Raw genomic sequence first — 57,671 nt, forward strand, 5'->3', positions numbered from 1 at the left:
ATTGCTTTCGTAACGTTGGGAAGAAATTCCGGAGAAGGCGGCGACAGAGTAGTGGATAACGATTTTGATCTGGCAACAGAAGAGATCGAAATGCTGGATAAAATCTCCAAGGCATTCCACGCAAAAGGAAAAAAAGTAGTTGTGATTCTAAACATCGGTGGCGTTATCGAAACGGCTTCCTGGAAAGATAAAGCAGATGCCATCTTATTAGCCTGGCAACCTGGACAGGAAGGTGGACATTCTGTTGCTGACGTGGTTTCCGGTAAAATAAATCCTTCGGGAAAACTGACAATGACGTTCCCAGTAAAATATTCTGATACGCCATCCGCAAAGAATTTCCCTGGCGTTCCGGCAGACAATCCGAAAGATGTGACATATGAAGAAGGCGTTTATGTCGGTTATCGCTATTTCAATACATTCAATGTGAAACCGTCTTATGAATTTGGTTATGGTAAATCTTACACAGATTTCGATTATTCAAATATCAAAACAAGTTCTAAAACTTTTAATGACAAATTAGAAGTCAGTGTTGAGGTGAAAAATACCGGGAAAGTTTCAGGAAAAGAAGTGGTAGAATTGTACCTTTCGGCACCTGATAGATCCATTGACAAACCAAAGTCTGAGTTGAAAGCCTACGCTAAAACAAAAGACCTGAAGCCGGGAGAATCTCAAACCATTACTTTGACTTTATCTCCAAAAGATCTGGCATCATTCGTAACAGCAAAATCTGCCTGGATCGCTGAAGCCGGGAATTACAAAGTTTCTGTAGGTGCATCTTCTCTGGATATTAAGCAGACTGTAGATTTTTCTCTTCCGAAAGAACTGACTGTTGAAAAAGTACAGCACGTTTTCCCTGCTGATAAGAAATTTGAAGATTTGAAACCTTAATTGCTTAAATAACAACAGCTTTTAATTTAAAGTGAATATTCGTCACTTCAAGTAGATTTTTGGAAAAAATCGTATCGGGAAGTTTGTGATTCTCGAGGTGTCTGTAGTTCACGGGTTCTCGATACATTTTTCTCCGCTTTGCTGCGAAAAACACTCGAACTGACGGAGCTAATTTGATGTCGGGTGAACAAGGCGTCACTTCGAGTGATTTTTCCACATAGTGGAAAAATCGTATCGAGAATTTACTATATGGCTAAAGAGAGATACAAGCACAATGATTTAAAAAACAATCAGTTTTTCTATGACCGGATAATATTTTGAGCTTGAAAAAACTTTTATGTTAAAATTTAAAATTATTAGTCTACTTATTTTGTGGACTAATAATTTTTTATATTTTTGTCAAAGATTTAACGCAAGAAAGCAACCATGATCTAGAAAATGTTTAACCCAAAAATTGTTTAGTGATGATGACACCAAATCCTACGCTGCAGGTACTGTCTAATACAATCAGCCTGCCTAAAAAAGAGCTGATACTGGAAATAGAATTAAACGGCAAAATGAAATTTGAGCATTTAATGAATGCCATCTATAATCAGTTCGGGATCTGTCACAGGGTGTTATCTGCCAATGTGGAATATATTAACGGAAACAGTTTTGGTTCAGTACAGCTGTATATTAACGTAAGTACGGAAGATTACCAGCAGCTGGAGTTTTATCTCAATAAAAATAAACTCTTAAATACTATGGTGGAATACAACTGCCGTACGTATTTTTAGGGGAGCGTCATATAGTTTTAATTACAGAAAATATCCGGTTTTTATCGGGTATTTTTTTATTTCAGAATTGAAATATTAATTTTCCTCCATCAGTTTAATTCTATTGTATTCTTAAATTTCCATTTCTGATTCAAAAAAACAGTATTTTTAAAGCATATAAAAAAATATGAAAATTATAACCATAGTTATTATTGCTTTAATTGCAGTATTCCTTATTTATGCAGTATCTATCTACAACCGTCTGGTAAAATTGAAAAATCTGGTTCAGGAAGCTTGGAGCGGTATTGATGTCATGCTTAAAAAACGTCACGATCTTATTCCAAACCTTGTGGAAACAGTGAAAGGCTATGCCACGCATGAACGCGAAACTCTTGAAAGTGTTATAAGAGCAAGAACTCAGGCTGTAGGTGCAGATTCTGTTCAGGCCAAAGAAGCAGCAGAGAAAAACCTGAATCAAGCCATGATGAATCTGTTTGCCGTAGCAGAACAGTATCCTGATCTGAAAGCCAATACCAACTTTCAGCAGCTGCAGAGCGAGCTTACTTCTATAGAAAACGATGTTGAAAAATCCAGAAGATACTATAACGGAACTGTCCGTGAAAACAACACCTTAGTTGAGTCTTTTCCAAGTAATATAATCGCCAATATGTATAAGTTTGAGAAATCACCTTTCTTTGAGCTGGAAAATATTGCAGAAAGAGAAGTTCCAACCGTAAAATTCTAAGAAATGAAAAAGTTACTGCTTCTTTTCTTTTTTCAGTTTTTTTGCATAGCCTTTGCCCAGGATGAACTGGTAAGGACAGATCAGTTATCCGTTGCCGGACCGGAAAAAATCATTTCCTTCCACTCGGATATTGATGTAGATAAAAACTCAGGAATTACCGTTACCGAAAATATTAAAGTATACAGTCTCGGAAATAATATCAAAAGAGGCATTTTTCGGGCACTTCCTTTATCCAGAAATCTAAACAATAAAACCCAGAAAGTAAGGTATCATATCATCTCAGTGAAAAAAAACGGGGAAGAGGAAGATTATCATGAAGAGACGGGAGATGGCTATCTGAAAATATATGCCGGAAATAAAGACATAATCCTGGATCCCGGAACCTACGACTATGAAATAAAATATAAAACCGAGAACCAGATCGGTTTCTTTCCCAAATATGATGAGTTTTACTGGAATGTAAACGGGACCTATTGGGATTTTGATGTAGATACCATTTCTGCAAAAGTAAACCTTCCCGCCGGAGCCGGAATCATCCAGAACTCCTGCTATACCGGGGCTTATGGCAGCAACAGCCAGAACTGTATGGCCAGGGTATTGTCAGATCAGTCCATAGAATGGGGCGCTTCGGGACTTCGTGCCAATGAAGGCCTTACCATAGCGGTAGGTTTCAAAAAAGGAATTATGGTACCGCCCCCACCGCCAACTTTACTGGAAAAGTATGGGATTCTGATCGGCGGATGTATCGTGTTTTTAGCACTGATGCTGTATCTCTATTCAACGTGGATGAAATATGGAGTAGATCCTGAAACCCCGACTGTTTATCCACAATTCAATGTTCCGGAAAATCTTTCACCGGCTTCTCTGGGATATATCAATTCCGAAAGTTTTAAAAATAAATACCTCACAGCAGCTATTGTCAGCCTTGCTGTAAAAGGATATGTAAAGATTGTAGAAGGAGAAGATTCCGGCCTGTTGGGATTTTTCAATACCAAAACTTTTACGCTGGAAAAGCTGAAACCGGCAGATGAAACCCTTCCGAAAGAAGAAATCAATCTGATGAACAGTCTTTTTTCAGGAAATGGGAATTCCGTAAAATTCGATGGAAAATATAACTCGAAAATCGAAGGGGCTGTTCAGAATTTCAAAGGAACACTGAGTTTTCAGCATGATGATTTTTTAAATGAAGGAAATAATAAGAAGAAGCTGGTGCTTCCATGGCTTATCATTACCCTGGTGTATGGCCTCGGCTTATTTGTAAGTTATACTATATTGCCCGAGCCTGAAAGGGTATTTGCCGGGGTGCTTTTATATATCATTATTTCTATTGCATTTGTTTTAATCGCATTTTTAGTGAAGAAAATATCGTGGAAACTGTTGTTTCTTATTCCTATTCCCCTCAGTATTATTTTAGGAATAGGCGGGGTTATTTCTCAGGAAGGAACAGATGCCGGAAGTATTAATTTTAATGTCTGCTATATTTTTCTTGTTCTGGCATTTTCGGTAATGGTGCTTTATCAATATTTAATCAAACAGCCATCTAAAGAAAAGCTGAGGAAAAAATCCCTGATAGAAGGCTTCAAAATGTATATGGGAGCAGCAGAGAACGAACAGCTGAAGTTTCACAATCCTCCACAGATGACCCCGCAGGTTTTTGAAACCCTCCTTCCTTTTGCTATGGTAATGGGAGTGGACCAGATCTGGGGCCAGAAATTTGATGAATTGCTGAAAAGAACGGCAACAGAATATAATAATACCTGGTACTACGGTGGTGTAATGAATCATTATGCTTTCGCCAATACCCTGAACTCAAGTCTCACGCAGTCCATACAGTCTGCATCTACCAAACCGTCCAGCTCCAGCAGCGGTTCCGGTGGAGGTGGATTCTCCGGTGGAGGCGGCGGAGGTGGTGGCGGAGGCGGCTGGTAACCCAATCCGTAAAAAATAAAAGCGTTCAAAAATTAATTTGAACGCTTTTTTATTGTGATAGAATGTATTCTAAATTCTTTCAATGTCAGCACCAATGGCTTTCAGCCTTCCGTCAATATTTTCGTAACCTCTGTCGATTTGTTCGATATTGTGGATGATGGATTTTCCTTCTGCAGAAAGTGCTGCGATAAGAAGGGCATTCCCGGCTCTGATATCCGGGGAAACCATGGTTGTTCCTCTCAAAGGAGCTTCCTGGTTTAGTCCGATTACCGTAGCTCTGTGCGGATCACATAAAATGATCTGCGCTCCCATATCGATCAGTTTGTCCACAAAAAATAATCTGGATTCAAACATTTTCTGGTGAACCAGAAGACTTCCTTTGGCCTGAGTGGCTACTACTAAAATAATAGACAGCAGATCCGGTGTAAATCCAGGCCACGGGGCATCCGAAATAGTAAGGATAGATCCGTCGATGAACTTCTGGATCTTATAATTTTCCTGAGCAGGAATAAAAATATCATCATTGCTCTGTTCAAGCTCGATTCCTAATTTTCTGAATGTGTTGGGAATAACGCCAAGCTGGCTCCAGTTTACATTTTTAATGGTGATTTCAGATTTAGTCATGGCCGCAAGACCTATCCATGATCCGATCTCTACCATATCTGGAAGCATCGTGTGCTCCGTACCGCGAAGATTTTCCACCCCTTCAATCGTAAGAAGGTTGGAGCCGATCCCTGAAATGTTCGCCCCCATTCTGTTCAGCATTTTGCAGAGTTGCTGAAGATAAGGTTCGCAGGCGGCATTATAAATTCTTGTTTTTCCTTTGGCAAGCGCCGCAGCCATTACAATATTGGCAGTTCCGGTTACAGAAGCCTCTTCCAGAAGAATAAACTTTCCTCTGAGTTCTTTCGCTTTTAAAGAATAAAAATATTCATTCTCGTCATAATTAAATTCAGCACCAAGTTCTACAAGTCCCTGGAAATGGGTATCTAATCTTCTTCTTCCGATTTTGTCACCTCCCGGAGTCGGCATATATGCTTCACCGTAACGGGCAAGCATAGGACCCATTAGCATGATGGAACCTCTCAGTTTGGCGCCGTCTTTTTTAAATTCGTCAGACTTGATATAATCAAAATTAACCCTGTCTGCTTTAAATGTGAAATCACCCTGGCCGTTCTTGGTTACTTTTACCCCGAAATCACCCAGAATTTCAATCAGTCTGTTTACATCGTGGATGTCCGGAATATTTTTAATTCTTATTTCCTCATCTGTTAACAGCACAGCACATAAGATTTGTAAAGCTTCATTTTTTGCCCCTTGTGGAGTGATTTCACCATGCAGTCTTTTCCCTCCTCTTATCTGAAATGTTCCACTCATTACTTTCTGTTTTTATGGTTGTTGTTATGTCTTCTCTTATTGGTCTGGTCTTTATTGTTGTTAGTATTGCTGTTGCTTCTTCCGTTGTTGCTGTTATTTCGCCCGTTGTTGCTGTTGTTTCGGCTATTGCTGTTGCTGGTATAGTAGATTTTGCTCTTCTCAAGAGATTCTATTCCCGTAAGATCCAGCCGGTTTTCAGAAAGCTCCTTCAGGTGGCGGAAAATAACGTCATCCGTTACATGTTCCTTATTATATACATTGTAAGATTTCTTCATATTGTTCGCAATCACCTCGATCAGGGCTTCCTTTTCGTCGCCCGGTTCCAGTTCGATAGCTTTTTCAATCAGCTGAAGAATGCTTTTTCCGTAAAATTTAAAATCTCCCTGGAGTTTAGGGTATCCCATTCTTTTAGGCTTTTCGGCAAGCTGTTCTCTGGTTGGGAAAGGATATGGGGAGTCTACATCAAGATCATATTCCGCTAAAATGAAAAGATGATCCCAAAGTTTATGTTTATAATTGTCTTCGTCACGGAGCTGAGGGTTTCTCTGACCCATAAAATCGATAATGGCCATAGCCATTTCACTCCTTTCCTCTTTGGTAGGGAGCTCTTTGCAGCGTTCAACCAGCTGCTGTATGATTCTGCCGTATTCCGGCATATGAAGCTGAGTTCTTTGGGTGTTGTATTCCATAATATGCAAATATATGGATTAAAAGAAAAATTGTTTTGAATTTATTAAAAGTTTATGATTTTTTAATGAAAATTTTATATGAGTATTGATAGTGATTTTTCAGTAAAAATGAAAATACCACATATTTTATAGACTTTATATCAATAAAATTGTAATTTAGTTAATAGATTAATAATTAAAATACAAGTATGAAAAAAACACATTTCTTAGTTTCGATGCTGGCTTTAGCATTTTTCAGTTCCTGTCAGAACGGTGATGAAAACGATAATGAAAACCTCCGGAAGGAGGAAGTTCATGCCAAAACCGTAAATGTGACGAATCATGACGGGCGGCCCTTCAGTACCGGAAGCGGATCTGCGGCCGGAAAATTTGTCTCCGGTCCCGGAGGCGGAGTCCTGATGCAGGGGTTTTATTGGGATGTTCCCGAAGGTGGAAATTGGTGGAACACCGTAAAAGATAAGCTTACAGCCTGGTCAGACTCCGGAATTGGTGCAGTATGGCTTCCGCCTGCATCAAAGGCTCAGAACGGAGCTTACTCTATGGGATATGATCCTACGGATTACTATGACTTTGGAAATTTTAACCAGAACGGAAGCGTAGAAACCCGTTTCGGATCCCGGACTGAGCTGGAAGCATTGATTACAAAAGCCCACGCTGAAAACATGCAGGTCTACGCAGATATTGTCATCAATCATAACAGTGGCGGCCAGTCTCAGGCCAATCCTTTTACCGGAACAAACACCTGGACAGATTTTTCAGGAGTCGCTTCCGGAAAATTTCAGCGAAGTTATAATGACTTTTACAAAAACTCTTACGGAAATAATGATGAGGGTGCCTTCGGGGGATTTCCGGATCTGTGCCATGCCAATCCTTATGTACAGGACTGGCTGTGGGGAAGAGATGATTCTGTCGGGAAATATTATAAAAATGTCATGAAATTTGACGGTTGGAGATTTGATTATGTCAAAGGTTTCGGACCCTGGGTGGTCAATAACTGGAATTCCAACGTAGGTGGATTTTCTGTTGGCGAACTGTGGGATTCCAATGTAAACACTTTAGAATGGTGGGCCAATAATGCGAACAGCTCCGTTTTCGATTTTGCGGCTTATTATAAAATGGATGAAGCTTTTGATAACGGTAATTTAAATGTACTGAATGACGATATGATGTGGAAAAGAAATCCGTATAAAGCGGTAACTTTCGTAGCCAATCATGATACCGATGTCATTAACAACAAAATGCCGGCCTACGCTTATATCCTTACCCATGAAGGTTATCCAACCATTTTTTACAGAGATTATGAAGAATGGTTAAACAAAGAAAGGCTGAATAATCTGATCTGGATCCACAACAATAAAGCTACGGGAACCACTTCCATACTGTACACGGATACTGATGAATATATTGCAAGACGTAATGGCTACAACGGAAATCCGGGACTGGTTGTTTATATCAATAATTCATCGAGCTGGCAGGAAAGATGGGTGGAAACCAACTGGAGCAGCCAGCAGATAAAAGATTTCACGGGTAACTCCGGCTGGTATCCGACCACGCAGGGAGATAAATGGGTAAAGGTTCAGGCTCCGCCAAACAGCTACTCAATATGGTCATTGAACCAATAAAAATTAAACAATAAAAAGAAAGCAGGGATCATTTATCCTTGCTTTTTTAATGATTTAGTATCCCGGAAAAATCCATCAGTATAAATCGTAATTATCTGTAAAACCGTTGATTGACAAAAATTATACTTCAATAAATTTTTTCTTTTGTTCCCGATCCGGAAGGAAGCATTTCTGGTTTGCCAGTTTCATTCTGTTTCTTGAGATAACATCATATATTTTGTCACTTAAAAATGCAGGGATTATTTTTCCGGCAGTTGACAGTTTATATACTCCGCCCAATATATCGGCAATCTGAAGCACAGCACGTGATTTGGTGAAATAATATTGTCCAGGTTTCCAAAGGTATAGCGTATTGAGCACTTTGGTTTCCAGGCCTCTTTCAGATAAAAATCTCTGTCCGAAATCAGACTGAAGAGATGCAAACATAAATCTGTCATTCTTATCCCTTTCGAGAATCCATTGCACCCAAAAATTACAGACGCCGCATTCACCGTCAAAAAATACAATATGTTTATCTTCCCAGATCTCCTTCATGATATAGATGTTTAAAATACCATTTTCCTTTCGGTATCCTCTTTTACTTTTTTGAAATATTTTACCAGTTCCTTACGCTGTTCCGCAGTCAGCTTTGCATCCTGATGCCCTACATAATAAGATTCCAGAGGCATTTCCTCTTTTTCTGTCATTTCTATGCATTCTTCCAGCTTATGAGCCTGCTGCTTCGGTTCATACACTGCAAAAGTAGAGAAATTAAGATGCTTTCTGCCTTCGTTTATATTATTTTTCACAAACCATGAAGCCGGAGAAATGCTGGCATACCAGGGATATTGAGTCTCATTGGAATGACAGTCGTAGCAGGAAGTGCTGATGATCTTCGCAATAGGTTCCGGTGTGTTTTTAATTTTCAGAAAATCCATTCCCGGAGTGGGAGGAGGATTGGTTTTGTCGATCGGAAAAAACTGTATAATGATAAATGCAACGAGCAGAACAACCAGAATTTTTTTCATATCAATTTTATCTTAAATATAAAAATAATCAAATTTTATTAAATCGAATGAACTGATTATCAAATTGTAGAATATTCATTTGAATCATTCCAAATAGGGTGGCTTAGTCTTGCTTTTTATACATCCATTCCCGAATTTTTATTAACTTAATTGCATTATTATATCTTTTGTTGCCATGCTTTCAAACGATTGGTAAATTTCAATATATTATAGTTTTTAACTATAATTTAAATAAATATTAATAGATTGTATTTATAACTAAGGCTTTGTAAGTTTGTCATGTCTTAAAAGGAAATTGTATTCATCAACATAAAAAATTAAATGACAATGGAAAATGATTTAAATGACATCAGTAAATGTCCGTTCCATAACGGAACAATGAAAAAAGAAGCTGTAGCCGGCGGAGGGACCAAAAATCTGGATTGGTGGCCTGAACAGCTGAGAGTAGATATTCTGCGTCAGCATTCATCACTTTCAGATCCTATGGATAAAGATTTTGATTATGCTGAAGCATTTAAAAGCCTCGATCTTGAAGCTGTAAAAAGAGACCTCCATGCATTAATGACAGATTCCCAGGACTGGTGGCCGGCCGATTTTGGTCATTACGGACCTCTGTTTATCCGTATGGCATGGCACAGTGCGGGTACTTACCGTGTTGGTGACGGAAGAGGAGGCGCAGGTGCAGGACAGCAGCGTTTTGCCCCTCTGAACAGCTGGCCGGATAATGTGAGCCTGGATAAAGCCAGAAGATTATTGTGGCCCATCAAGCAGAAATACGGAAATAAAATCTCATGGGCAGACCTATTGATCCTTACCGGAAATGTTGCTTTGGAATCTATGGGCTTTAAAACATTCGGGTTTTCGGGAGGACGTGAAGACGTTTGGGAACCAGATATGGATATCTACTGGGGTTCGGAAAAAACATGGCTCGGAGGTGATTTACGTTATGCCCACGGCTCAGAAGGCGTAACCGAAAACCATGGAGTACTTCCGACTGACGATAATGCAGACGGTGATATTCATTCCAGAAATCTTGAAAAGCCTCTTGCTGCTGTACAGATGGGACTTATTTATGTAAATCCCGAAGGTCCGGACGGAAATCCTGATCCTATTGCCGCTGCTAGAGATATCCGGGATACTTTCGGACGAATGGCCATGAATGATGAAGAAACGGTGGCGTTAATTGCCGGCGGACATACCTTCGGGAAAACACATGGTGCAGGCCCTGCCGACAATGTGGGAAAAGAGCCGGAAGCTGCGGGAATTGAACTTCAGGGATTGGGATGGAGCAGTACTTACCAATCAGGAAAGGGGACAGATGCTATTTCCAGTGGCCTGGAGGTAACCTGGACCGAAACCCCAACCGAATGGAGCAATTATTTCCTTAAGAATTTATTTGAAAATGAATGGGAATTGACGAAAAGCCCGGCCGGAGCTCATCAATGGGTGGCTAAAAACGGAGCGGAGATCATTCCGGATGCCTTTGATCCTGAGAAAAAACACAGATCTACGATGCTTACAACGGACCTTTCCTTAAGACTGGATCCTGTATACGAAAAAATATCAAGACATTTCTACGAAAACCCGGATGTATTTGCAGATGCTTTTTCCAGGGCGTGGTTTAAACTTACCCACAGAGATATGGGACCTAAAGCAAGATATTTGGGACCGGATGTACCCCAGGAAGAGCTGATCTGGCAGGATCCTATTCCTCAGGTTGATCACGAACTCGTAAACGACACAGATGTTGAGACCTTAAAAGAGAAAATATTCAATTCAGGATTAAGCGTTTCGGAACTTGTATCTACGGCATGGGCTTCTGCTTCTACATTCAGAGGAAGTGATAAACGCGGTGGGGCCAACGGTGCAAGAATCAGGCTGGCTCCTCAAAAGGATTGGGCAGTAAATAATCCTGTCCAGCTTCAGAAAGTTTTGGGAATTTTAGAAAATATTCAAAAGGAATTCAACGAAGTTCAGACTGGCGGTAAAAAAGTATCATTAGCGGATTTAATTGTTCTTGCAGGAAGTGCAGGCGTTGAAAAAGCGGCAAAAGATGCAGGACACGATATTAAAGTTCCGTTTGCACCCGGAAGAATGGATGCTTCTCAGCAACAGACCGATGTAGAATCGATGGGCTATCTGGAGCCTGCAGCAGACGGATTCCGCAATTACCTGAAAAAGAAGTTCAGTGTATCTACAGAATCTTTATTGATTGACAGGGCGCAGCTTTTAACCCTTACAGCTCCGGAACTTACAGTGCTGATAGGTGGAATGCGTGCACTGGATACTAATTTTGACGGATCAAAACACGGGATATTCACCAACCGTCCGGGAGTACTTACCAATGACTTCTTTGTGAATCTTCTGGATATGGGAACGCAATGGAAATCGATTTCTGAAGATAATGAAATGTATATGGGTACAGACCGGTCGACAGGTCAGCCAAAATGGACGGCAACCCGTGCAGATCTTGTATTCGGATCCAATTCTGAGCTGAGAGCTGTTGCAGAAGTATATGCAAGCTCTGATGCTCATGGGAAATTTGTAAATGATTTTGTTTCTGCCTGGGTAAAAGTGATGAATTCTGACAGATTTGATTTAAAATAAGCATCAGCTTAATATAATATTGTGAAGGCAGCTGTAAAGGCTGTCTTTTTTGTTGATGGCAGGTGTGTAAATTCAATGAAAAATGACTGTTTTACTGGAAAACAGCCATTTTGATTTATTTCTTTAAAATTTAAAAACCATACCAACGCCCACATTCATTATGGCAGGAATGAATCTCGTCCGGATTATCTACTGAAACTGCTTGAAGACAAGCTGCCTCAGTTTTGTAGTATGGCTGACCTGAATTCCACCAGCTTGCACATTCTTGTGTAATTCCTCCTTTAACAGATTTTAAATTCTCTCTTGAAAGTTTTTTTAGATTTTTCATGATAATTTTTGATTAATTTTTTTCTTACTTTATCCTGTTTTAGGATATTTTTTTTCGTTGAACTAATATAAAGAAAATATATATTAATACAAATATAAAAATATACCTGAATTATTTTTTTTGAGACAGAGTTTGTATTACTCTTTTACGCTACATTTTTTAGAGTGATTAAACATTAATTTCTGATATTCTTTTATGGTTAAATTTCCCTTGTCATAATATATATTGGCAGTTTTTTGGGTAAAACTTTTTAAACAAAAATGGCTGTCATTCTTTTAACTAAAATTTCATATGTTTTCCAACTTTTATGAAAATAATTGCATCTATAGTTTAACACGACAAGTTCTGTCGCTATGCAGCAGTAGATTTGTTTCATCAAAGGTAGAGTATGGTAAGAAAACAAGAATAATTGATAAGATTCACATTAAATCTCATTAACGGGACTTGAAAGACGTTAAAAAATGTTAAATTTGCCGGAAAATTATAAATAAAACTAATATTAAATACACAAACAGATGAATAAACTTTACTCCGGTGCATGTATTCTATGCACTGTTCTCGGATTGTCTGCCCAGGAAGTGGTTTGGCAGAAAGATATTAAATCTTCTACCCAGGATTTTTTAAGCTAGGTTAACACAACGATCGATCATGAATATAGCTGTAACTAATCACGAAGATAATAATTTTTTCGATTGCTCCTATTAAATTAGAAACATATTGTTTGATGAAATAAAAAAAACCACCTGATCATCAAGTGGTTAATAAATAAAATGTAGACCCACAGGGATTCGAACCCCGACTGACGGTACCAAAAACCGGAGTGCTACCGTTACACTATAGGTCTGCTTTATTTTGGTGGCGCGAAATTATAAAAAATTATTTAATTGAAAAAATATTTTTTCCCAGAGAATGATAAAAAATGGAGTGTTTATCTATAATTGCGTGATTTTTAAAAGGATAGGAAGTTGCAAATTTGGATAAGCAAGATTCAATAAATAGTACTTTTTCGGCAGCTAAATAATAAAATCTTATCTTTGCAAAAAAATTGGGCTCCAAAAGTTGGAGATACCCATTAATAATTTCATTTATTAAACATTTTTATGTCAAATATTGTCGCAATCGTTGGGCGCCCCAACGTAGGAAAATCCACACTTTTTAACCGTTTACTGGAAAGAAGAGAAGCCATCGTAGATTCTACGGCTGGTGTTACCAGAGACCGTCATTACGGGAAATCCGACTGGAACGGTGTAGATTTTACAGTTATAGATACCGGCGGATATGATGTAGGAACGGATGATATTTTTGAAGAAGAGATCCGTAAGCAGGTTCAGCTGGCAATAGACGAAGCTACATCCATCATCTTTATGATGAATGTGGAAGAAGGCCTTACCGATACCGATTACGAAATTCATGAACTTCTCAGAAGAGCAAACAAACCCGTTTATATCGTTATCAATAAAGTAGATTCTTCCAAAGAGGAAATAAACGCTACCGAATTCTATCAGTTAGGAATTGAGAAATATTATACTTTATCTTCAGCTACAGGTTCCGGAACAGGAGAAGTTTTGGATGATATTGTTAAAGATTTCCCTACAACAGATTATAAAGATCCTTTCGAGGGATTGCCGAAAATTACCATCGCAGGTCGTCCCAATGTTGGTAAATCTACCTTAACAAATGCTTTGCTTGATGTAGAACGAAACATCGTAACTGATGTTGCAGGGACTACAAGAGACAGTATTCAGACCCTTTATAATAAATTCGGGTACGAATTTGTTTTAGTGGATACTGCCGGAATGAGAAGGAAATCTAAAGTAAACGAAGATTTGGAATTCTATTCCGTAATGAGATCTATCCGTTCTATTGAATTTTCAGATGTTGTCATCATTATGGTGGATGCAACCCTTGGCTGGGAATCTCAGGATATGAATATTTTCGGTTTGGCACAAAAGAACAGGAAAGGAATTGTCATCGTTGTGAATAAGTGGGATCTTATTGAAGATAAGAAAACCAACACGGTGAGAGATTTTGAAAACTCAATTAAAGAGAAGATCGGTCAGTTCAGCGATATTCCGATTCTTTTTGTTTCAGCATTAACGAAGCAGAGAATTTTGAAAGCTGTGGAAATGGCAATGGTTGTATACGAAGACCGTAAGAAAAAGATCAAAACTTCAAAATTAAATGAAGTGATGCTTCCGATTTTTGAGCAGACTCCGCCGCCGGCCAACAAAGGAAAGTATATTAAGATTAAATACTGTGTGCAGCTTCCTACGCCGTCACCGCAGTTCGTATTTTTCTGCAACCTGCCTCAGTATGTAAAAGAACCTTACAAAAGATTTACTGAAAACCAATTGAGAAAGCAGTTCGGGTTTACCGGAGTTCCTATTGAAGTATATTTCAGACAGAAATAAAAAATGATCCCTTTTAGATTTTTCTAAAAGGGATTTTATTCATATAAAATTTAATATTTTTAATAAAAGTTTTTTCAGAATAATGAATACAATTGTATTGTCAAAACAATTTTCTTTAGTAAACTCCTGGATCAATGAGCTTAGGAATATAGACATCCAGCATGACAGAATGAGATTCCGTAGAAATATGGAAAGAATCGGTGAAATTGCAGCTTTTGAGATCAGCAAACAGCTGGAATATAAAGAAGTAGAGATTCAAACCCCTTTAGATAAAATTAAAGTTCAGGAAATAGCAGTTCAACCGGTAATCACCACGATTTTGAGAGCAGGCGTTCCTTTGTTTGAAGGAATCCTTAGCTATCTGGACAGGGCAGACTGCGGTTTCGTTGCAGCTTACAGAAAGCACGATGCCAACGATTACTTCTCCATCAAACAGGACTATCTTACCTGCCCGAATATTGAAGGAAGACCGCTGATCGTAGCTGATCCGATGCTGGCAACAGGAGCTTCGTTAATTGAAGCTATCAAAGACCTTCTGACCAACGGAATTCCGACCCAGCTGCACATTGTGGCAGCCATTGCTTCCAGGCAGGGAGTGGAAACCATCGAAAAAGCTTACCCTGATGCAAAAATATGGGTAGGAGCCATCGACGAAGGATTGACCTCAAAAGGGTATATCACACCTGGACTTGGCGATGCCGGAGATTTAAGCTACGGCGAAAAACTTCAACGGTAAATACTAAGAGCCCATTTAAATTTTATAAAAATCTGCGTAATCTGCCAAATCAGCGAGGTTTTAAAAATTTAAACAGCCTCTAAGAAAGTTTCCAGAAATCTTTCATCAGATCAAATAATAAATTAGGCCGTACTTTTTCCATGGGATGCTTAGTGTCCGGAAGTATGGCCAATTTTGCATTCGGAATGCTCCGGTAGGCACCTAGACTTTCTTCTATACTCACCATATTATCCTTGTCCCCGGTCATGATCTGTACGGGAATATTAACAGCCCAGAGACTATTTTCATTAAGGGGCGGATTTTTGCCGAGCGAAACCATCATCTCTGCAATAGCGGGCAGCAGCTGTTTCCATTGTGCACCGTGTTGATTTTCCAGCTGTTCAGCGTACTTGGGAACTTTCAAAAGAATAGCTTCGGGATCAAGCATTTTACCCTCCTTTAAGGCCTGTTCCTCGGTCCAGTCGAATTTGGTGCCCAGCGTCATGATGGAATTGATTCTTTCAGGATACCTCAGTGCACAGCAAAGCGCGGCATAACCTCCCATACTGTGTCCAAAAATGCAAACGTCCTTTACATCTTCTGTTTCTAAATAATCTTTGATTTCCTCGGTGTATTTCTCAATACTGATCCCTTTTTCAGGGAGTTCCGTATTTCCGTGCCCGGAAAATAAAAGCGTATGAATATTGAAATATTTTGACAGTTCCTGTTCATAAGGCTTGAAAATAGTGCTGTGTCCCAGTGCTCCATGCAGTAAAAGCAGGTTTTTCATAATCAATAGTTTACCGGAAAATTAAGAAAAAGAATTGAGTCTGAAAATATGAATATTTAAGCATTTAATATTCAAAATCATAACCTACATCCTGAAACACTAAAACCCTCAAACCCTAATACTCTCAAACTCTAATACCCTCAAACCCTAGAACCCTCATACTCACACACTAAGCATCGACCGCCATCACCAAAACGCTCACCTTATTGTCTCCCGCATTTAAAATTTCCCAGGCAACGGATGATACCGTATTTCCTGTCGTAAAAACATCATCTATTAAAAGAATATGCTTTCCGGAAATAGGTTTTGAAAGAGAAAAAGGATTTGCGGCTTCCAGGCGGTGCTTCTTATCTTTTAATGCCTGTGCTTTTGAGTAATGATTTCTTTGAATCAGTTCATGGTCGAATGGAATACTGTAAAATTTTGATAAAGTTTCCGTAAACTGATGCAGTTGGTTGTAACCCCTTTCCCTTAGCTTTTTGGGATGAAGCGGGACAGATATCAGAATATCAGGCTTTTTGTTTTTGAAATCCAGGCGTTCTGTAGTCCATTCAGCCAGGATTTTACCGGCATTTTCCCTGCTTTTGTATTTCAGTTCATGGATAAGTTTACGGCTCAGTCCATTTTCTTCAAATTTCATTAATCCATAAGTGTTTTCAACCGGAAACAGAAGCCTGCATTTTTCTTTGATGATATTTTCACTGAAATAATCGAAGTGGGTAAAATGAATTTGCTCAAAACATAAGCTGCAGACCAAAAGATCTGCGTCTATGATCCGGCTGCATTCAATACAGCGATTAGGGAAAAATAAATCTAATATCATTGTGTGTTTTTTTAAATAAGAAGTTAGTGTGGGAACTTTAATTTTACAACTATCAACTATCAACTATCAACTATCAACTATCAACTGCTTCCTGATCTTCTCAATCGCATTCTTCATCCCCAGGTTAAAATGTTCCTTTTCCAGTCGGACCGGTGGTGCCTGCCTTACTTCACAGTCCGGAATACTGCATGATTCGCAGGTCACTCCTACATTGATCGTTTTTAGAGTTGGGGATTTTACAAAACCGATCTTTTTAATGGTTGATGTATTTAATAAAATGCCCAGGCAGTAGCTTCTGTTGCTCCCGTCAGAAAATGGATTTTTCTGTGATGTTGAAATAACAAGATAGCTTACTCCCTGATCCTTATAATGGGAGATCTGAGCATCCGTAAGAGTTTCATTTTCCTTTAAATGATGCAGGTTCTTTACCGCGATCCATCTCCGGCAGTAATGTTCGTTCATAGCATTTGCATGAGGTGCCTGCTGATGGTTCAGGTGAAGCTCCTTTAAAATCTGGATCTTATCCGAATTCTTTTTCTTCACTAAACACAGGTAAAACAGGTCTTTAATACCCAATTCCGAGGAAAGTAAATTCGTAAGCCTGTAATAAAAAGTTTCAGGAGAGTCAGTAAAACTTTCGATCAGTTCCTCAAAGCTTTTCGGTTCCCAGGTATGCTGAAGGAGAAATTCCGTGGTTTTTTCAAGAGTCTGCTCTTTAGAGATCAGTAAAGCTCCGGCAAAATAGGACGCATAAAAGTTGTTCAGGATCTCTTCAAAACTACCGAAATCCAGCCAGGAATAAGTGTTTGGGCGGATTTTCAGTTCCAGAACATTGAATCCTATTTCCTTGGCCAGAATAAAGGTTCTTTGATCTTTTTCAAGTTTCCGGTTCAAAAGCAGAAGCTTCTGTTCAGGAATAAAAAGAGAACGCAGATTATCCAGCGTGCCGAACTGTTCAAAATCTTCAGATCTTATGCTGTATTTGAATTTTTCAGTAAGAATACTTTCCAAAACAGAAGCTCTCAGGTCTTTGCTGATATTCAATCCGTTTTCCTTAATGAATTTTGCTGTTTTATCCTCTATTTCAGGAAAATAATTGTCATAAAGCTCCTGGAAAGACCTGAGGACGGCAAAATAAAAACGTTCCTTTCCCAAATTATAATTCTGCGAAATCTCAATCAGGGCATTGATGAAAGCGGTTACCTTTTTTGGGGCATCACTGATGATGCTGATAAGATTGTTTTTGCTGATGCCGAAAAGATCCAGAGGCACTTCTTTGAAAAAATCCGATTGCAGGATCTCGTTGAAAGGAGCCAGGCTTTTATCAAGTTTAGTGGAGACCAGTTCATCAAAAGTGCAGCTCAATGATTCCGAAAGCTGGATGATTTTATCATGCTTCGGATATTTCTTTCCGTTTTCAATTTCATTTAAATAAGATTTAGACAGTCCCGTTTTTACAGCAAGATCCTGCAGAGACCAGTTTTTCTTTTGTCTCTGCTGTTTCAGCTTTAATCCGAAGACCGTTTTGATAAAATCACTTTCTGAATTCATAATCAAATATAGAAAAAGGAATGCGATTATCCGCATAATAAATTTTAAAAATAATTAGCGAACGTTCGCTAATTGTGAATATTTTTATTTATGTTTGTAATGTCAAATCACAAAATCAACAGGTTATGGAAACCAGTATTCAATTGAAAATAAAAGCTCACAAGCAGTTTGGAGAGGTTTTTACTCCGGAGCTAACCGATTTTTTAGTTGCACTTCATCAGAATTTCAACCAAAAAAGACGGTCGCTTTTAGAAGAAAGAAAAAAAACACAGCAACTTTTTGATTTAGGAAATCTTCCCGGATTTTTACCCGAAACCGAAGAAATCAGAAATGGAAACTGGACCTGTTCACCACTTCCTCCAGATCTTTTAGACAGAAGAGTAGAAATTACAGGACCGGTAGACCGGAAAATGATCATCAATGCATTGAATTCCGTAGCTTCTGCTTTTATGGCTGATTTTGAAGACAGCAGTTCGCCAACCTGGGAAAACTGTATTCAGGGACAGATTAATCTTGCGGATGCCGTACGTCGTACTATAGATTTTACTGCTGAAAATGGAAAATCCTATCAGCTTCATGAAAAAACGGCCGTTCTTCAGGTGCGTCCGAGAGGGCTGCATTTGCCGGAAAAACATATCGAGATTAATGGTGAGGAAGCATCAGGTTCACTAACCGATTTTGGAATTTACTTTTTTTCTAACGCTGAACAACTGTTGAAAAACGGAAGCGGCCCTTATTTTTACCTGCCAAAATTAGAACATTATAAAGAAGCCCGCTGGTGGAATGATGTTTTCATTTTTGCCCAGAATTATCTGGGGATTCCTGAAGGGACAGTCAAAGCAACTGTTTTAATTGAAACGATTACAGCTTCATTTCAGATCGATGAAATTTTATTTGAATTAAAACACCACAGTGCCGGACTGAATTGCGGAAGATGGGATTATATTTTTTCATTCATCAAAAAATTCAGAAACCTTCCCGGATTTATGGTTCCGGACAGAGATCAGGTAACAATGACTTCGCCTTTTATGAGCGCTTATTCAAAAAGAGTGATTGAGATCTGTCATAAAAGAAACGTTCATGCTATAGGAGGAATGGCCGCACAGATCCCTGTAAAAAATGATGATAAAGCCAACGAAGCCGCTTTTGAAAAAGTAAGAAAAGATAAAGAACGTGAAGCGAAAAACGGTCACGACGGAACCTGGGTGGCGCACCCGGCTTTAGTCTCCATCGCAAAAGAGATTTTCGACCGGTATATGCCTTCACAGAACCAGATCGGTAAAAAATTGGAATACCATATCAAAGAAGCAGATCTGCTGGAAGTTCCACAAGGCCAGATCACCGAAAAAGGAGTCAGAAAAAATATCAATGTAGGTATTCTCTATCTGGAAAGCTGGTTGATGGGAGTTGGGGCAGCAGCTATTTACAATCTTATGGAAGATGCCGCCACAGCTGAAATTTCCAGAACACAGCTATGGCAATGGCTGAAAAACGATGCTAAACTGGACAGCGGTCTTACATTAACCCGTGAAATAATCCTTCAGTGGGAAGCTGAAGAAATAGAAAATATTAAAAAATATGTAGGTGAACAACGCTTTAAAAACGGAAAGTTTAATCTTGCGAAAGAGCTTTTCAATGAACTGGTATTCTCAGAAAAATTTGAAGAATTCCTGACCTTGAAAGCATATCCGTTTATTGAGTGAGAGTGTTCTAGAGTGGGAGAGTTTTAGAGTGGGAGGGTTGTAGGGTAGGCGTGTTTGGATGTAGGAGAAGTGCTGGTAAAAAGCAAGAAGATTCTTATACTAAAACAATTTAGCTCATAACTCATACAACTCTAAAACACTTTCCCACTCTCAAACTCTCAAACTCTCAAACTCTCAAACCCTCAAACCCCTGATCCCTAATAAACAATAAATCCAAAATATTATGAAAACAACACAAGAACAGATCCGTGCCATAGAACAGGATTGGCTGAACAATCCCCGCTGGACCGGAGTAAAAAGACCATATACTGCTGAAGAAGTACTGAAGCTTCGCGGTTCTTACAAAATTGACTATACCATTGCGACAGAAATGTCCAGAAAATTCTGGGATAAACTGAATAGCCAGGATTACGTAGCCGGACTTGGTGCTTTAACAGGAAACCAGGCGGTTCAGGAAGTGGATGCAGGGCTGGAAGCGATCTACCTTTCAGGATGGCAGGTGGCAGCAGATGCCAATCTTTCCGGGGAAATGTATCCGGACCAGTCATTATATCCTGCCAATTCAGTGCCTTCTGTGGTGAAGAAGATCAATAATGCTTTACTGAGAGCGGATCAGATCCAGTCGGTGAGCGGAAACGGAAACAAAGAATATTTAGTTCCTATCATTGCGGATGCTGAAGCCGGATTCGGTGGCAACCTGAACGCTTTTGAGCTGATGAAGCAGATGATCGAAGCGGGAGCAGCGGCCGTTCATTTTGAAGACCAGCTTTCTTCTGCAAAAAAATGTGGGCATCTGGGAGGAAAAGTTTTGGTTCCTACCCAGGAAGCGATTAATAAACTGGTGGCGGCACGTCTGGCCTCAGATGTATTGGGGGTTCCAAGTATTATTATTGCAAGAACAGATGCGGATGCAGCAGATCTTCTGACTTCAGATATTGATGACAGAGATAAAAAATTTGTGACCGGAGAAAGAACCTCGGAAGGTTTTTATGTGGTAAACAATGGGGTAGAGCAAGGCATAGACCGCGGTCTTTCATACGCTCCGTATGCAGACCTGATCTGGATGGAAACTTCCAATCCTGATCTGGAGCAGGCTAGAAAATTTGCAGAAGGAATTCATGCTCAGTTTCCGGGAAAAATGCTGGCTTACAACTGTTCACCGTCATTCAACTGGGCGGCCAGATTGAGTGTGGAAGAAATGGGTAATTTCCGTGAAGAGCTTGCTAAAATGGGGTATAAATTCCAGTTTATTACACTTGCAGGTTTCCATGCGCTGAATACCGCAATGTTTGAACTTGCTTTAGCGTACAAAGAAAGAGGAATGGCTGGATATTCCGAACTTCAGGAACGTGAGTTTGCTTTGCAGCAGAAAGGATTCAGAGCGGTAAAACACCAGTCTTTTGTGGGGACCGGGTACTTTGATGAGGTTCAGAATGTAGTCACTGGCGGTTCTTCTGCAACAGTAGCGATGAAAGATTCTACGGAAACGGCACAGTTTCATTGATCATTTTCCATATTATATAAAATTGTAAGATGTGAACCTTCTCAGTTTTGGGAAGGTTTTTTGATCGAAATTAGAATTAAAAATTTAAAGTTTATATATTTGATTAGTAATGAAGAAGAAATAAGAATGGATTTAATGTATCAAAAAGAAATACGGGTAACCGAAGCGCATATAGACCAAAATAAGCATGTCAATAATGTGCAGTATGTGCATTGGGTAGAAGAAATTGCCGGTGAACATTGGGATTCCTTAAAGCATAAAACAGAGTTTGCTGAATTTGCATGGATACTTGTCGATCACCATATTCAGTACAAAAAACAGGTGTTTTTAAATGATGTGATCACCATTAAAACCTATCCGAAAGCTCCGGAAGGTATAAAACAGCCCAGGAAAGTTGAATTCTACTGCAACGATAAACTTGTTGTGGATTCAGATACGCTTTGGGTTCTTGTGGATATGAAAACCCAAAAGATAAAAAGGCTGGAAAGTAACTGGCTGGATAGCATTAAATAATGATCATCACAATTTGTAAGCTTGTATCCCTTTATTTTGATTAAATGCTTCTGAATCTTCAGTGAAGTCCGAACGGTATAATTCTTCTAGTTCCTTTATATTTAGCTTTTTCAGGATATTTCCCTGTAAATCCAGAATATACCATTCTCCTCCCGTTACCACATGTTCATCATAGTCTACCTCAGGTTTTTTCCATTCACTGTATTCATGATATAAATCGAACCGGTATACGTCTCCGTTTTTGTTGGCCAGGTATAAATTTTCGTTGAGTTCTTCGATCCATTCGTATTCAAATGGGATAAGGATTTCGGATTGCAGGTTAATAATTCCCCATTTTCCGTTTTCCAGTTTCTTTCCATAGCTGGTGTACAGGTCCGGATTATGAGAGGTGATTTTTGTGCCGATCAGCTCTTCAAAATTGTCAACATAATTCCATGAGAAATCACCTTTGAATGCTCTGAATTTTGTTTGATCATAAGTCCAGTCCAGATAATCATAGCCAGGTTCTGTTTCAATAGCCTGATGATTTAAAATTCCCCATTTTTTATGAACATCAAAAAACCTGATAAGTGAGTTTTTCTGATCCACAGTCTGTCCTTCTGCAAGCTTTATTTTAGATTTATCTCTGAAAGAATGAAGGAAAATGTCATTTTCATAAGGCGTGATGGCAGAGTCTAAAGAATCGCTCACGAATATTTTTTGATAAATTCCATCAATTAAAGGCTCATTCCGATGGTTGACTAAACTAAAACCATCCTCTTTTTCAATAGTATATAAAGTGTGAGAATGAATTTTTTCAGCATACGGTACGCTGATCTCTGTAAAACTGTTGTCCTGTTCATTAAAAGCGATCGTTGGGATGCCATTGGGGAGATAACCCTTTTCCTCTTTTATAAACCGCCCTTTGGTGTCAAAATAAAAAAGTCTTCGTGTAAAGTTATTCAAATCTTCTTCATTGTCCGGAAACATGGAACAGCAAAATACACTGAAATCCTTATAATATTTTACTTCGTTAAAAAATGGAAGAATCAGGATGCTCTTATTTTTAGAATCCATAACACCTGTCAGATGATGATATGTTTTGGCGAAAAGTTCGTCGTAAGATTTGGAAATCAGGTTGATATCAAAGTTGACCTGATACAATGAATCAGCATACTCCGGCAAGACCGAAAAAGGATGTTCTCTATTTTTAAAATAAAGAGCCTGTAAATCATTTTTAACCGTTACAGGGTAGACTGCTGAAAAATTATCGCTTCTGTGATCCTCAACGGATACGCTTTTCAGATATTCGCAGAAATCCAGATCCAGAATAAATTTGTAATCAAACCACTTCTCAAGCTTTGCTTTTTCCTCTTCCTGAATTTCTTTATCAGAATAGACATGATCTTTACCAAGGTAATTTCTTATAAAGTTATGCCCTTTTTTAAACTCCGGATCCTTTTTATCATTGCCCATATTTCTCATTTTAAATCAAAGCTAAAATAATTAATTTCAAACTTAAGCCTTATCTTTGCATTATGATACGTATTACAAAAATTTTCACATTCGAAACAGCCCATGTGCTGTACAACTATGATGGGAAATGTAAAAATATGCACGGGCATTCCTATAAACTGTTTGTAACGGTAAAAGGAAAAGTGATTAATGATTTGGGGAATCCCAAAAACGGGATGGTAGTGGATTTCGGAGATATTAAAAGTATCGTAAAATCTGAGATTGTGGATCTTTGGGATCACGCAGTGCTTGTTAATGCATTGTCTCCGCATAAAGAACTGGGCGAAGATCTTGAAAATAAAGGACATAAAGTGATTTACTGCAGCTTTCAGCCTACCTGCGAAAATATGCTCTATGCCATTGCTGCAAAAATAAAATCAAAACTTCCGGCTGAGGTTTCCCTGGCCTATCTTAAGCTTCACGAAACAGAGAACTCTTATGGAGAATGGTTCGCAGAAGATAATAAGTAAAAGTAATTATCCATAAAAATTCAGACCGGTGTTAAAAACGATCATAAATTTAGAGCCTGGAAAAAAAGTGTATTTCGCTTCAGATCAGCATTTTGGCGCTCCTACCCCTAAGGAAAGCAAAGTGCGTGAGGAGAAATTTATCCGCTGGATGGACGATATCAAAGAAGATGCTCAGGTTTTGTTTTTAATGGGTGATCTTTTTGACTTCTGGCACGAATGGAAACATGTGATTCCAAAAGGATATGTACGTGTTCTCGGGAAAATAGCCGAACTGAAAGACCGTGGAATTCATATTTATTTCTTCGTGGGAAACCACGATCTGTGGATGAAAGACTATCTGGAAGAAGAAATAGGATGCACCGTTTTTTACAGGAAGCAGTATTTTGAGATGGGCGGAAAACAGTTTCTGCTGGCTCATGGAGACGGCCTCGGACCCGGCGATAAGGGATACAAAAGAATGAAAAAGCTGTTCACAAATCCTGTGGCACAGTGGTTTTTCAAATGGCTGCATCCGGATATTGCCATGAAGATTGCTTTGTATCTTTCGCAGAAAAATAAAATGATTTCCGGAGACGAGGATAAGGCGTTTTTAGGAGAAGATAAAGAGTTCCTGATCATCTATTCAAAAGAGAAGCTGAAGACTCAGAAAATTGATTACTTTATTTACGGTCACCGTCATCTTCCAATGGTGCTGGAGCTTGAGCAGAAAGCTGAATATATCAATCTCGGCGACTGGATCTCCTATTTTACTTACGGAGTTTTTGAAAAAGAATTTGAATTGAAAACCTTTGCGGACGGCACAAAAAAAAATTACCCCTAAGAGAGGTAATTTCCGAATGAACCAAAGCTCATTCTTGTTTTAATCCATATTCCGGGTTAATGATTGCAAGAAGTTGACCAAAATATAATTCTTAGATTAAAAAAATATTAAAAAACAGGATTTTTATATAATTGGCTCATTATGAGTAGTTAATAGCTTAAAACAGTCTTCAGAAATTGAAAAATATATTCAGCATACAGACAGAACAGGATTTCCTGAATGCATCATTGGCAGCTTTTCGTTATCAGTATGAAAATGTTGAGGTATACAGAAAGTTCGTGGACTTTCTGAAAATAAATCCTGCTGAGGTGGGTAGCCTGACAAAAATTCCCTTCCTGCCTATAGAAATGTTTAAAAATCACCAGATTTTAGATAAAAATGCAGCAGCTGATCTGTTTTTTCAGAGTTCGGGAACCACACAGATGAATCTTTCAAAACATTTTATTGCAGATCCGGCTCTCTATGAAGAAAGTATCTATAAAAGCTTTGAGCAGTTTATAGGAAAACCGGAAGATTTTATTTTCCTGGGACTTCTTCCGAGCTATCTGGAGAAACAGAATTCCTCACTGATCTACATGGTGGATTATCTCATGAAAAAATCTGCAAAACCTGAAAACGGCTACTTTCTTTACAATCATTCCGAGCTGTTTGAGCTTTTAAATAATTTAAAAGATAAAAAAGTGATTCTTTTCGGAGTCTCTTTTGCCCTGCTGGATTTCCTTGACACCGTTGAATCCCTTAATCTTTCCATTTCAGGATCTCATAATCTTACAGTTATTGAAACCGGAGGAATGAAGGGAAGAAAAGAGGAAATGACAAAGGATGAGCTTTTGAAAATTCTGCAGAATGGCTTTAAAACAGAAAAAATTTATTCAGAATATTCAATGACGGAGCTCCTTTCGCAGGCATATTCTCTCGGGAATAATGAATATAAATGTCCCGGCTGGATGAAAATAATGGTCCGGAATGCAGAAGATCCTTTTTCCTATGAGCAGGAGGGGAGAACAGGAGCCGTAAATATTATAGATCTTGCCAATATCCATTCCTGCTGTTTTATAGCAACACAGGATCTGGGTAAAACGCTTCCGGAAGATAAATTTCAGGTGCTGGGAAGAATAGACCATTCCGATATCAGGGGATGCAGCTTATTGGTTTCATAAACCACGATTAAACAAATAACAACTTCTTACAATGGACCGGAAAAAAAGTTTCTTTTTATTTATAATACTTTTAGGTTTGTCTGATCTGTTATCCGCACAAAAAAAGACAGAAAAGGATATCTGGTCAGGGACCTATATGGTGAACGAGATCAGCAAAGGGGTTTCCAGGACTACAGATACCCTGGAAGTTTCCAGGATTAAAGATGCCGATCCCCGGGATATCCCGGCCAGTGAAGAATCAGATTTAGCCCGATGGTCCATGACCTCAAAAAGAGACGGGGGTAAAGATAAAATGACCGTTAAACGGTTTTTATTTGATGTAGAAAATGACAGTGATGCTTATCAGGAATTCGGCTGGACAGATCTGCATAAAGCCGGAAAAATAAATTGCATTGACGGCGGACATTTCTTTATCTGCCAGACACAGCCCAACACAGCCGTTACATTTGGAAAAGATGAAACCTATTTTACCAAAACCGGTATCTTTGGAATATGGCTGCATTATGGTGTGGTTGAACTACAGAAAAAATAATCTCTATTTTTAAACCTTAACTGCAATGCTGAAAATAGAAGAGCTTGTTCACGCATACATCCATTCCCACTGCGATTTCGAAAAAGAAATTGTTCTGACGAATTATTTCCAGGCCGACTGGGAAGCAGATATCCTGCTCATAGATTCCGAAGGATTCAGCCATGAAATTGAGATCAAACTTTCGAAAAGCGACTTTAAGAACGACTTCAAAAAATCATACCTCAATAAAGAAACGGGCGAAAAATTCCTGAAGCATGATAAGATATCCTGTGGCGATTATATCTGTAATGCCTTCAGCTTTCTGCTTCCGATGGGCATGGTAGAACACAGCATGATTCCGGAACACTGCGGGATTATTGAATTCTACCACAATGCAGACACCTGGGAAACGGAATTCTATCTCATCCGGAAGCCTGAAAAAGTACATGAAGATCCTTACTGGAACCTGAATGACAAAGATCTTTTTATCCGGAAAATGGCCCTTAATTTATTACAGCGTAAAATGGAGATCAAAGGAAAGCATGAGGAACTTATCTTCAAAAACCCTTTCGATATCAAAAAAAATAAATAGAAACTGTGCTGTGCTATAATGAAGCATATCGCTGCCACAAAAAAATCCTGCCGTCACTCTAGCCGGCAGGATTTAATATAGAATATCAAAATTAAATATTAATCAGTAATTTCAGCAGTATCTCTCTGAAGCAGAAGCTTGTAGATAAGACCTCCTGTGATTCCTCCCAAAATAGGTGCTGCCCAGAACAGCCAAAGCTGCGACATGGCAAGCCCGCCCGCAAAAACGGCCTGTGAAAGCGATCTTGCCGGGTTTACCGAAGTGTTGGTGATAGGAATAGAAATAAGATGGATCAGCGTAAGCGCCAAACCGATAGCGATACCGGCAAACTTTCCGTTAGCCCACTTGTCCGTAGCTCCCATAATAACGATCAGGAAAAAAGCCGTTAATAAAAACTCAGCCAGGAATGCAGCTCCCATACTGAACGCTTTTCCATTGTAGACCGCTTCCCCATAGAAATTCGTGGCAAAAGCTCCCGGTTTGGAAAAATCCACAGCTCCTGAACCGGTAAGAATAACATACAGGCATCCTGCTGCAACAAGACCTCCAAGACACTGAGCCACAACGTAAGGGATAAGATCTTTGGCAGGGAATCTGCCTCCGGCTAAAAGTCCGAAAGAAACAGCTGGATTGAAATGTCCTCCGGAAATGTGACCGACAGCATAAGCCATCGTAAGAACAGTAAGGCCAAAGGCCAGGGCAACCCCTAAAAGACCAATGCCTATATCGGGAACTCCGGCAGCAAAAACCGCACTTCCGCAGCCACCGAAAACAAGCCAAAATGTGCCGAAAAATTCAGCAAAAAGTTTTTTTATCATAATGTTTATTGTTAAAATGCATCTCAAATGTAAAATTTAAATTTTAAAATAAAAAGTTAAAACTTAAAAAAAAGTTGGGATTTGATAATATAAAATTACATATTTGGTAATTTGTTTTAATGTTTGTTAAGAATTTTTTCACATTCACATTATACGTGAACTAAATAATATGTCATAAATGTTTATCTTTCGTTTAGTAATTTAAAAGCATGGTTAATGAGAACATTTTTTTGTGTAGCCTTTGTGCCCTTTATGTATAGCTTTTATTATCCGCAGGCAGCAAAAAAAGCTCTTCCCTGCTATGATTTTGCATCAGTACTGAAAGTAGAGCCTACCGCTCTGTACAAGCCGCACCTGGAGGCCTCCAAAAGTTTTAATGTGAAGCTCCTGAAGGATTCTAAAACAGTGCAGAAATATATAACCTCCGGAAAATTTCACAAAATAAAAAAAAGCGGGAAAGGATACCGGGTTCAGAGGCTTGATTACAGCAGGCCTTACATGGTTTCTAAAGCAAAAGCCACCCTCGAAAAGATGGGAGCCAGGTTCAGTAAAGAAACAAAAGACCACGCCTTTACGGTTTCATCCATCACACGGACTCTGGAAGACCAGTGCCGGCTGAGAAGGGTGAATTCCAATGCTTCGCTGGGAATCAGTTCTCACAATTATGGGAATTCCTTTGATATTTCTTATATCCGTTTCAATGATGTGCTGAAATATAATCCTAAAATGGAAGCAGCACTAGAGAAAGTGTTACAATATTATGCCAATGCCGGAAGAATATATTACATCAAAGAAAGGCAGCAGAGCTGTTATCATATTACAGTAAGGAACTATTAAACCATCGGTTGCTGTGCTCAAAATATCCGATCCCGTTACAATGTAGGCCGTTTTTGCTGGCTAAAATTAATTTTTTTTTACGAATAATAAATTTATGATACGATTATTTGTGCAGGATGTTTAGTTTACATAATTTTATGCAACTAAATAAACCATGAATTTATGAACGAGAACGATTACAAACTGGCAGTCGCTGAATGGGACAGATATGTGTCAGATTATAACAAGATCACCAATCTGATCCCGGCCAATTACATTTTTGACTTAACCGGAGAGAAGATCTCAAAAATCAAAGAGAAAAACAAATATGCGGATGTCTGTGCAGAAGTAGGCGTATTTAAAGGTCAAATGGTCCTTATCTTCCTTCCTCTGGATGAAAAAGGGTATGTTGATAAAAGTATCGTCGAATATGAGTACACGGTTCTTGGTCCGCTTAAAAATGATCTCAGGCTTCAGGAAACAAAACAATTTACGGTTGTTAAAAACGCTGTTCTTTCCAGCAATCTTACAAAAATAGATGATAATACAAACACCACCCTTCCCGTATCAGATCAGCCGATACTGGATCAGGATATTGCTGTAGAAGCTATTCAGCGATGGAGAAGTGATGGAATGGAATGGTTCTTCCGCGAGTGTACAGAATTTGGAGGGAAAAGAATTTTCAGAAGATTTTACATCCCTATGGAGGATCTTTGCCATCCGGAGCCAAAAGTTGCGGGCATCAAATGCTCGTTCGGACTCAGATATAATGAGGTTTACCAGAGAATGCTGGTAACACTGATCTTTATTTCTTTCCAGGAATTGCTGCAGAACGGAACCAGTCCGGCAACTATTTCAAATACTTATGATTGGGCAAAACCATGTCCTCCTGTATGCCGCATCCCTGAACTTGGATCTTAAATATATAGTATAGACAGGAATGACAGATTTTTTTAAAGCAATTTTATTCCTAAATTATGGTCTGCTTCTGTCCATTATATTTTTGGGAGCGGCAAAATACCGTATACTTAACAAAAAAGAAAAGCAATATTTTCACTGTATTGCTTTTCTTTTTTTTATTGAATTGCTAAACCTTGCACTGCCCTATATTTTTAGTCTTAATGATACCTCATTTCTGTATCCTCTGTACATAGCAGGAGAGTTTTTCCTGGTCACTGCCTTGTTTATCAGGAAACTGGATCTTCCAAAATACTGCCTCGGCATCACAGCTCTGCTGGCAATTGCATTTATGATATCGAATTATGTATTTAAGCTTCCGTTCAACAATGATATTGTAAAGGTGATATCAAACATCATCATTATCTGCCTTTCAGGATTTACCCTGATCCGGGAGATCAAAGGGGCCTCTGCACAGAACCGTTTTCTTTTGGTGGATGCCTGTATTTTTTTCTACTATTCGGTTTCGGTGTTTATTTTTATTATCCAGCACCAGATTGCGAACCTTTCAGAAAATGATTATTATATTATTCTCAGTGTGAATAATATTTTGTCAAGCATTTTATACTGTTCATTTTTATATACCTTCATCAAATTAAAGAAGTAACCTTAAATAGTAGCCTGCTGATCCTTATAATTGTTACCATAACAGTTATAGTGTCTTTTATTCTCTTAGCTTACAGATCTTTTATCAGCCGGATCATTAAAGAAAAGAATGTTCAGCACGAAGCTGAAGTTCTTCATCAGAAAAAACTGGTGCTCGAAAATATCAAAGCCCAGGAAGAAGAAAGAAAAAGAATAGCGGTAACGATTCATGACGATATTGGGAACAGGCTCAACATCCTTTCCTTGTGGCTGAACAACCTTGATACAAAAGGAGATGAGGTCATCAAAAAAAATATTTACAACCAGATGTCATCCCTCATTGATGCGGCCCGGAGTATTTCCCATTCCCTTTATCCTGTAAACCTGGAATCGGTAGGGTTCGTTCTCTATGTGGAAGAGCTCATTGCCAATCTCTCCCATAAGATCAATATCTCCATGCAGGTAATGCCCGGATATGGGAAAAAAGATATCTTTGTAGAAGTACAGTTATACCGGATCATTCAGGAATTCACGACCAATGTGATCAAGCATTCTACGGCTACAGACCTGTGGATTTACATTAAAGATTACCCTCAGCATATGGCCGTCATCATTTCTGATAACGGACAGGGGTTTGATTATAATCTCGTGAAAAAAGGAATGGGCATCAAAAACATCGAATCCAGGATAAAATCTATGAATGCCATCCATAAATGGAAAAGTACCTTGAATAAAGGAAGCCGTTTAATTATTTTAATTCCAAACAACAATGAACTCCCAAATCAAAATAGCCTTAATTGATGACGAGCAGCTGATCCTGGAAGGGGTTAAAATGCTGCTTTCCAACGAAAAAAACATATCCGTCTGTCTTACCTCCAGTAACGGCCCGGATTTTATTGAAAAACTGGCAAGTCTTTCCGAAGATGATTTCCCCCACATCGCTCTTGTGGATGTACAGATGCAGCCCATGAACGGTTTTGAGCTGGTAGAAGTTCTTAAAGAAAAATACCCTGATCTCAGGATTATTATCCTTTCTTCCCATTACAAAACTTCCATTTTGGGATATATGGTTAAATTGGGTGTCTCAGCCTTTCTTCCCAAGAATTCCGACAGAAAAACATTTATTGAAGCCATTACCATGGTCCATAAAAACGGTGTTTTCTTTACTGCAGAAGACCATCAGATGCTGTTTACCTATATGAACAGCTCCGCAAAAAAGAAATCTCTTTTTGAAATGGAAGACGAACTCTCCGAACGGGAAAAAGATGTTGTGAAACTGATCTGCCAGGAATATACCAATAATGAGATCGGAGAAAAGCTCTTCATTAGCCCCAGAACAGTAGAAAGCCACCGCCAGCGGATTTTGGAAAAGATAGGAGCCAAGAACACAGTAGGTATTGTTATCTATGCTGTTGTACACAATATATATTCTCTTGATAAAATATAATTCCGTAGAAATACGGAATTTTTTTTTTGGTGTTTTTTACGCTAGTATTATTTTTCCGTCTTCCGTTAATTTGAAAAAAGTTTTTACAGGTTTCCAAACTACCGGAAAGACTTTCGATAATTAAAGAAAACACTGAGATGGAAAACGATACAATATTGCCTGTCGGAATCTTTTTTGACGGAACTGGAAATAACGGGATCAATGCCGCTTCATCAGAGATACCTTCAACCAACAATGAGAGCTACAAAGGGGCGCCTACCAATGTTTATAAATTGTTCAGCTTATTCAACGGAAACAATAAAATATATGTAGAAGGAATAGGAACGGTCACGGGAGGCGAAGACAGCAATTTCGCAATGGCCACCTGCGCCAATCCTCCGGATACACAGGGATATTCCTCAGACGATAAATTGCAGAAAGCCTGTTCTTTTGTAGAAAATATAGTCAGGGACAAAAATATTGACTATCATTTTTATATTTACGGATTCAGCAGGGGAAGTATGCTGGCAAGAGAATTCTGTAACCGGCTTGTCACGAGCTATCCCACAGCAAATATTACCATAAAGTTTTTAGGCGTTTTCGACACCGTTGAATCCAAGCCGTTTAATACCTACGATATGAACCTGCCCCAGGAAGTGGAAAATGCCCTTCATCTGTGTGCAGTCAATGAATGCAGGTTCTTTTTCCCGCTCACCGGTTTTTTTGAGAACTCAAAAAATATGCAGGACACCAAAACAGAAACAGGAGGTTCCATATGGAAAGAAGTTTTTGTTCCCGGTGCTCATGCCGATGTAGGCGGAGGATATCTTCAGGCTCCCCAATCGGTTTATATTTCTACAGATTTTATTAATATGGACGATCTTCAGAGCTATATTTCAGAGGTAAGAAATGTAAAAACCGATGCGGAAGGAAATAAGATCTGGAATGCACTTCTGTCGGATTTTCAGATCGAAAAAGGAGTTGTTCTCTCTCAGGCTTATGTTACCAGGGAAACGGTCTTTAATACGCTTCCGTTTGTGTACGGAAAAATAATGCTGGACGAAACTCATAATGTAATGCCCGGAATTTTCAGTGCGGATCTTACCGGTTCCGGCCTTGAAATAGGGAATGATGCTTTCCTGACAGACTTTTATACTGATCTTACAGCCTATGTCAAAAACTTTTCGCCTGCTATGAAACCCCGTTATGATTATGCAGATTTTGCGGAATATACCCACATTTCAGCTAATTTCGGGCTCTACCATGATGATACTTTACAAAGATCAGCCGATGAAATAGAGGCAGAACTGATCAACATCGGTCTGAATGTTCCCAGCAGTACATCCGCAGACCGCGGGGATCAAGCCAAATTTCTTACCGACCTCCATCTTCGCGAAGACAGCTTTGTAACTGACTTTCTGTATGGAACCAATGTCCCCAATAATGATATCTGGAGCCGCACCATCGAGATAAAATCCTTTGCTGCAGAACAGAATTAGACCAATAACGTTAGTACTTTTCAGTTTTAAATTTAGGTTGTTAGGGGGTGTCCGGAAGGGCACCCCTTTTTGTTGCATTCCGGGACACAACGTTTTTATTTCTGGGCTATTCATTTCTTTTTCCGTACTTTTGCACCCGAAAATTCATTATTCATCACTTAATTTTTATTTAATAAAATGCTTTCGGTTCAAGGTTTAGGATTACATCATTCAGGAAACTATCTGTTTCAAAATACAAATTTCACCATTAAAAAGGATGATAAAGTAGGTCTCGTTGGAAAAAACGGGGCAGGAAAATCTACTTTACTGAAAATGCTTTCCGGGGAAATTAATTTCTATGAAGGAACTGTTGTTCGCGAAGGAGGTGCTACCATTGGTTTCCTGAAGCAGGATCTGGATTTCGTAAAAGGAAGAACGGTTTGGAATGAAACGATGCAGGCTTTTGAGCAAATCAATGCCTGGAAAAATGAACTGGAAGAGGTGAATCATCAGATGGCCGTAAGAACAGATTATGAAAGTGATGCTTACACAGATCTGATCAACAAAATGACAGAGCTGAACGATCTTCTGATGAACCATGACGCTTACAATCTTGAAGGCGATATGGAAAAAGTATTGTTCGGTTTAGGATTTAAAGCGGATGATTTCCAGAAAATCACCGACGAATTTTCCGGAGGCTGGAGAATGAGAATTGAACTGGCTAAACTGCTGCTTCAGAAAAATGATATCATGCTTCTCGATGAGCCTACCAACCACCTGGATATGGAATCCATTATCTGGCTGGAAAACTTCCTGAAAGACTATCCCGGTGCTATTGTTCTGGTAAGTCACGATAAGCAGTTTATGACGGCTGTCTGTAACAGGACTTTTGATATCAACAATAAAAAAGTGGACGATTATAAAGCCGACTATTCCAAATATCTGATCATGCGTGAAGAACGCCGTGAGAAACTCATCGGGGCTAAAAAGAACCAGGATGCAGAGATCAAGCAGATGGAAGATAACATCAATAAGTTCCGTGCAAGTGCTACTAAGGCATCTTTCGCACAGTCCCTTATTAAAAAGTTAGATAAAATCGAGCGTATTGAGGTGGATAATGAAGACGTTTCCAAGTTCAATATCCGTTTCGTACAATCTATGATTCCCGGAAAAGTTATTTTCGAAGCTGAGAATTTAGGAAAAGCGTACGGAAAAAAACAAATCTTCGATGATGTAGACTTTATTGTTCAGAGAGGAGACAGAATTGCTCTTTTGGGACAGAACGGACAGGGGAAAACCACTTTAGCCAAAATTCTTGCCGGAGACATCAAAGACTATTCGGGAACCTGGAATTTAGGACACAACGTAAACATCGGATACTTTGCCCAAAATCAGGAAGAAGTACTGACACCCAATAAAACCGTTTTAGAAGAAGCCGAAGATGCGGCAACAGAAGAAACAAGACCTAGAGTAAGAGACCTTTTGGGATCTTTCTTATTCCAGGGTGAAGCTGTTTCTAAAAAGACAAAAGTACTTTCCGGAGGAGAAAGAAACCGTCTGGCACTTTGTAAATTGCTGCTTCGTCCTTTCAACACGTTGATTATGGATGAGCCTACCAACCACCTCGATATTCAGTCCAAGGAAATTATCAAGCTGGCGTTACAGAATTTTCAAGGGACATTGATCGTGATTTCTCACGACAGGGAATTCCTGGACGGGCTTTGTGACAAAATTTATGAATTCCGTGACGGGAAAATGAAAGAATTCCTCGGAAGTGTTGGCGAATATCTTGAATACAGACAAAAAGAAACACTTAGGGAAATATCTGCTGAAAAAGCAAAACTTCACAGCGAAGATGTAAAAGTTGAGGTAAAGCAGGCTCCGAAAGAAGTGGTGGAAGAAAAATCAGTCATTGTAAGCAAGGAACAGAAAAATATTCAGAATAAATTAAAGAAGGTAGAAGAGAAAATTTCTGAGCTTGAAACGGAAATTGAAACAATGGAAGTTTCATTCACAAAAGAAAATCCTTCTGAAGAAACTTTGGAAAAATACAATAAAACTAAGGAAGAATTAGAAGTTGCTTTGCAGGAATGGGAGCATCTGGGTTCTCAGTTGGCTTAATTTTTTTTGAATTAAAAATACATATTCTTCGATTCCGTTCAGTATTAACAGTGTTATCCTGAACGGAACCGGAGGATTTTTAAATACAGGATGAAAGAAAATACATATTCGCCAAAGCATCCCTGTAACAAAAAAGCACTTTGACCAACATATTGAATAGTTTTACTAAAACTTAATTTAAAACTTAAATTATTTTTATAATTTTACAGCATGATTTTCAAGGAAACCAGAAATCTGAAGAATTTTATCTCCAAACTTTTGTTTGGGATATACTTCATTGCCCTGTTTTCCCAGAGTTTTCACCATCATGATGCTGTCGATTATTTTAAGGGCTTCGGTCTTAAAAAGACAGAAAATACAATGGCTAAAACTTCGGCTAAAGAAAAGCCCGGCGACTGTCTGGCATGTCATTTCTTAGCTACAGGAAATACACTGGTTCCTGAAGAATTCGGCTTTTCCTTCGGACATTTTACGCACGAGGTAAAGCAGGTTATTGCTGTTCAGGAAAAAATATGGTCTCAGACCAAATTCACATTTCAGCTCCGGGGGCCTCCCGCAGTTTCATAAATCATAGATTTTTTATTGACTTTAAATGGATTTAAAGTTCAATATTTTGGGTTTAAAGCTATTGGTTGATAGCTGTAGATGTGGTTTCTGCATTCCGGATTTTTGGGATCCGAGATAAAGGTTACATGATTCGGAGATTGAGAGATTGAGAGTATATGGGAGCAGATTAACTGCTGCTAAACTTGCTTTAATATCTCAAATCTGATATCCTAGGTCTTACATCTGATTCATCAGTCATTAATAGTTTTTACATTGTACATTTTACAATTAAAATAAACCCATTCAACAAATTTTTACGAAAAAAATGTACCTCTAAACGGTACGCAATCAATCTATAGACAATGAAATTGATATATAGTCTGATGTTGGTTCTTTGTGGACTGACACTGATAAGCGCACAAAAAACGTATACTGTAGAAGGAATTGTTCATGATTTTCACGATAAAACTGCGTTAGAAAATGCAGAGGTGAAGATCGGGGAATTTACTGCCAGAACGGATCATACAGGTAAGTTTACCTTCAATAAAATTCCTGCGGGAAAATATATACTCATTGCCAGGCATCCTGATTGTAATGATTATACTGAAAATATAGGAGTTGACAGGGATGTCCATCTGGTAATTACATTGGAACACCACAGCAACGATATTGAAACGGTGACTATTCACGGGAGCCATAAAAATAATGGCAGTATGGTGATGAAAACACTGGACAAATCCGTGCTTTCAAGAAATGTTACTGAGAATTTAGGGAATTTGCTTACCAATATTTCCGGAGTCAATGTCCTTAAAACAGGTAATAATATTGCTAAACCCGTTATTCACGGGCTATATGGAAGCAGGGTTTCCATTCTGAATGACGGGGTGAAATTGGCTGAGCAGGAATGGGGCGTAGAGCATGCTCCCAATGTGGATGTAAACAATTTTGAGCATATTGACGTTATAAAGGGTGCATCAGCCCTTAAATATGGAAGCGGAGCTGTAGGCGGGGTAGTGGTTTTACAGCCTCAGGTATTGCCGAAAAAAGATACCCTGATGGGATCTGTTTCCCTTTCCGGTATTTCAAACGGACGCGGAGCAGATGTAAATGTAAAGCTTGCAAAAACATGGGAAAGTGGCTGGGCTGTAAAAACCAACGGAAGCTTCAGGAAACTGGGAGATCTTAAAGCTCCTGGCTATGGATTGATGAATACGGGAATTCAGAATTCAGGTTTCAATTTCGGAGTTCAGAAAACGACCTTTAATTCAGGTTTTTCTTTTGATTATTACCTGACCAATAATTCAATAGGAATTTTGAGGAGCTCACACGTGGGTTCTGCAGAAGACCTATACGAAGCACTTTCAAGTCAGGAACCGATTTTTAAAAGAGATTTCAGCTATGATATTGATAATCCAAGACAGGAGATAGAACATCATATCGCTAAAATTTCCGGATATCACAGGTTTGAAAATTTTGGAAAGCTTACCGCTACTTACAGTTTTCAGTACAATCACAGAAAAGAATATGACATCCGCCGGAGTGAAGAGCTTAGTAAAAAACCGGGGCTTGATCTGGAGCTGATTACCAATGATTTGAATATCAATCATCTTATTGAAAGACCGAAATGGAGCCTTGAAACAGGAATCAATGGCGGGTATCAGAATAATTACTCCAACCCGGAAACAGAAGCCAGACGTCTGGTACCAAACTATGACCGCTTTTATGCAGGAGTTTACTCTGTCTATAAATATAAACTGCTGCCTTCCCTGGATCTGGAGGCCGGAGCACGCTATGATTTTGACCGCTATGAGGTGACCAAATGGTATGACCTTGGCGACTGGAATAAGTTATATGCTCAGGATTATTCAGATTTCGCAGTAAGAATCAATCAAAACAGAATCCTTACCAAGCCTGAATTAAACTATAATAATTTTTCAGGTAATGCAGGGATCAGTTACCATCCGTCAGATAATTTTAATCTGAAGCTGAATTATGCGAGGGTTTCAAGATCTCCAAATGTTGCTGAACTTTTTGCTGACGGACTTCACCATTCGGCAGCCATTATAGAAGAAGGGGATATGAGAATTAAAAGTGAAACCGGAAATCAGTTTAATTTAATTGCTGATGCCAAATTAAATGTTCTGGGTGGATTGGATATTTCTGTAAATCCGTATTTCTTTTATACTAAAAATTTCATCAATGAAGTTCCTACAGGATACCGCAATACCCAGTGGGGCGGCGACTTTGTGGTGTACGGATATCAGCAGATCAACGTGAAAATGTATGGAGCTGATGTGGATCTGGCCCTTAAAATTAATGATCATCTGGCTTACAAGGGAAATCTGTCTTATGTATACGGGCAGGACCTTACCCATGATGTTCCATTGATCATGATGATGCCAACCAATTTCAATAATTCCCTCGAATTCAGTAAAAAAGAGTGGAAAAACTTTTATATGAATGTAAGTAACAAAACGGTTCTTGCACAGACCAGATTTCCGGTCTACAATGTTTTTATCAAGAGATATGATACAGATGGGAATGCTTACAGCCAGGAGGTAGATATTTCGACGCCTCCCAAAACTTATTCGCTTTGGAACCTTCAGGCAGGTGTGAACCTGTCAAAAAATTTCGGAGTTGATTTCTCTGTCAAAAATATATTCAATACTTCTTACAGAGATTATCTGAACAGGTTACGATACTTCTCCAGTGAAATGGGAAGAAATTTCATTGTAACACTTAAATATCAATTTTAATTCTTTAAATCAAAAAAAATGAAAAATATTTTCAAAAATACAGCACTTATTCTAAGCCTTTTAATGATTGCTTTTTCTTTAAGCTTAACTTCTTGTAACCGTGGAGATGATGATGAAAAAGATGATCTGCCGCAGGAAGAGCTTTCAGATGTTCTCCTGAAAGTAACGGATGAGGCTACAGGAGTAGCTGCTACTTATGATTATCAGGTAAACAGCACCAGTAATCCTAACATTAAATTGGTAAACGGTCATACCTATAATGTGGAAGTTATGTTCAAAAATGGGGAAGAAGATGCCAACCAGGAGATAATAGAGGCAAAAAACCAACATTTTTTAGTATACAACTTTCCTAATTCCGATATTGTGATGACCCGTACCGATGGTACTGCTTCTACAAGAGATGACGGGAAGCGTGTAGGGCTTAAAACGAAATGGGTAGTCAATACAGCTGTGAAAAATGCTTCTGCACCAAGCCAGCTTGTTCTGACATTGTACCATGAGCCGGTTTCTGTTTCTGAAGCTTCTGCTGTAAGTGGAAACGGAGTGGTATACGGGGTACAGTCCGGAGGAGAAACCGATGCCCAGGCTACCTATAATATTATTAATTAAAAAGATAAACATACAGGTAAAACCGCTGATATTTTCGGCGGTTTTTTATTTATATACATTTGAAGACTAAGAATTGATTAGAAGTAGGTTATTCTCATAAAAATTTCATATTTTTGCAACCTAAAATTTTAATCAATAATGAAGGTTACCGCACAAAACCATGATGACGTAAGTGCATTACTTACAGTGACATTGGAAAAATCTGACTACAAAGAAAAAGTAGACAAGCAGTTGATTAATTATGCTAAAAATGCGCAAGTTCCTGGTTTCAGAAAAGGGAAAGTGCCTTTGAGTATGGTTAAAAAACAATATGAAGCAGGTATTGCATTCGAAGAAATCAACAAACAGGTTTCTGACGCATTGAACGGCTATGTTAACGAAAACAAGTTAAGATTGGTTGGTCAGCCTGTTCCTCAGCCAGTAAACCAACTGGATTACAACGCTGATAAAATTGAAGTTGCTTTCGAGGTAGGATATGAGCCTGAATTCACTATAGATTTAGCTAAATATGAAGCTCCTCATTATAAAGTAGAAGCTTCCGACAAAGAAATCACGAAGAGCATTGAGAACATGCAGAGACGTTTTGCAGAGCAGGTTCCTCAGGATAAAATCACTAAAGATTCTTACATAGCTTTGGAAATTTCCCAGGTTGTAGAAGAAGATGCTGAAGGAGAGCACCACCACCATCCGAAGAACGTTACCATTACTGCCGAAAACAAAGAAGCTTTCAAACTGGTAAAATCTTTGAAAATGGACGGTTCTGTGAAAGTATCTAAAGAAACGCTTGCAGGTGATGAAGAACTGGCTAAAGAATTAGGTTTCAGCAAAGAAGAAGTTGAGCATTTGCACCATGCAGAAGTAGAAGTTAAAGTAAAAGATTTCTATTCACTGAACCTTGCTGAACTGAACCAGGAATTATTCGACAAAGTATACGGAGAAGGAACAATCAAATCTGAAGAAGAGCTTAAAGAAAAAGTAAAATCCGAACTGGATGAGTACTTCCAGCAGAATGCTGATGTTCACTATGTGAATAAAGTATTGGAGCAGGTTACTGAAAAAGAAGAAGTAAAACTTCCTGAAACTTTCCTGATAAAATGGTTGCTATTCTCTAACCAGAATATCCAGTCTGAAGAGCAGGCTAAAGAAATTCTTGAATCAGAGAAAAGCCAGTTAAGATACCAGATCATTGAAGGTAAATTAATGACTGATAACGAAATCCAGTTAGACTATGCTGATGTATTGGCACAGGCTGAGCAGTTGGTGAGAAATCAGTTGGCGATCTACGGAATTCACCACCTGGGTGACGAAGAAATCCAGAAATATGCTGTTGAAATGTTGAAAGACCAGGAGCAGGTAAGACAAATTTCTTCTGAAGTAGCTATGGCTAAACTGAAAGATGTTATCCTTGAAAAAGGAGGCAAAAAAGAAACTAAAATCTCTCACGACGAGTTTTTAGAAGAACTTAAAAAATAATTTATTCCGATATAAATATTTCAAACCTCCGATTTTTCGGAGGTTTTTTTATTAAGCTCATGGGATAAAACGCCTACTTAATCAAATCAATGAAATTGATTCCCTCTTTGCATTCCTTATAATGCAATATCACAATCAAACTTTGTGTGAAAAGAATATTCTATTTTCTCTTCAACTTAATCCGATAAAATTCTTCACAAAATGGCAGATGTTTTCTTAAAAAATCTTAAGAAATCCACACAGAATTGATTCCGTATTCCACATAAATATCCCGCTTTTATTTTCTTGTAACCATTATTCATATATTTACACCCTAAACTTATTATAGATATGAAAAAGATCATCATTCCGTTTCTCTGTGCCGTAGTCTTTTCAGTTCCGGCAGCAGCTCAGCAGACCAGTGCAGCTCCCGTAAAGACGGAAGTCATGAAATCTAAACTGACACCAAAAGAAGTTATCGACAATTATTTTAAAGCCCTTGGAGGTAAAAGTAAATTAGAAGCCGTAAAATCTACGGTTGTTGATAATACGCTTAATGTTCAGGGAATGGATATCACCATGAACACTATGAAAATGGGGAACAAATTTAAATCTGTACAGACCGCAATGGGACAGACGGTAAGCCAGGTTTTTGACGGTGAAAAAGGATATATAGAAAGAGGCGGGCAGAAAACTGATTTCCCTGCCGATAATATCGCTGAACTGAAAAAAGGAACTACTATTGAGGCATTGGCTTTTGATCCTTCAAAGTTTAAAGATGTTACCGTAGAAAAACTGGACGCCAAAGATTATAATGTACTCTCTTCAGAAAAAGGAAAATTCTACTTTGATGCGGCTACCGGACTTTTATACCAGTCTTCTGTAGGAGAAGGAAGTGTTACAGTGAAAAACTACATGACAGTGGAAGGTATAAAGTTCCCTTCTGAAGTTGATATTGATGGAAAAGGGCAGAAAGTAACAGTAAAAACCACCAAAGTGGTTCTCAACACCGGAGTTTCTGATGCCAGCTTCAAATAAAAACGGATATTTTACAGTACAAAAGTCGGATATTTTCCGGCTTTTTTGTTGTCTTTATAATTTTAACTCAAATTTAACTATAATGTGAATTTAGCCCTTTCTTTTTATCTAAAGAAGATAGCTGGATAGTATTTATACATCCTGAAAATGGAATGAAATACGAAATAATTGTTGATGAAATTATTGATAAAAAAGTATATAACTAGTGAATCAATTTATTTCTTCCCCTCTTTCAGCTTTTTCACTTCATCCTTCAGAAGTTCAATATATTCCTGAAGATTCTTAATAATAGACAGGCTTACTTCTCCATTAAAATTGGTAACACTCCCTGTAGCATAAGATCCCGGGCTGTCATTGAATACCGGATTATGGATAATGGTCTTCGCTTCGTCATCTTCATAAATTTCCTCCATAGGGAGATCCAGAAATCGTGAGATTTTCTCCCACTCATCTTTGAAAATTCTTACATCGCCGCTTTCCTTTCTGCTGTAGTTGGATACATCAGTGGCTATGATGTCGGCGATCTGCTGTTGGGTATAGCCTTTCTGTTTTCTTATTGCACGTAATTTTTCTTTTTGCATAGCCTGTTTTTTTACAAAAATGCGAATTTAAATTGTATTCTTAAAATCCTTCTTCATGTTTTTAAAAAATGTTCTGTCATCAGAATGCAGATGCTCTCTTCAGGTGTTTTAATTAAACAAAATTATCCGTGACGAAACATTGTATTGCTTGTATGAATTTACGCCTTTGTTTATCTTAAAAATAAAAGGAATGTCCTATTGAATTCTTTGTCCGGTCTTGCACTTAAAAAATAATAGGATGTCAATCTCAATAAAAAAAACCGCAGAATATCTACGGTTTTATAGTTTAAGAGCCATATGTTTTTTTCCATTCATCGGCAACCTCGCTTAAAACGCCGTAGAACTCTTCACCATACTTTCTGGTCAGCGGAGTTTTCAGGAACTTATAAACAGGAACCTGTAGTTCTCTTCCCAGAGCGCAGGCATCACTGCATACACTCCATTCATGGTAGTTCAGCGCTGTGAAGGTAGAATATTCCGTGACACGGATAGGGTAGAGGTGGCAGGAGATCGGTTTCTGCCAGTCTATGGCACCATCTTCATACGCTTTTTCAATACCACATTTCGTAATTCCTTTTTCATCAAAAGTTACGTAGGCACATTCACGGTCTTCTACCATAGGGGTAACGTACATTCCGTCTTGCGGATCAGTTGTCCATGTTCCCTGCTCTTCAAGGGCCTTGATGCCTTCCTGTGTAAGATAGGGCTTTATTTTATCAAAAATACTGTCTAAAATTTCAAGTTCATCCTTATCTAGTGGAGCACCTACATCTCCTTCCACGCAGCATGCACCTTTACATTTCGTAAGGTTGCAAACAAATTCTTCGGAAAATATATCCTCTGAAATCAATTTATCGTCTATCTGAATCATAATCTTTAAAATAAATTAAAATACGTACCTGCTTTAAAAGCAATCAAACTCATAATGATAAGCCATAGGCTCACCTCCTGCATCCAGTATTTAGGCAGAAATCTCATCATCCTGCTCAGGATAATGCTCGATGGGAATGCCAGAAGCAGTAAATATTCGTAGTTCTTATTCATGTACATAATAATAGTGACCAGCTGGGCCAGCGAAAAGACAAGCAGAAAAGTATATTTGTATCTGCTTATCGGGCTTTTCTTATTATAATTTTTAAAATGGTCGTATACAGCATAAATAAGCATCAGTAAGATGGGAATTAAAGGAAAGAGATCAATATAATCCGTCATCGGCTTCATTTTTCCGAACGGGAAATAATCGATATTCCATGTAGTAAAACCGAAAAAGAACATGATCGAAAAATAGCTGAATGCAATCAGCAGGGTTCCTAAAAGAAATCTGAATAAATTCAGGCTTATTTTCTGGGAAGTCGCTATTACATGAACAATCACAAAAAGGGCCATAGGCCAGGTGGTGGGCAGAAAAATAAAATTCAGCGCAACAATTGCTCCCACAAGAACATAAGACTTCTTCCTGATGTCTTCATCCGCACTGGTTAAAAGCAGCAACAGGAAAGAATTCGTAAGCAGTGAAACGGCAATTCCGATGTCCAGGCTTCCCGGGTAAAGTCCAAAAATAAAAAATGTATAGAGAAATAAGGGAAGATGCGTCTGATAATTAAGGGCAATGCTGTGAAAACAAAAATATCCCAAAGCAATTCCCAGAAAAGTTATCCCTGCGATAATAGCCTCATAAGTGTTGAAATTCAGTATGTTAAATATTATGACTACTAAAAGAAGAAAACCAATATAAACAGGAATTGAAAAAATATTGCTTTCTTTTGAAAGTAATTTAAACATTTTTTATAAATTTGTACAAAGTTAATTTAAAAAAGGAAAATAATGACGTCTTTCTGGTTATTCTTAAGTAAAGTTTTCAAATGGGCCTTCGGTTTTTTTGATGCATTTGGAAATGTTCTGAACTGGATTTTATTTATCGTTTGCTGCGTAATGTTTACCTATTGGTGCTACGTGCTGGTAGTAAAACTGGGAGGTGATAAAGATAAAGACTATTTTTCTCCTAGTGAGGGTAAGAACCCTTATTACGATCCAAAGATCTATAAAAAAGAAGGTTAATTAATTGGTTATATAGTAAAAAACCGATCGGATTTTAGGTCTGATCGGTTTTTTTATTAACAATTAAAATTTACTTTTTCTAGTCGTGGATAGGAAGCACCAGAACCGGAACGTGAGAATCTTTTGTAAGTCCTTTTGTTAAGCTTCCTACAAAAACATCATAGATCCCGCTTCTTCCGTGTGATCCCATTACGATGTAATCAGCGTTTTTGGCCTTCGCATATTCCAGAATGGTATCTTTTGCAATGCCTTGTTTCAATAGATGCTCGCAGTCTATATCATGAGCAATAATTCTTTGCTCGATCTTGTTGAGTTCTACCAGTTCAGCTCTGATTTCATTAGCTTCTACTTCAGGAAAATATTGATATCCCATATCACCGATAGCAAAACCAATATCTGATGGTGCTACGTGAATCAAAAAGATTCTGCCGTTTAACTGCTTTGCAAATTTTACGGCTCCTTCTACAAGCTGTTCTGTTTTGTCCCCAAAATCTACGGGTAGTACAATATTTATCATGACCTTTAATTTTGTTATTTAAAGATAAGAAAAATTGCCCGGTTTTTTATGTTAAATACTTATAATATTCGAATATCAAGGATTTTGTCATCTTTCAGATAAGCTTCAAGCACATCATTTTCATTTACTTTTCCTACCCCTTTGGGAGTTCCGGTAAAAATAAGATCACCCACCCTTAAGGTAAAATACTGGGAGGCAAAAGCAATGATATCATCAAAACTGAAAATCATATCCTTTGTATTGCCGTCCTGAACCTCTTCCTTGTTTTTCAGTAAAGAAAACTGCAGCCCCTGAAGATCGTAATCTTCCTTTTTGAAGAAATTTCCTACCACTGCCGAGCCGTCAAAACCTTTGGCAAGCTCCCATGGAAGACCTTTGGATTTAAGCTCGCTCTGAAGATCCCTTGCCGTAAAATCTATTCCTAAGCTAATCTCCTCATAATGCTTGTGAGCCACCTCTTTCTGGATGTACTTACCTCCTTTTGAAATCTTTACAACAACTTCCAGCTCATAGTGAACATCATTGGAAAATTCAGGAATGTAAAAATCATTTCCTTTCAAAACCGCTGTATCCGGCTTCATGAAAATAACCGGTTTTTCAGGGATTTCGTTTCCTAGTTCTTTCGCATGTTCGCTGTAGTTTCTTCCTATACAAATGATTTTCATAACTCTTAAATTATTGATGTTTTATGAATTCGTCATGACAAACAGACTGTAAATCTGCAATGCAGTTCAGTCACGACGAAGCCATCTTTTATGATTCCTTTAATCCTGAACTCTATTAATGCGTAAACTCATTCCCACAATAATAGCATATAAACTTCTGGCTCGATAAAATGGATATTCCAAAGAAGCTTGTTGCTCTGTCGTCCCTGTAAATATGGTTTGAACCACATTTCGGGCATACAAAATCAAATGCCGGATCTTTAATGGTATGTTCCACTTCCAAAGAATAAGCTTCGTTATCATTATAATCCTGAAGGATCTGTTTTGCCTTCTCAAGATCATCTTCAAAAACCTGGAGCTGGATGCCGCCCACAGCCTGTGAAAGCAGCCAGTCAGACTGGATGAGCTGTTCATTGGCAATGAAACCGTTCACTCCGTTTTCGGCCAGGATCTGTTTGTCCCTGTTGGCTTCAAGGGCAGTTTCGTAAAATTTAAAGCGCACCAGATTCGACATTTTTTAAAATTTGCTTGACAATTGAATTTTCGTGAAGACTTTCTTCGTATACAATGGGAAATCAGCATTCTGAAGCCATCCGTAATAGCCCAGATCTTTCTGGAAAACAGCTTTTACCACCTGTCCCTTATATTTTCCGAAATTGAAAACAGCTTCCGTTTTATCATTATATCCTATAAATCCTGCCAGGTCAGCATTCTTATTGTGGAATGTGAATTCGCTTAAAGGTGCAATTTCATTCGGGATATCATCGTACTTTCCGACCTGTGCATCCAGCACCTCAAAAGTCGCCATCACATCAGCTTCCGCAGAATGGGCGTTTTCCAGAACCTTTCCACAGTAAAACTGGTAGGCAGCTCCCAGATTTCTGGGCTCTTTTTTGTGAAAAATAGTCTGTGCATCTACCAGTCTGAATTTGCTAAGGTCAAAATCTATTTCTACTCTCAGAAGCTCTTCTGCCAGAAGCGGAACATCAAACCGGTTGGAATTGAAACCTCCAAGGTCACTTCCTGCGAGCATTTCCATAACCTTTGGAGCGATATCTCTGAAGGTAGGCGCATCTTTTACATCCTCATCATAAATCCCGTGGATTGCGCTGGATTCATTAGGAATAGGCATTTCCGGGTTCACACGCCATGTTTTGCTTTCTCTCGATGCGTCCGGGTTTACTTTTAAAATGCAGATCTCTACAATTTTATCTTTTCCAATATTGGTTCCTGTAGTTTCAAGGTCAAAAATGCAGAGTGGTTTATGGAGTTTTAAGTTCATGTCTATAATTTGATAATGTGTTAATTGAAAATAAGCCGATTTCTGGCTTCTAAAATTTGAAGTCTGATATCTGATTCTAATTCAGCTGTCTCTGGAAAACCAGTGATACTAATATATAATAAATAACAAGCATGGGAATTCCGACGATCTGAAAAAAGATCAGAATAGCAATTCCGCCGCCCAGCAAAATGATTTTAGGATAATTGTCCTGCAGCTTTTTCGATTTGAATTTCATAGCCATCATCTTGATAGGGCTGATCAGAAGCCAGGATGTAATAACCGTCAATAGAACTAAAAATAATGAATTTTCAAATAAAAATCCGAAAGTTCCGGTTTCTCTGAACGCATAATATAACCCGAACAGCAAAACAGTGTTGGTAGGCGTATTCAGTCCTTTAAAATAATAACGCTGTTCCTCATCAAGATTGAAGATAGCCAGTCTCAGGCATGAGAAAACAGTTACCAGAAGGCCAAAATAACTTACGTCAAAAGGCAGCTGAAGTCCCAAAATTTCATTTCCGAACGGTTCCAGCGCTTTATACATCGTAAGACCGGGAATCAGTCCGAAGCTTACCATATCCGCCAGCGAATCCAGCTGAAGACCCAGATTAGAGTTTGATTTTACAGCCCGGGCCACAAACCCGTCAAAAAAATCAAAAACAGAAGAAAGAATAAGACAGATGGCTGTAGTCTGGTAATCTCCTGAAATAAGATGTATCGCACCTACACAGCCCGCAAATAAATTGGCAAGTGTCAATAAATTGGCAAGATTGTTTTTTATGAAATTCATATCCGGCAAAAATACAGTTTTTCCAAATTTTAACCTGAAATATTATCAAGGAAAAAATACATTAATACGATTTTGATGTAAATTTGCCGAATGAAATTTTTTAAAGAATTCAGAAAACAGGAAATTCTGGTCCTTTTTTACCGGATTTTCTTAGCATACGTTTTTTATCAGATTGCCCGGCTTTTGTTTTGGTATTTCAATAAAGAGCTCATCAAAGTAGATTCCGTTTCAGATTATTTCAATCTGGCATTTCATGGAACCGCCTTTGATACTACGGCGATCCTGTACGTCAACGCCTTATTTATTCTGTTGAGCCTTGTTCCCGTTGTCATCAATACAAAAAAAGCATACCAGACCATTTTGTTCTGGCTTTACTTTATAACCAACGGAATTGCCTATGCCATGAATTTCGGTGACTTTGTCTATTATAAATTTGCACAGGCAAGATTAACATCCACAGCGTTAGAAGTTGCAAAGCATGAATCCAATGTTTTTAAAGTATTCACCGTTTCCATAGGACAGCATCCTTTTGTTCTCATCTGGTTCATTGTTTTAATGGCACTTTGGGTTTTCCTTTACAAAAAAGTGAAGATCGCAGAACGCAGACCCGTACAGCTCATTCCTTATTTTATCTGGTCAGTACTCGTTCTTTGTAGTACAGCTGTTCTGGCTATTGGAGGAATCCGTGGAGATTTCAAGCACAGCACAAGACCCATTAATTTGGTGGATGCCAACCGTTTTGTAACGAATCCCCTACAGGGAAATATCGTGTTGAACAGTACATTTTCATTTTTCAGAACATTAGGGACCAATAATTTTAAAGAAGTTCACTTTGTAGACGAAAAATATATTACAGATAACGTTCAGCCTTATAAAATATACGACAGGAAGGTGGAGAGCCGTCCCAATATTTTAATAATCTCCTAAAGTTTCTTCGAGTTGGTCTAAAGCTTTTGCCAATTGCTCATCATTAGGCGCTTTTCCGTGCCACGCGTGGCTTCCCATCATATAATCGACACCGTGACCCATTCCTGTTTTCAGGAGAATACAAATAGGCTGACCTTGTCCTGTTAATGATTTTGCCTCGTCCAGAACTTTAAGAATTTCTTCCATATCGTTTCCGTTTTCCACTTCGAGAACTTTCCAGTCAAAGGCTTCGAATTTGGTTTTAAGATTACCCAAAGAAAGCACTTTTGAAGTCGGACCATCAATCTGCTGGCCGTTGTAATCGATGGTGGCAATCAAATTATCAACCTTGTTGTGAGAAGCGTACATTATAGCTTCCCAATTCTGTCCTTCCTGTAATTCACCGTCGCCGTGAAGTGTGAACACGAGATTTTCATCTTTGTTCAATTTTTTTCCGACTGCGTGACCGATTGCCACCGATAAACCTTGTCCCAAAGAACCGGAAGCTATACGAACGCCAGGAAGATGCTCGTGCGTTGTTGGATGTCCCTGCAATCTTGAATTCAGTTTTCTGAAAGTTGCCAGTTCTGACTTATCAATATAACCTGCGTGCGCCAAAACGCTGTAAAAAACAGGTGAAATATGACCGTTAGAAAGATAAAATACGTCTTCGCCTTTGGCTTTCATATCGAATCCTTCTTTTCTTTTCATCGCATCAAAATAAAGAGCGACCAAAAAATCTGCACATCCGAGCGAACCGCCAGGATGGCCGGATTGACAGGCGTGAACCATTCTTACAATATCCCTTCTCACCTGCGAAGCGATATTATTGAGTTTTGAAATATCGTGCTGCATAAATTATTGCATTTTTTGTGAATCTTTGATAAACTGCTCCAGTCCTGAATCTGTCAAAGGATGTTTTAACAAGGAAAGAATCGGCTGAATAGGGCAAGTCACGACATCGGCACCAATTTTTGCGCAATTGATGATGTGCATACTGTGTCTTACAGATGCTGCTAAAATCTCTGTTTCGAAGCCATAATTGTCGAAAATAAGACGGATTTCTTCAATAAGATTCAAACTGTCTGTCGAAATATCATCCAGTCTTCCTAGGAACGGAGAAACGTAGCTTGCACCGGCTTTTGCTGCCAAAAGAGCTTGTCCTGCTGAGAAAATCAAGGTGCAATTGGTTTTGATTCCTTTGTTGGAAAAATATTTGAGAGCTTTTACACCGTCTTTTATCATTGGGATTTTCACCACGATATTTGGATGAATCGCAGCAAGAATTTCGCCTTCTGCAATCATTTCTTCGTAAGTTGTAGAAAGGACTTCTGCAGAAATATCTCCGTCAACAATGTCACAAATATCTTTGTAATGTTTCAAAATAGCTTCTGTTCCGCTGATACCTTCTTTTGCCATCAACGATGGATTGGTTGTAACGCCATCCAGAATTCCGAGGTCGTTAGCTTCTCTTATCTGATCCAGATTGGCAGTGTCTATAAAAAATTTCATAAAATGTTGTTTAATTCTTTTAAGTGTTAAAAATACACTTAACTAATGAAATAAACAATTTTAGTTTAATTTATTTTGAAGAAAAAGTATCATTCCATTACATAATTAAACTCTTTACGGTACTGAGAAGGACTTTTCTTGATATATTCCTTAAAAGTTTTGTTGAAATAGCTGAAATTATTAAAACCGCTTTCAAAACAAACATCTGTAATGCTTAAAGGCTTTTCGGCAAGCAGTTTTAGAGAATGTGTAATCCGGTATTCATTGACAAATTGAGTGAAGGTTTTGTTGGTGATTTTCTTGAAATAACGGCAGAAAGAAGGCACTTTCATATTCGCCAAACCGGCAATTTCGTCCAACGTAATCTGCTCTTTAAAATGATCTTTCACATAATTGAAAATATGATTGATCCTCTCGTTATCCTCAACCTGAGTTTGCAGGTAATATTTTCCGGCGTTGAGGATTCTGTAATCATCTGTGACAGAAAGCTCGTGCAGAATTTCAAAAAACTTCAAAAGCTTTTCTAAGGATTCTGACTGATGCATCTGGGAAATCTTTTTTCTCATTGCTCTTTTGACATCGTCGCCAAAGACCATTCCGCTTTTTGATTTTTCTAGCATTGCGTGAATTTTTTTCATTTCAGGATTTTCCCAAATCTTTTCGCCCAAGAAATCAGGTTTAAACTGAATCACCATTTCGTAATCATTATTGGTATTTTCATTGGTTAAACCGCAATGTGGCAAATTACTGCCAATCAGTACCAGATCACCTTCAGTAAAGTAAGAAATATTACTTCCTATCTGTCTTTTGCCAGAACCACCTTTTACCAAAATTAGTTCAATCTCAGGGTGATAATGCCAAACGTGAGATTTGATATTCTCATTTCTCTGAAACTTAAGACTCGTAAAACTGCTTCCTATATTAGGATTGATGGCTTCAAATGCAGGACTGTGATGTTTCATAATTTAATTATCAATCAAAGTTACAAAATAACATTTACAAAATTAACTGTTCATATTTAATTAACATACAATTAAGGTTAATATAGAACATAAATATGAAAATTGCATTCTAAAATCTAACAGGGAAACGCTATACATTTGCAGTATCAATATCAGTAACCTTAAAACACTTTTACTATGAATAATCTATTAAAAATCAGTCTATTTGTTGTGTTTCTTTTAACTTCAGCAGATGTAATGAGTAAAGACAAAGACTTTTCTGTATCATTCGGAAATATAAATTCTAAAACCCTTAGTTTTGAAGTAAACAATGCGCAAAATATTTCTCTGTTTGTATACAATGATAACGAGGGAGAAATATATTCTGAAAAAATAGGAGATCAAAATTTCATTTCGAAATCATATAATCTTGAGACTTTAACTGACGGAACTTATTATCTGGTTGCAGAATCTGATTATAAAATTGAAAAATATAAAATCAGTATCCAAAATAAAAACCTGAAGGTCGAAAAAACTCCGGTAAGCGAAATCATCAAGCCGGAATTTACGATCAATAACAATATCATAAAACTGAATATGGAAGATATGGAAGGCTCTGTAAACGTTTCCGTTCAGGATTTTTCTGATAATGTGTACTACAATGAAACTAAATTTGCAAAAGACGGCAAGCTTAGTTTAACTTTCAAACTTGATCCCAAAACCTCTCCAAGCTACATCATTGCTGTAGAAAAAAACGGTAATATATTCAGTAAAATTATTGCCCTTAAATAATATAGATTCGTACTTATTAAAAGCAGCTCTACCTTTTCGGTAGAGCTGCTTTTTTTTAGTTATGATGTCCCATATTGAGTTTAATCTTTTTCAAATCTTCCAGTTCGTGAACCGGTCTTTCGATGTCATAAGGAATCGGCATTTTTGAAAACGTCTGGAAATAAAGCAGACAAGCGTCTTTCCACCAAACGGCATCTTTAGCTTGAATTTTCAATTTAGACTGAACTTCTGTAAACCGTTCCTCATCTAAATAAGGCTGCATTTTGTCCCAAACTCTCTGATAATCTCTGACATTTTTTACGCCTGTATCATATTTGTAGGAGAGTTCTTCCCAAAGCGTTTTTCCGTTTTTCATCTGATAATCCCACGGAACGTGATGAAACCAGAGAATCAGATTTTCAGGACAGGTTTTAACATTTCCATAGATTTCATTTAATGGAGGGAAATAATCTGAGACTGCATTACTTCCCGTTTTTGTACGATCAAATCCTAAACCTTGTGCAGTTGCCTGATGATAATACACCGGTGACCAATCTGGTCTTCCGCCTTTGTAATCTCCCCACGGCTCCGGACCATAGTGATGTCCGCCTGCAAAAATATGGTGCAATCCTAAAGGCATCATATAATCAACCGCAGTTTCCCTCGAAGTGAGCATCATTTCTTTTACAGGATTGAGGAATTTTTCATTATCCGTAAATGTCATTTTAATCCACTCATCAGCAATCTGTTCAGAAGTCAAATCGTGGTTCCAAGCCAAACGTCCGAAAGCGTACCAATTGGCTTGTGCAAAATGATGTCCCGTCCAGTTTTTGTCTTCTCCTATGTTGGCAACCGCCGAAATAGCTGAAATTTTTGCTGGTCTTAACGTTCCGTCTGTAATTTTGGCAATTGTAGAGCCTTTGCCATTGGCATATGTATCGCTGTCTAAAGTTTCTTTAAATAATGGAGCAAGGTAAACCAGATGATTGGCTTGTCCTAAATACTCTTGGGTAATCTGAAATTCAACCATTTCAGAAGTTTTTTTCAAAGCTCCAAAAAGCGGATTAAATGCTTCACGAGGCTGAAAATCAACAGGTCCGTTTTTAATCTGAACAATCACATTATCCCTGAATTTCCCATCAAGAGGAACAAATTCCAGATAAGCCTGTTTTGCACGGTCTTCTTTGCTTGGGCTATAAACAAATGCTCTCCACATCACGATTCCACCATAAGGTTTCAGAACATCTGCCATCATATTGGCACCGTCTGCGTGTGTTCTTCCGTAATCCTGCGGACCAGGTTGTCCTTCAGAATTGGCTTTAACCAAAAATCCTCCAAAGTCAGGAATCAGTTTATAAATTTCTGATGCTTTGTCTTTCCACCATTTTTGAACATCTTTGTTCAACGGGTCAGAATTTTCCAGTCCGCCTAAAACTTTTGGGGAAGAAAAATTGACTGACAAATAAACTTTGATTCCGTAAGGTCTGAAAATATCTGCGAGAGCTTTTACTTTTTCAAGATAGTCTTTGCGGAGCATATTGGGCGAAGCATTCACATTGTTGAGAACAGTTGCGTTAATTCCGATGGAGGCATTTGCTCTTGCATATTCTTCGTATCTCGGTGAAATGGTGTTCGGTAAATCTTCCCATTTCCAAAGCGAATGTCCTGCATAACCACGCTCAATCGTTCCGTCAAGATTATCCCAATGGTTGAGAATTCTGACATCGTAGGAAGGTTTTTCGGTAATATTCAAATTTGTTGTAACTGAATTAGTCTGTTGTAAACGTAAAATATGATAGACTCCGTAAAGCAATCCTATTTCTTTTTCAGCAGAAATGACCAATTTGTTCTGAACTGATTTTATCGTATAGCCGCCTTTTAGATTTTTTAATGACTTATCCGTACGAAGTTCAATTTCCTGACCTTGCCAATGATTCATCAGTTCTTTTTTGGCGATATTCAAAGTCGGATTGTTTCCTTTGGAAATAATTTTATCTGCCGAAACTCCATTTTTTGCGGGAAACCTAAGCCAAAGCTGACTTCCGTCTTCTGCGAAAATCATTAATGGAATCATTAGAAATAACACGAGGTAAAGTCGAAAATTTTTCATTGAAAACTTTTTTCTATAGGTCGTACCTACATTTATTAATATTGAACCCTTCGGGTTCTTTTGAAACGTTTTATTTTGATAGGATTTCATCCTATCCTTCGTTAAATCGTCCCTTTGGGACTTTTTATGGATTATTCTTCTAGTCCTTCAATGGTTTTAATTTTACCATCGCTGTCATATTCAAGTTCTATTACTTTCATACTTCTGAGCCAGGTTTTTCCTTCACTCGGAATAGAATCGTGGAAGAAGAGATACCATTTTCCTTTAAATTCAGCAATACTGTGATGGGTTGTCCATCCTACAACAGGCGTCAGAATTTCTCCTTGAAAAATAAATGGACCATAAGGATTGTCTCCTGTTGCATAACAAATCAAATGCGTGTCTCCGGTAGAATAAGAAAAATAATATTTGTCATTAAACTTGTGCATCCAGGACGCTTCGAAAAAGCGGTGTTTGTCACCGTGAAGCAAAGGATTTCCGTTTTCATCCAGAATCAGAACATCTTTAGGCTCTTCTCCGAATTCCAGCATATCATCGCTCAATAAAGCAACTTTTGAAGGAATTGCAGGTTCATCATCATTTGGAATTATTGCTGATTCCAATGCTTTATTGTTTCTGTAACGTTGCAATTGTCCGCCCCAGATTCCTCCGAAATACATATAATGTTTTCCATCTTCTTCGAAAATACAAGGATCAATGCTGTAGCTTCCCATCATCGGATGTTTTTCAGGAACAAATGGTCCGTAAGGTTTGTCGCTTACCGCAACACCAATTCTAAAGATATCATTTTTATCTTTTAACGGAAAATACATATAATATTTTCCATTTTTGAACGCCACATCACAATCCCATAATTGTCTTCCCGACCAGGGAATATCTTTTACCGAAAGGACAACACCGTGGTCTGTAATTTCACCGTTTTCTACATCATCAAGGGAGAAAACGTGATAATCATTCATATCGAAATGGTCGCCGTTATCGTTTTCTTCGATTCCACTTTCACGGTCGTGAGACGGATAGATGTAGATTTTGCCTTCAAAAACGTGTACGGAAGGGTCTGCCATATAATCTTTCGGGAATAGATATTTTGATTTTTTCATTGTTTTAATATAGATATTTAGATAATAGACTGATAGATGATAGATTTTATTGAATTAGATTTTCTCAAATTTTGCAGATTGTTGAAATCAAGGATCTACCTAATTCGCTAAATCTGCGAGAGAAATATTTTTTTAATCTTTTTAAACCTTATAGGCTTTCAAAACCTATAAGGTTTGAGGCAGTATTATTTTTCTTTTGTTAATTGAATGATTTTTTCCACCACAGGTTTCGCCTGATTATTTCGGTCAAAAAGTAACGGATAATCAGTTCTGCCTTTTACCGGGAAATCGTTTTTCCAGGATTGGGCATCGGTAGTTCCCCACAGAGTTACTCTCCTAATTTTATCCTGATGTTTGATGAATAATCTGAAAAAATCCAGATAACGGTTTTCCCATTCTGCTTTTACATTTTCGGGAAGTCCGGCTGTGTAAGGATTCATTTTTGCTTCATATTCTACTTTGTCGGAAACGTTGGCAGAAGTTCCCCACGGTGAAGGAAGTGCGCTGATTTCCATTTCAGTAACATTTACTTTCACACCGTTTGCTGCGTAGTCAAGAATTGCTTTTTCGTATTCAGCAATTGAAGGTGTGTCGAGACCAACGTGGGTCTGCATTCCTACTCCATCGATTCGGATTCCTCTGGATTTTAAAGTCTGAACCATTTTGCTCACAGTTTTAACTTTTCCGGGATGCCATTCGTTGTAATCGTTGTAATAGAGTTCTGCATTCGGGTCTGCTTCCTGAGCGTACTGGAAAGCCAACGGAATAAATTCTTCGCCCAGAATTTCGTAGAATTTACTTTTACGGTAAGTTCCATCTTCCATTATGGCTTCATTCACCACATCCCAGCCTTTCACACGACCTTTGTATCTTGAGACAACCGTTGTGATGTGATTTTTCATTCTTTGTTTTAAGACTTCGGCAGAAACGTCTTTTCCGTCTTTGTCTACGAAAAACCATTTTGGTAACTGAGAATGCCAAATCAAAGTATGACCGATAATGAACATTTTATTTTTCTCTCCAAAAGCGACAAATTTATCGGCATCATCAAAAAAGAATTTGCCTTCTTCTGGTTGAAGAAACATCGATTTCATACAGTTTTCTGCAATGATGGAACTGAATTGATTTTTAATAATTTCTACAGACTTTACATCCTTCTCGTAAATCTGCGGAAGACTCATCGCTGTTCCGATGTAGAATTTATTTTTGAATGCGTTTTTCAGGGTAAGGTCAGAAGTTGCAGTGCTTGCTGTTTTGCACGAGACTGTCAAGGTTAAAATTCCTAATAATGCTATTATTTTTTTCATAAAATTTTTATTTTCTTTTGGCTTTAGCCGAAACTTATTATAAATTTTGGTAAAGTCCGTTCCTATTGATTTCAATCAGCCTTGTCAAGGTTTTGAACCTTGACAAGGCTTTTTTAATACGCCGAATCGCACGCAGCCCGGCTTGAACGGAGCTCTTTTTGTGGAGCGAAGCGGAACAAAAAGGCGGGAGTGGAAGACGGAAAAGCTGCCCAAATTTTACTATATTTTTAATCTTTCGCTTTTCTTCTTTCTTTAAGGTCATGTTCGATTTCGATTTCTTTTTTCTTGTTAATTTCATAGAACATCAGCAATCCACACGCTAAAAAGAACGGGATGGACGGAAATACGCTGACCAGCATTTTTGCACCTGCTGAAACGCTTTCCGGCTGAATAACGCTCATTGCACCTTCTGACGAAATGTAGCCGTATTTTCCGATAATTAATGCAACCAATGAACTTCCGATGCTCAATCCGACCTTTAAACCGACCATCATTGCCGAGAAAATAATTGCTGTTGCACGTCTGTTGTTTTTCCATTCTGAATAATCGGCAACGTCAGCAATCATCGCCCAAAGCAATGGCGTTCCGATTCCGTAGAAGAAACCGTGTAGAATCTGGGATAAAAACATTAACCCAACCGATTTTGGCGGATAAAATATAAATGCCAATACAAATAATGTTGAAATAAACAATGAAGCGATGAACGCATCTCTTTTGCCGTATTTATCTGCAAACTTTTTGGAAAAAGTAATCCCGACAATCATCATAATGATTCCGCCTGCATTAAACAATCCGAAACCTGCTGAACGAGGGTCTTCTCCGAAGAAATTCATCCCGATGGAATTGAAGAAATTGGTAATCGGTGATATAAATTGCTGAAGTGAGGTTTCGTCTACATAGTTGTTAAAATAATACACATACGAACCGCCTTTCATTGCTAATGTAATGAAAATCAATGTTGTAACTCCTAAAATTATAATCCAGGGTTTATTATTTTTTAAATCCTTTAAATCTGCGCTCAAAGATGATTCCTGTTCCGGTTTTGGAATAACTCTTTCTCTGGTTGTAAGAAAAGTAATCAACAGCATTACCGTTCCGATGATGGCAAGCCAGGTCATTACCACTTCAATCCCGACCGCTTTATCTCCGTGTCCGGCAGACAAAATGATTGGCAACATAAATACCTGAACAAAAAACTGCGCAAACATTACGGCAACAAAACGATAGGAAGAAATACTGTTTCTCTCACTCATATCGCCTGTTATCACTCCACTTAGAGCCGAGTAAGGCAAATTGTTTGCTGCGTACAATAATAAAAGTATAGTGTAGGTAACCGCCGCATAAATCATTTTTCCTTTGTAAGAAAAATCGGGTGTGCTGAATGCGAAAAGTGCTGCTGCACCCAACGGAATTGCAGTAAGTAAAATCCACGGACGGAATTTCCCCCACTTTGTTCGTGTTCTGTCTGCTAAAGCACCAATCAGCGGGTTGAAGACAAAACCAGCTAATAATCCGACAATAAGTG

55 protein-coding genes, 1 tRNA gene and 1 pseudogene (1 of these 57 running past the window's edge) are annotated in these 57,671 nt (G+C 38.4%); 31 read left to right on the forward strand and 26 right to left on the reverse strand.

Annotated features, from left to right (window positions below):
- The 4 genes from IX38_RS18265 to IX38_RS18280 all read left to right on the forward strand — a co-directional run.
- The coding region (locus tag IX38_RS18265; protein ID WP_034707358.1) for a glycoside hydrolase family 3 C-terminal domain-containing protein at nt 1-888 on the forward strand (888 nt) is incomplete at its 5' end.
- 464 nt (nt 889-1,352) lie between these two features.
- Nucleotides 1,353-1,664, forward strand: coding sequence for an NIL domain-containing protein (locus IX38_RS18270; protein ID WP_034707359.1), 312 nt, complete (start codon nt 1,353-1,355; stop codon nt 1,662-1,664).
- Nucleotides 1,665-1,830: 166 nt separating this feature from the next.
- Nucleotides 1,831-2,388 carry a LemA family protein gene (locus IX38_RS18275; RefSeq protein ID WP_034707361.1) on the forward strand — a complete coding sequence of 186 codons (558 nt, stop codon included), beginning with the start codon at nt 1,831-1,833 and terminating at the stop codon, nt 2,386-2,388.
- A gap of 3 nt (nt 2,389-2,391) precedes the next feature.
- Nucleotides 2,392-4,317 (forward strand): DUF2207 domain-containing protein, encoded by a 1,926-nt coding sequence (locus IX38_RS18280; protein ID WP_034707362.1) that lies wholly within the window; start codon nt 2,392-2,394, stop codon nt 4,315-4,317.
- Nucleotides 4,318-4,386: 69 nt separating this feature from the next.
- Here IX38_RS18280 and murA read toward each other — a convergent pair whose 3' ends face one another.
- Both murA and IX38_RS18290 read right to left on the reverse strand, forming a co-directional pair.
- On the reverse strand, nt 4,387-5,694 hold the full coding sequence (murA, locus tag IX38_RS18285) for a UDP-N-acetylglucosamine 1-carboxyvinyltransferase (RefSeq protein ID WP_034707364.1): 1,308 nt from the start codon (nt 5,692-5,694) through the stop codon (nt 4,387-4,389).
- Nucleotides 5,694-6,383 carry a DUF4290 domain-containing protein gene (locus IX38_RS18290; RefSeq protein WP_034707365.1) on the reverse strand — a complete coding sequence of 230 codons (690 nt, stop codon included), beginning with the start codon at nt 6,381-6,383 and terminating at the stop codon, nt 5,694-5,696. Before IX38_RS18290 ends, murA begins: the two co-directional genes overlap by 1 nt.
- A 188-nt stretch (nt 6,384-6,571) precedes the next feature.
- On the opposite strand from IX38_RS18290, the gene IX38_RS18295 reads away from it, so the two are divergent.
- The gene (locus tag IX38_RS18295) at nt 6,572-8,005 is read left to right on the forward strand and encodes an alpha-amylase (protein WP_034707367.1); all 1,434 of its coding nucleotides are present in this window, start codon (nt 6,572-6,574) and stop codon (nt 8,003-8,005) included.
- Nucleotides 8,006-8,125: 120 nt separating this feature from the next.
- On the opposite strand, the gene IX38_RS18300 is transcribed toward IX38_RS18295, so the two are convergent.
- On the reverse strand, nt 8,126-8,539 hold the full coding sequence (locus IX38_RS18300; protein WP_034707368.1) for a thiol-disulfide oxidoreductase DCC family protein: 414 nt from the start codon (nt 8,537-8,539) through the stop codon (nt 8,126-8,128).
- An 11-nt stretch (nt 8,540-8,550) separates the two neighbouring features.
- Entirely contained in the window at nt 8,551-9,012 is a 462-nt protein-coding gene (locus IX38_RS18305; protein ID WP_034707369.1) for a heme-binding domain-containing protein, read from the reverse strand.
- Nucleotides 9,013-9,339: 327 nt separating this feature from the next.
- Here IX38_RS18305 and katG point away from each other — a divergent pair, with 327 nt between their 5' ends.
- A complete protein-coding gene (gene katG, locus IX38_RS18310) occupies nt 9,340-11,619 on the forward strand; it encodes a catalase/peroxidase HPI (protein WP_034707429.1) in 2,280 nt (759 codons plus the stop codon).
- Nucleotides 11,620-11,749: 130 nt separating this feature from the next.
- Here katG and IX38_RS18315 read toward each other — a convergent pair whose 3' ends face one another.
- Nucleotides 11,750-11,947: a bacteriocin-like protein gene (locus IX38_RS18315; RefSeq protein WP_034707371.1), complete on the reverse strand. Its 198-nt coding sequence runs from the start codon at nt 11,945-11,947 to the stop codon at nt 11,750-11,752.
- A gap of 773 nt (nt 11,948-12,720) precedes the next feature.
- Nucleotides 12,721-12,791 (reverse strand) — tRNA-Gln (locus tag IX38_RS18320).
- Between the two features lie 256 nt (nt 12,792-13,047).
- Here IX38_RS18320 and der point away from each other — a divergent pair.
- Both der and upp read left to right on the forward strand, forming a co-directional pair.
- Nucleotides 13,048-14,358, forward strand: a complete 1,311-nt coding sequence (gene der, locus IX38_RS18330) for a ribosome biogenesis GTPase Der (protein WP_034707375.1) — start codon at nt 13,048-13,050, stop codon at nt 14,356-14,358.
- Nucleotides 14,359-14,440: 82 nt separating this feature from the next.
- Nucleotides 14,441-15,094, forward strand: coding sequence for a uracil phosphoribosyltransferase (upp, locus tag IX38_RS18335; protein WP_034707376.1), 654 nt, complete (start codon nt 14,441-14,443; stop codon nt 15,092-15,094).
- A gap of 79 nt (nt 15,095-15,173) precedes the next feature.
- Here the strand turns inward: upp and IX38_RS18340 are convergent, their stop codons facing one another.
- From IX38_RS18340 to IX38_RS18350, 3 genes are all read right to left on the reverse strand, one after another.
- Nucleotides 15,174-15,863: an alpha/beta fold hydrolase gene (locus IX38_RS18340; protein WP_034707377.1), complete on the reverse strand. Its 690-nt coding sequence runs from the start codon at nt 15,861-15,863 to the stop codon at nt 15,174-15,176.
- 169 nt (nt 15,864-16,032) lie between these two features.
- A complete protein-coding gene (locus IX38_RS18345; protein ID WP_034707378.1) occupies nt 16,033-16,686 on the reverse strand; it encodes a ComF family protein in 654 nt (217 codons plus the stop codon).
- 66 nt (nt 16,687-16,752) lie between these two features.
- Entirely contained in the window at nt 16,753-18,237 is a 1,485-nt protein-coding gene (locus IX38_RS18350) for a helix-turn-helix domain-containing protein (RefSeq protein WP_084680326.1), read from the reverse strand.
- Nucleotides 18,238-18,362: 125 nt separating this feature from the next.
- On the opposite strand from IX38_RS18350, the gene aceB reads away from it, so the two are divergent.
- From aceB to IX38_RS18365, 3 genes are all read left to right on the forward strand, one after another.
- Complete coding sequence (gene aceB, locus IX38_RS18355; RefSeq protein WP_034707381.1) at nt 18,363-19,940, forward strand: malate synthase A; 1,578 nt, start codon at nt 18,363-18,365, stop codon at nt 19,938-19,940.
- A 223-nt stretch (nt 19,941-20,163) separates the two neighbouring features.
- Nucleotides 20,164-21,444 (forward strand): isocitrate lyase, encoded by a 1,281-nt coding sequence (aceA, locus tag IX38_RS18360; protein WP_034707382.1) that lies wholly within the window; start codon nt 20,164-20,166, stop codon nt 21,442-21,444.
- Between the two features lie 135 nt (nt 21,445-21,579).
- A complete protein-coding gene (locus tag IX38_RS18365) occupies nt 21,580-21,957 on the forward strand; it encodes an acyl-CoA thioesterase (protein WP_228377997.1) in 378 nt (125 codons plus the stop codon).
- Between the two features lie 6 nt (nt 21,958-21,963).
- Here the strand turns inward: IX38_RS18365 and IX38_RS18370 are convergent, their stop codons facing one another.
- Nucleotides 21,964-23,412: a WG repeat-containing protein gene (locus tag IX38_RS18370; protein WP_165570750.1), complete on the reverse strand. Its 1,449-nt coding sequence runs from the start codon at nt 23,410-23,412 to the stop codon at nt 21,964-21,966.
- Between the two features lie 62 nt (nt 23,413-23,474).
- Here IX38_RS18370 and queD point away from each other — a divergent pair, with 62 nt between their 5' ends.
- From queD to IX38_RS18395, 5 genes are all read left to right on the forward strand, one after another.
- A complete protein-coding gene (gene queD, locus IX38_RS18375) occupies nt 23,475-23,921 on the forward strand; it encodes a 6-carboxytetrahydropterin synthase QueD (RefSeq protein WP_034707386.1) in 447 nt (148 codons plus the stop codon).
- 28 nt (nt 23,922-23,949) lie between these two features.
- Entirely contained in the window at nt 23,950-24,741 is a 792-nt protein-coding gene (locus tag IX38_RS18380; RefSeq protein ID WP_084680327.1) for a UDP-2,3-diacylglucosamine diphosphatase, read from the forward strand.
- 176 nt (nt 24,742-24,917) lie between these two features.
- Nucleotides 24,918-25,901 carry a LuxE/PaaK family acyltransferase gene (locus IX38_RS18385; RefSeq protein WP_034707387.1) on the forward strand — a complete coding sequence of 328 codons (984 nt, stop codon included), beginning with the start codon at nt 24,918-24,920 and terminating at the stop codon, nt 25,899-25,901.
- Nucleotides 25,902-25,932: 31 nt separating this feature from the next.
- The gene (locus IX38_RS18390; RefSeq protein WP_034707388.1) at nt 25,933-26,433 is read left to right on the forward strand and encodes a hypothetical protein; all 501 of its coding nucleotides are present in this window, start codon (nt 25,933-25,935) and stop codon (nt 26,431-26,433) included.
- A gap of 25 nt (nt 26,434-26,458) precedes the next feature.
- On the forward strand, nt 26,459-27,004 hold the full coding sequence (locus IX38_RS18395; protein WP_034707390.1) for a hypothetical protein: 546 nt from the start codon (nt 26,459-26,461) through the stop codon (nt 27,002-27,004).
- A 98-nt stretch (nt 27,005-27,102) separates the two neighbouring features.
- Here the strand turns inward: IX38_RS18395 and aqpZ are convergent, their stop codons facing one another.
- Nucleotides 27,103-27,819 (reverse strand): aquaporin Z, encoded by a 717-nt coding sequence (gene aqpZ, locus IX38_RS18400; protein ID WP_034707432.1) that lies wholly within the window; start codon nt 27,817-27,819, stop codon nt 27,103-27,105.
- Between the two features lie 219 nt (nt 27,820-28,038).
- Between aqpZ and IX38_RS18405 the strand changes: the two genes are divergently transcribed.
- The 12 genes from IX38_RS18405 to IX38_RS18460 all read left to right on the forward strand — a co-directional run bounded on the left by IX38_RS18405 (nt 28,039) and on the right by IX38_RS18460 (nt 41,606).
- The gene (locus IX38_RS18405; protein ID WP_051884874.1) at nt 28,039-28,659 is read left to right on the forward strand and encodes a DUF5715 family protein; all 621 of its coding nucleotides are present in this window, start codon (nt 28,039-28,041) and stop codon (nt 28,657-28,659) included.
- A 162-nt stretch (nt 28,660-28,821) separates the two neighbouring features.
- Nucleotides 28,822-29,559 (forward strand): hypothetical protein, encoded by a 738-nt coding sequence (locus IX38_RS18410; RefSeq protein ID WP_034707391.1) that lies wholly within the window; start codon nt 28,822-28,824, stop codon nt 29,557-29,559.
- A 19-nt stretch (nt 29,560-29,578) separates the two neighbouring features.
- The gene (locus IX38_RS18415) at nt 29,579-30,202 is read left to right on the forward strand and encodes a hypothetical protein (RefSeq protein ID WP_034707392.1); all 624 of its coding nucleotides are present in this window, start codon (nt 29,579-29,581) and stop codon (nt 30,200-30,202) included.
- Nucleotides 30,203-30,252: 50 nt separating this feature from the next.
- On the forward strand, nt 30,253-30,981 hold the full coding sequence (locus IX38_RS18420; RefSeq protein WP_228377998.1) for a sensor histidine kinase: 729 nt from the start codon (nt 30,253-30,255) through the stop codon (nt 30,979-30,981).
- The gene (locus IX38_RS18425) at nt 30,950-31,627 is read left to right on the forward strand and encodes a response regulator transcription factor (RefSeq protein ID WP_034707393.1); all 678 of its coding nucleotides are present in this window, start codon (nt 30,950-30,952) and stop codon (nt 31,625-31,627) included. The genes IX38_RS18420 and IX38_RS18425 overlap by 32 nt, the downstream gene beginning before the upstream one ends.
- 137 nt (nt 31,628-31,764) lie before the next feature.
- The gene (locus IX38_RS18430; protein WP_034707394.1) at nt 31,765-33,105 is read left to right on the forward strand and encodes a T6SS phospholipase effector Tle1-like catalytic domain-containing protein; all 1,341 of its coding nucleotides are present in this window, start codon (nt 31,765-31,767) and stop codon (nt 33,103-33,105) included.
- Nucleotides 33,106-33,282: 177 nt separating this feature from the next.
- Entirely contained in the window at nt 33,283-35,205 is a 1,923-nt protein-coding gene (locus IX38_RS18435; protein ID WP_034707396.1) for an ABC-F family ATP-binding cassette domain-containing protein, read from the forward strand.
- Between the two features lie 210 nt (nt 35,206-35,415).
- Nucleotides 35,416-35,772, forward strand: a complete 357-nt coding sequence (locus IX38_RS18440) for a hypothetical protein (protein ID WP_034707397.1) — start codon at nt 35,416-35,418, stop codon at nt 35,770-35,772.
- Between the two features lie 341 nt (nt 35,773-36,113).
- Nucleotides 36,114-38,507, forward strand: a complete 2,394-nt coding sequence (locus IX38_RS18445) for a TonB-dependent receptor (protein ID WP_051884876.1) — start codon at nt 36,114-36,116, stop codon at nt 38,505-38,507.
- Between the two features lie 18 nt (nt 38,508-38,525).
- Entirely contained in the window at nt 38,526-39,116 is a 591-nt protein-coding gene (locus tag IX38_RS18450; RefSeq protein WP_034707401.1) for a hypothetical protein, read from the forward strand.
- A 138-nt stretch (nt 39,117-39,254) separates the two neighbouring features.
- Nucleotides 39,255-40,589, forward strand: coding sequence for a trigger factor (locus IX38_RS18455; RefSeq protein ID WP_034707402.1), 1,335 nt, complete (start codon nt 39,255-39,257; stop codon nt 40,587-40,589).
- Nucleotides 40,590-40,919: 330 nt separating this feature from the next.
- Nucleotides 40,920-41,606, forward strand: a complete 687-nt coding sequence (locus IX38_RS18460; protein ID WP_034707404.1) for a hypothetical protein — start codon at nt 40,920-40,922, stop codon at nt 41,604-41,606.
- Between the two features lie 215 nt (nt 41,607-41,821).
- Here IX38_RS18460 and IX38_RS18465 read toward each other — a convergent pair whose 3' ends face one another.
- From IX38_RS18465 to IX38_RS18475, 3 genes are all read right to left on the reverse strand, one after another.
- Nucleotides 41,822-42,187, reverse strand: a complete 366-nt coding sequence (locus IX38_RS18465; RefSeq protein ID WP_034707405.1) for a helix-turn-helix domain-containing protein — start codon at nt 42,185-42,187, stop codon at nt 41,822-41,824.
- A gap of 286 nt (nt 42,188-42,473) precedes the next feature.
- On the reverse strand, nt 42,474-43,058 hold the full coding sequence (locus tag IX38_RS18470) for a DUF3109 family protein (protein ID WP_034707406.1): 585 nt from the start codon (nt 43,056-43,058) through the stop codon (nt 42,474-42,476).
- 5 nt (nt 43,059-43,063) lie between these two features.
- The gene (locus IX38_RS18475) at nt 43,064-43,969 is read right to left on the reverse strand and encodes a DUF6427 family protein (protein ID WP_034707407.1); all 906 of its coding nucleotides are present in this window, start codon (nt 43,967-43,969) and stop codon (nt 43,064-43,066) included.
- A 42-nt stretch (nt 43,970-44,011) separates the two neighbouring features.
- Here IX38_RS18475 and IX38_RS18480 point away from each other — a divergent pair, with 42 nt between their 5' ends.
- A complete protein-coding gene (locus IX38_RS18480) occupies nt 44,012-44,245 on the forward strand; it encodes a DUF6341 family protein (RefSeq protein WP_034707408.1) in 234 nt (77 codons plus the stop codon).
- Nucleotides 44,246-44,324: 79 nt separating this feature from the next.
- Here IX38_RS18480 and IX38_RS18485 read toward each other — a convergent pair whose 3' ends face one another.
- The 5 genes from IX38_RS18485 to IX38_RS18505 form a co-directional block, all read right to left on the reverse strand.
- On the reverse strand, nt 44,325-44,762 hold the full coding sequence (locus tag IX38_RS18485; RefSeq protein WP_034707409.1) for a universal stress protein: 438 nt from the start codon (nt 44,760-44,762) through the stop codon (nt 44,325-44,327).
- A 59-nt stretch (nt 44,763-44,821) separates the two neighbouring features.
- Entirely contained in the window at nt 44,822-45,427 is a 606-nt protein-coding gene (locus IX38_RS18490) for a fumarylacetoacetate hydrolase family protein (protein ID WP_034707410.1), read from the reverse strand.
- A gap of 115 nt (nt 45,428-45,542) precedes the next feature.
- Nucleotides 45,543-45,941: a putative signal transducing protein gene (locus IX38_RS18495; RefSeq protein ID WP_034707411.1), complete on the reverse strand. Its 399-nt coding sequence runs from the start codon at nt 45,939-45,941 to the stop codon at nt 45,543-45,545.
- Nucleotides 45,942-45,944: 3 nt separating this feature from the next.
- Nucleotides 45,945-46,709 (reverse strand): 3'-5' exonuclease, encoded by a 765-nt coding sequence (locus IX38_RS18500; RefSeq protein WP_034707412.1) that lies wholly within the window; start codon nt 46,707-46,709, stop codon nt 45,945-45,947.
- Between the two features lie 76 nt (nt 46,710-46,785).
- Nucleotides 46,786-47,499, reverse strand: a complete 714-nt coding sequence (locus tag IX38_RS18505) for a CDP-alcohol phosphatidyltransferase family protein (protein ID WP_034707414.1) — start codon at nt 47,497-47,499, stop codon at nt 46,786-46,788.
- Nucleotides 47,500-47,589: 90 nt separating this feature from the next.
- On the opposite strand from IX38_RS18505, the pseudogene IX38_RS18510 reads away from it, so the two are divergent.
- Nucleotides 47,590-48,417: pseudogene (locus IX38_RS18510) on the forward strand (LTA synthase family protein); the annotation flags it as partial.
- Here IX38_RS18510 and IX38_RS18515 read toward each other — a convergent pair.
- The 3 genes from IX38_RS18515 to IX38_RS18525 all read right to left on the reverse strand — a co-directional run bounded on the left by IX38_RS18515 (nt 48,412) and on the right by IX38_RS18525 (nt 50,879).
- Complete coding sequence (locus IX38_RS18515; protein ID WP_034707415.1) at nt 48,412-49,260, reverse strand: transketolase; 849 nt, start codon at nt 49,258-49,260, stop codon at nt 48,412-48,414. The pseudogene IX38_RS18510 and the gene IX38_RS18515 overlap by 6 nt on opposite strands.
- Nucleotides 49,261-49,263: 3 nt before the next feature.
- Nucleotides 49,264-49,917 (reverse strand): fructose-6-phosphate aldolase, encoded by a 654-nt coding sequence (gene fsa / locus IX38_RS18520; protein WP_034707416.1) that lies wholly within the window; start codon nt 49,915-49,917, stop codon nt 49,264-49,266.
- A gap of 89 nt (nt 49,918-50,006) precedes the next feature.
- Nucleotides 50,007-50,879: an AraC family transcriptional regulator gene (locus IX38_RS18525; RefSeq protein ID WP_034707417.1), complete on the reverse strand. Its 873-nt coding sequence runs from the start codon at nt 50,877-50,879 to the stop codon at nt 50,007-50,009.
- 177 nt (nt 50,880-51,056) lie between these two features.
- On the opposite strand from IX38_RS18525, the gene IX38_RS18530 reads away from it, so the two are divergent.
- Entirely contained in the window at nt 51,057-51,650 is a 594-nt protein-coding gene (locus tag IX38_RS18530; RefSeq protein WP_034707418.1) for a hypothetical protein, read from the forward strand.
- Between the two features lie 55 nt (nt 51,651-51,705).
- Here IX38_RS18530 and IX38_RS18535 read toward each other — a convergent pair whose 3' ends face one another.
- The 4 genes from IX38_RS18535 to IX38_RS18550 all read right to left on the reverse strand — a co-directional run.
- Complete coding sequence (locus IX38_RS18535) at nt 51,706-53,739, reverse strand: alpha-glucuronidase (protein ID WP_034707420.1); 2,034 nt, start codon at nt 53,737-53,739, stop codon at nt 51,706-51,708.
- 131 nt (nt 53,740-53,870) lie between these two features.
- On the reverse strand, nt 53,871-54,839 hold the full coding sequence (locus tag IX38_RS18540) for a glycoside hydrolase family 43 protein (protein ID WP_034707421.1): 969 nt from the start codon (nt 54,837-54,839) through the stop codon (nt 53,871-53,873).
- A 185-nt stretch (nt 54,840-55,024) separates the two neighbouring features.
- Nucleotides 55,025-56,146: an endo-1,4-beta-xylanase gene (locus IX38_RS18545; protein ID WP_034707437.1), complete on the reverse strand. Its 1,122-nt coding sequence runs from the start codon at nt 56,144-56,146 to the stop codon at nt 55,025-55,027.
- 227 nt (nt 56,147-56,373) lie between these two features.
- Nucleotides 56,374-57,671, reverse strand: the 3' portion of a protein-coding gene (locus tag IX38_RS18550; protein ID WP_034707422.1) for an MFS transporter. It continues 157 nt past the right edge of the window; only the last 1,298 of its 1,455 coding nucleotides appear in the window; its start codon lies beyond the right edge, outside the window — the gene reads right to left on this strand; the stop codon is at nt 56,374-56,376.

The sequence above is a fragment of the Chryseobacterium luteum genome (assembly GCF_000737785.1).
GTDB lineage: Bacteria > Bacteroidota > Bacteroidia > Flavobacteriales > Weeksellaceae > Chryseobacterium > Chryseobacterium luteum.

Coding starts and splice junctions, on each gene's coding strand:
- IX38_RS18345 (WP_034707378.1), bottom strand. CDS start 16,686: ATGATATTAGATTTATTTTTCCCTAATCGCTGTATTGAATGCAGCCGG.
- IX38_RS18490 (WP_034707410.1), bottom strand. CDS start 45,427: ATGAAAATCATTTGTATAGGAAGAAACTACAGCGAACATGCGAAAGAA.
- IX38_RS18525 (WP_034707417.1), bottom strand. CDS start 50,879: ATGAAACATCACAGTCCTGCATTTGAAGCCATCAATCCTAATATAGGA.
- IX38_RS18500 (WP_034707412.1), bottom strand. CDS start 46,709: ATGAACTTAAAACTCCATAAACCACTCTGCATTTTTGACCTTGAAACT.
- IX38_RS18305 (WP_034707369.1), bottom strand. CDS start 9,012: ATGAAAAAAATTCTGGTTGTTCTGCTCGTTGCATTTATCATTATACAG.
- IX38_RS18275 (WP_034707361.1), top strand. CDS start 1,831: ATGAAAATTATAACCATAGTTATTATTGCTTTAATTGCAGTATTCCTT.
- IX38_RS18475 (WP_034707407.1), bottom strand. CDS start 43,969: ATGTTTAAATTACTTTCAAAAGAAAGCAATATTTTTTCAATTCCTGTT.
- IX38_RS18270 (WP_034707359.1), top strand. CDS start 1,353: ATGATGACACCAAATCCTACGCTGCAGGTACTGTCTAATACAATCAGC.
- IX38_RS18530 (WP_034707418.1), top strand. CDS start 51,057: ATGAATAATCTATTAAAAATCAGTCTATTTGTTGTGTTTCTTTTAACT.
- aceB (WP_034707381.1), top strand. CDS start 18,363: ATGGAAACCAGTATTCAATTGAAAATAAAAGCTCACAAGCAGTTTGGA.
- IX38_RS18545 (WP_034707437.1), bottom strand. CDS start 56,146: ATGAAAAAAATAATAGCATTATTAGGAATTTTAACCTTGACAGTCTCG.
- IX38_RS18425 (WP_034707393.1), top strand. CDS start 30,950: ATGAACTCCCAAATCAAAATAGCCTTAATTGATGACGAGCAGCTGATC.
- IX38_RS18485 (WP_034707409.1), bottom strand. CDS start 44,762: ATGATAAATATTGTACTACCCGTAGATTTTGGGGACAAAACAGAACAG.
- IX38_RS18435 (WP_034707396.1), top strand. CDS start 33,283: ATGCTTTCGGTTCAAGGTTTAGGATTACATCATTCAGGAAACTATCTG.
- IX38_RS18540 (WP_034707421.1), bottom strand. CDS start 54,839: ATGAAAAAATCAAAATATCTATTCCCGAAAGATTATATGGCAGACCCT.
- fsa (WP_034707416.1), bottom strand. CDS start 49,917: ATGAAATTTTTTATAGACACTGCCAATCTGGATCAGATAAGAGAAGCT.
- IX38_RS18300 (WP_034707368.1), bottom strand. CDS start 8,539: ATGAAGGAGATCTGGGAAGATAAACATATTGTATTTTTTGACGGTGAA.
- IX38_RS18445 (WP_051884876.1), top strand. CDS start 36,114: ATGAAATTGATATATAGTCTGATGTTGGTTCTTTGTGGACTGACACTG.
- IX38_RS18430 (WP_034707394.1), top strand. CDS start 31,765: ATGGAAAACGATACAATATTGCCTGTCGGAATCTTTTTTGACGGAACT.
- IX38_RS18535 (WP_034707420.1), bottom strand. CDS start 53,739: ATGAAAAATTTTCGACTTTACCTCGTGTTATTTCTAATGATTCCATTA.
- queD (WP_034707386.1), top strand. CDS start 23,475: ATGATACGTATTACAAAAATTTTCACATTCGAAACAGCCCATGTGCTG.
- der (WP_034707375.1), top strand. CDS start 13,048: ATGTCAAATATTGTCGCAATCGTTGGGCGCCCCAACGTAGGAAAATCC.
- IX38_RS18450 (WP_034707401.1), top strand. CDS start 38,526: ATGAAAAATATTTTCAAAAATACAGCACTTATTCTAAGCCTTTTAATG.
- IX38_RS18390 (WP_034707388.1), top strand. CDS start 25,933: ATGGACCGGAAAAAAAGTTTCTTTTTATTTATAATACTTTTAGGTTTG.
- katG (WP_034707429.1), top strand. CDS start 9,340: ATGGAAAATGATTTAAATGACATCAGTAAATGTCCGTTCCATAACGGA.
- murA (WP_034707364.1), bottom strand. CDS start 5,694: ATGAGTGGAACATTTCAGATAAGAGGAGGGAAAAGACTGCATGGTGAA.
- IX38_RS18415 (WP_034707392.1), top strand. CDS start 29,579: ATGACAGATTTTTTTAAAGCAATTTTATTCCTAAATTATGGTCTGCTT.
- IX38_RS18495 (WP_034707411.1), bottom strand. CDS start 45,941: ATGTCGAATCTGGTGCGCTTTAAATTTTACGAAACTGCCCTTGAAGCC.
- IX38_RS18455 (WP_034707402.1), top strand. CDS start 39,255: ATGAAGGTTACCGCACAAAACCATGATGACGTAAGTGCATTACTTACA.
- IX38_RS18515 (WP_034707415.1), bottom strand. CDS start 49,260: ATGCAGCACGATATTTCAAAACTCAATAATATCGCTTCGCAGGTGAGA.
- IX38_RS18460 (WP_034707404.1), top strand. CDS start 40,920: ATGAAAAAGATCATCATTCCGTTTCTCTGTGCCGTAGTCTTTTCAGTT.
- IX38_RS18480 (WP_034707408.1), top strand. CDS start 44,012: ATGACGTCTTTCTGGTTATTCTTAAGTAAAGTTTTCAAATGGGCCTTC.
- aceA (WP_034707382.1), top strand. CDS start 20,164: ATGAAAACAACACAAGAACAGATCCGTGCCATAGAACAGGATTGGCTG.
- IX38_RS18315 (WP_034707371.1), bottom strand. CDS start 11,947: ATGAAAAATCTAAAAAAACTTTCAAGAGAGAATTTAAAATCTGTTAAA.
- IX38_RS18295 (WP_034707367.1), top strand. CDS start 6,572: ATGAAAAAAACACATTTCTTAGTTTCGATGCTGGCTTTAGCATTTTTC.
- IX38_RS18290 (WP_034707365.1), bottom strand. CDS start 6,383: ATGGAATACAACACCCAAAGAACTCAGCTTCATATGCCGGAATACGGC.
- IX38_RS18465 (WP_034707405.1), bottom strand. CDS start 42,187: ATGCAAAAAGAAAAATTACGTGCAATAAGAAAACAGAAAGGCTATACC.
- upp (WP_034707376.1), top strand. CDS start 14,441: ATGAATACAATTGTATTGTCAAAACAATTTTCTTTAGTAAACTCCTGG.
- IX38_RS18365 (WP_228377997.1), top strand. CDS start 21,580: ATGTATCAAAAAGAAATACGGGTAACCGAAGCGCATATAGACCAAAAT.
- IX38_RS18440 (WP_034707397.1), top strand. CDS start 35,416: ATGATTTTCAAGGAAACCAGAAATCTGAAGAATTTTATCTCCAAACTT.
- IX38_RS18470 (WP_034707406.1), bottom strand. CDS start 43,058: ATGATTCAGATAGACGATAAATTGATTTCAGAGGATATATTTTCCGAA.
- IX38_RS18405 (WP_051884874.1), top strand. CDS start 28,039: ATGAGAACATTTTTTTGTGTAGCCTTTGTGCCCTTTATGTATAGCTTT.
- IX38_RS18350 (WP_084680326.1), bottom strand. CDS start 18,237: ATGAATTCAGAAAGTGATTTTATCAAAACGGTCTTCGGATTAAAGCTG.
- IX38_RS18340 (WP_034707377.1), bottom strand. CDS start 15,863: ATGAAAAACCTGCTTTTACTGCATGGAGCACTGGGACACAGCACTATT.
- IX38_RS18280 (WP_034707362.1), top strand. CDS start 2,392: ATGAAAAAGTTACTGCTTCTTTTCTTTTTTCAGTTTTTTTGCATAGCC.
- IX38_RS18410 (WP_034707391.1), top strand. CDS start 28,822: ATGAACGAGAACGATTACAAACTGGCAGTCGCTGAATGGGACAGATAT.
- IX38_RS18395 (WP_034707390.1), top strand. CDS start 26,459: ATGCTGAAAATAGAAGAGCTTGTTCACGCATACATCCATTCCCACTGC.
- IX38_RS18505 (WP_034707414.1), bottom strand. CDS start 47,499: ATGAATTTCATAAAAAACAATCTTGCCAATTTATTGACACTTGCCAAT.
- IX38_RS18370 (WP_165570750.1), bottom strand. CDS start 23,412: ATGGGCAATGATAAAAAGGATCCGGAGTTTAAAAAAGGGCATAACTTT.